Annotated in this window: 41 protein-coding genes (1 of these 41 only partly in view); 22 read left to right on the forward strand and 19 right to left on the reverse strand. The window is 58.9% G+C overall.

The features are described from left to right. The first annotated feature begins 58 nt into the window (after positions 1–58). The 4 genes from purL (at position 59) to pdxA (ending at position 5,934) form a co-directional block, all read left to right on the forward strand. Positions 59–2,416, forward strand: coding sequence for a phosphoribosylformylglycinamidine synthase subunit PurL (gene purL / locus VEH04_13860; GenBank protein ID HYG23864.1), 2,358 nt, complete (start codon positions 59–61; stop codon positions 2,414–2,416). Next, positions 2,416–3,876 carry an amidophosphoribosyltransferase gene (gene purF / locus VEH04_13865; protein ID HYG23865.1) on the forward strand — a complete coding sequence of 487 codons (1,461 nt, stop codon included), beginning with the start codon at positions 2,416–2,418 and terminating at the stop codon, positions 3,874–3,876. Before purL ends, purF begins: the two co-directional genes overlap by 1 nt. A gap of 95 nt (positions 3,877–3,971) precedes the next feature. Beyond that, positions 3,972–4,940, forward strand: a complete 969-nt coding sequence (locus VEH04_13870) for a peptidylprolyl isomerase (GenBank protein ID HYG23866.1) — start codon at positions 3,972–3,974, stop codon at positions 4,938–4,940. Between the two features lie 4 nt (positions 4,941–4,944). Continuing rightward, positions 4,945–5,934: a 4-hydroxythreonine-4-phosphate dehydrogenase PdxA gene (gene pdxA, locus VEH04_13875; protein HYG23867.1), complete on the forward strand. Its 990-nt coding sequence runs from the start codon at positions 4,945–4,947 to the stop codon at positions 5,932–5,934. Between the two features lie 10 nt (positions 5,935–5,944). On the opposite strand, the gene VEH04_13880 is transcribed toward pdxA, so the two are convergent. Further along, positions 5,945–8,518: a DUF3656 domain-containing protein gene (locus tag VEH04_13880; GenBank protein HYG23868.1), complete on the reverse strand. Its 2,574-nt coding sequence runs from the start codon at positions 8,516–8,518 to the stop codon at positions 5,945–5,947. Positions 8,519–8,601: 83 nt separating this feature from the next. Between VEH04_13880 and VEH04_13885 the strand changes: the two genes are divergently transcribed. Continuing rightward, on the forward strand, positions 8,602–9,471 hold the full coding sequence (locus VEH04_13885; protein ID HYG23869.1) for an SDR family oxidoreductase: 870 nt from the start codon (positions 8,602–8,604) through the stop codon (positions 9,469–9,471). 216 nt (positions 9,472–9,687) lie between these two features. After that, positions 9,688–10,707, forward strand: coding sequence for a 3-deoxy-7-phosphoheptulonate synthase (aroF, locus tag VEH04_13890; GenBank protein HYG23870.1), 1,020 nt, complete (start codon positions 9,688–9,690; stop codon positions 10,705–10,707). A gap of 76 nt (positions 10,708–10,783) precedes the next feature. Here the strand turns inward: aroF and VEH04_13895 are convergent, their stop codons facing one another. From VEH04_13895 to VEH04_13905, 3 genes are all read right to left on the reverse strand, one after another. After that, positions 10,784–10,960, reverse strand: a complete 177-nt coding sequence (locus VEH04_13895; GenBank protein ID HYG23871.1) for a hypothetical protein — start codon at positions 10,958–10,960, stop codon at positions 10,784–10,786. A gap of 132 nt (positions 10,961–11,092) precedes the next feature. Then, positions 11,093–11,575 carry an iron-sulfur cluster assembly scaffold protein gene (locus tag VEH04_13900; GenBank protein ID HYG23872.1) on the reverse strand — a complete coding sequence of 161 codons (483 nt, stop codon included), beginning with the start codon at positions 11,573–11,575 and terminating at the stop codon, positions 11,093–11,095. Positions 11,576–11,596: 21 nt separating this feature from the next. Beyond that, positions 11,597–12,142, reverse strand: coding sequence for a rhodanese-like domain-containing protein (locus VEH04_13905; GenBank protein ID HYG23873.1), 546 nt, complete (start codon positions 12,140–12,142; stop codon positions 11,597–11,599). A 90-nt stretch (positions 12,143–12,232) separates the two neighbouring features. Between VEH04_13905 and VEH04_13910 the strand changes: the two genes are divergently transcribed. Further along, entirely contained in the window at positions 12,233–13,249 is a 1,017-nt protein-coding gene (locus VEH04_13910; GenBank protein HYG23874.1) for a hypothetical protein, read from the forward strand. Position 13,250: 1 nt separating this feature from the next. Then, the gene (locus tag VEH04_13915) at positions 13,251–14,270 is read left to right on the forward strand and encodes an ATP-grasp domain-containing protein (protein ID HYG23875.1); all 1,020 of its coding nucleotides are present in this window, start codon (positions 13,251–13,253) and stop codon (positions 14,268–14,270) included. A 42-nt stretch (positions 14,271–14,312) separates the two neighbouring features. Here VEH04_13915 and VEH04_13920 read toward each other — a convergent pair whose 3' ends face one another. The 7 genes from VEH04_13920 to VEH04_13950 all read right to left on the reverse strand — a co-directional run bounded on the left by VEH04_13920 (position 14,313) and on the right by VEH04_13950 (position 22,862). Continuing rightward, complete coding sequence (locus VEH04_13920; GenBank protein HYG23876.1) at positions 14,313–15,551, reverse strand: cysteine desulfurase; 1,239 nt, start codon at positions 15,549–15,551, stop codon at positions 14,313–14,315. Between the two features lie 67 nt (positions 15,552–15,618). Continuing rightward, positions 15,619–16,179, reverse strand: a complete 561-nt coding sequence (sufT, locus tag VEH04_13925) for a putative Fe-S cluster assembly protein SufT (GenBank protein HYG23877.1) — start codon at positions 16,177–16,179, stop codon at positions 15,619–15,621. Positions 16,180–16,196: 17 nt separating this feature from the next. Next, positions 16,197–16,655: an SUF system NifU family Fe-S cluster assembly protein gene (locus tag VEH04_13930; protein HYG23878.1), complete on the reverse strand. Its 459-nt coding sequence runs from the start codon at positions 16,653–16,655 to the stop codon at positions 16,197–16,199. Positions 16,656–16,751: 96 nt separating this feature from the next. Further along, a complete protein-coding gene (gene sufD / locus VEH04_13935; protein HYG23879.1) occupies positions 16,752–18,080 on the reverse strand; it encodes a Fe-S cluster assembly protein SufD in 1,329 nt (442 codons plus the stop codon). 96 nt (positions 18,081–18,176) lie between these two features. Next, positions 18,177–18,518, reverse strand: coding sequence for a hypothetical protein (locus tag VEH04_13940; GenBank protein HYG23880.1), 342 nt, complete (start codon positions 18,516–18,518; stop codon positions 18,177–18,179). Positions 18,519–18,531: 13 nt separating this feature from the next. Beyond that, positions 18,532–22,047 carry a protein kinase gene (locus VEH04_13945; protein HYG23881.1) on the reverse strand — a complete coding sequence of 1,172 codons (3,516 nt, stop codon included), beginning with the start codon at positions 22,045–22,047 and terminating at the stop codon, positions 18,532–18,534. Between the two features lie 62 nt (positions 22,048–22,109). After that, positions 22,110–22,862 carry a sigma-70 family RNA polymerase sigma factor gene (locus VEH04_13950; GenBank protein ID HYG23882.1) on the reverse strand — a complete coding sequence of 251 codons (753 nt, stop codon included), beginning with the start codon at positions 22,860–22,862 and terminating at the stop codon, positions 22,110–22,112. Between the two features lie 130 nt (positions 22,863–22,992). On the opposite strand from VEH04_13950, the gene VEH04_13955 reads away from it, so the two are divergent. The 4 genes from VEH04_13955 to VEH04_13970 are packed head-to-tail and all read left to right on the forward strand — an operon-like array spanning position 22,993 to position 26,230. Continuing rightward, positions 22,993–24,948 carry a prolyl oligopeptidase family serine peptidase gene (locus VEH04_13955; protein ID HYG23883.1) on the forward strand — a complete coding sequence of 652 codons (1,956 nt, stop codon included), beginning with the start codon at positions 22,993–22,995 and terminating at the stop codon, positions 24,946–24,948. 44 nt (positions 24,949–24,992) lie between these two features. Beyond that, on the forward strand, positions 24,993–25,553 hold the full coding sequence (gene hpt / locus VEH04_13960) for a hypoxanthine phosphoribosyltransferase (GenBank protein ID HYG23884.1): 561 nt from the start codon (positions 24,993–24,995) through the stop codon (positions 25,551–25,553). A gap of 7 nt (positions 25,554–25,560) precedes the next feature. Next, positions 25,561–25,806 carry a MoaD/ThiS family protein gene (locus tag VEH04_13965; GenBank protein ID HYG23885.1) on the forward strand — a complete coding sequence of 82 codons (246 nt, stop codon included), beginning with the start codon at positions 25,561–25,563 and terminating at the stop codon, positions 25,804–25,806. A gap of 37 nt (positions 25,807–25,843) precedes the next feature. Further along, complete coding sequence (locus tag VEH04_13970; protein HYG23886.1) at positions 25,844–26,230, forward strand: molybdenum cofactor biosynthesis protein MoaE; 387 nt, start codon at positions 25,844–25,846, stop codon at positions 26,228–26,230. Between the two features lie 3 nt (positions 26,231–26,233). Here the strand turns inward: VEH04_13970 and ptsP are convergent, their stop codons facing one another. The 8 genes from ptsP to VEH04_14010 form a co-directional block, all read right to left on the reverse strand. Next, a complete protein-coding gene (ptsP, locus tag VEH04_13975) occupies positions 26,234–28,753 on the reverse strand; it encodes a phosphoenolpyruvate--protein phosphotransferase (protein ID HYG23887.1) in 2,520 nt (839 codons plus the stop codon). A 2-nt stretch (positions 28,754–28,755) separates the two neighbouring features. Continuing rightward, the gene (locus VEH04_13980; protein ID HYG23888.1) at positions 28,756–29,049 is read right to left on the reverse strand and encodes a PTS fructose transporter subunit IIB; all 294 of its coding nucleotides are present in this window, start codon (positions 29,047–29,049) and stop codon (positions 28,756–28,758) included. Beyond that, on the reverse strand, positions 29,046–30,128 hold the full coding sequence (locus VEH04_13985) for a PTS fructose transporter subunit IIC (protein HYG23889.1): 1,083 nt from the start codon (positions 30,126–30,128) through the stop codon (positions 29,046–29,048). The genes VEH04_13980 and VEH04_13985 overlap by 4 nt, the downstream gene beginning before the upstream one ends. Positions 30,129–30,398: 270 nt before the next feature. Further along, positions 30,399–31,226, reverse strand: a complete 828-nt coding sequence (locus tag VEH04_13990; GenBank protein ID HYG23890.1) for a prepilin-type N-terminal cleavage/methylation domain-containing protein — start codon at positions 31,224–31,226, stop codon at positions 30,399–30,401. Between the two features lie 140 nt (positions 31,227–31,366). Continuing rightward, positions 31,367–32,653, reverse strand: a complete 1,287-nt coding sequence (gene hemL / locus VEH04_13995) for a glutamate-1-semialdehyde 2,1-aminomutase (protein ID HYG23891.1) — start codon at positions 32,651–32,653, stop codon at positions 31,367–31,369. 52 nt (positions 32,654–32,705) lie between these two features. Further along, positions 32,706–34,343 (reverse strand): NAD+ synthase, encoded by a 1,638-nt coding sequence (locus VEH04_14000; protein HYG23892.1) that lies wholly within the window; start codon positions 34,341–34,343, stop codon positions 32,706–32,708. 3 nt (positions 34,344–34,346) lie between these two features. Then, positions 34,347–34,928: a DUF192 domain-containing protein gene (locus tag VEH04_14005; protein ID HYG23893.1), complete on the reverse strand. Its 582-nt coding sequence runs from the start codon at positions 34,926–34,928 to the stop codon at positions 34,347–34,349. After that, complete coding sequence (locus VEH04_14010; protein ID HYG23894.1) at positions 34,925–35,086, reverse strand: hypothetical protein; 162 nt, start codon at positions 35,084–35,086, stop codon at positions 34,925–34,927. Before VEH04_14010 ends, VEH04_14005 begins: the two co-directional genes overlap by 4 nt. Positions 35,087–35,233: 147 nt before the next feature. On the opposite strand from VEH04_14010, the gene VEH04_14015 reads away from it, so the two are divergent. The 10 genes from VEH04_14015 to VEH04_14060 form a co-directional block, all read left to right on the forward strand. Further along, on the forward strand, positions 35,234–36,382 hold the full coding sequence (locus tag VEH04_14015) for an MFS transporter (GenBank protein HYG23895.1): 1,149 nt from the start codon (positions 35,234–35,236) through the stop codon (positions 36,380–36,382). A gap of 15 nt (positions 36,383–36,397) precedes the next feature. Beyond that, on the forward strand, positions 36,398–37,504 hold the full coding sequence (locus VEH04_14020) for an ROK family protein (protein ID HYG23896.1): 1,107 nt from the start codon (positions 36,398–36,400) through the stop codon (positions 37,502–37,504). 64 nt (positions 37,505–37,568) lie between these two features. Continuing rightward, on the forward strand, positions 37,569–38,984 hold the full coding sequence (locus VEH04_14025) for a glycoside hydrolase family 125 protein (GenBank protein HYG23897.1): 1,416 nt from the start codon (positions 37,569–37,571) through the stop codon (positions 38,982–38,984). Positions 38,985–38,990: 6 nt separating this feature from the next. Continuing rightward, positions 38,991–40,889, forward strand: a complete 1,899-nt coding sequence (locus tag VEH04_14030) for a glycoside hydrolase family 97 catalytic domain-containing protein (GenBank protein HYG23898.1) — start codon at positions 38,991–38,993, stop codon at positions 40,887–40,889. Between the two features lie 44 nt (positions 40,890–40,933). After that, on the forward strand, positions 40,934–43,825 hold the full coding sequence (locus VEH04_14035; GenBank protein HYG23899.1) for a glycoside hydrolase family 76 protein: 2,892 nt from the start codon (positions 40,934–40,936) through the stop codon (positions 43,823–43,825). A gap of 67 nt (positions 43,826–43,892) precedes the next feature. Then, a complete protein-coding gene (locus tag VEH04_14040) occupies positions 43,893–46,163 on the forward strand; it encodes a glycoside hydrolase family 2 TIM barrel-domain containing protein (protein HYG23900.1) in 2,271 nt (756 codons plus the stop codon). Between the two features lie 3 nt (positions 46,164–46,166). Then, complete coding sequence (locus tag VEH04_14045; GenBank protein HYG23901.1) at positions 46,167–50,801, forward strand: autotransporter-associated beta strand repeat-containing protein; 4,635 nt, start codon at positions 46,167–46,169, stop codon at positions 50,799–50,801. A gap of 46 nt (positions 50,802–50,847) precedes the next feature. Beyond that, positions 50,848–54,087 carry a family 78 glycoside hydrolase catalytic domain gene (locus VEH04_14050; GenBank protein ID HYG23902.1) on the forward strand — a complete coding sequence of 1,080 codons (3,240 nt, stop codon included), beginning with the start codon at positions 50,848–50,850 and terminating at the stop codon, positions 54,085–54,087. Positions 54,088–54,318: 231 nt separating this feature from the next. Next, a complete protein-coding gene (locus VEH04_14055; GenBank protein HYG23903.1) occupies positions 54,319–57,609 on the forward strand; it encodes an ATP-binding protein in 3,291 nt (1,096 codons plus the stop codon). A 10-nt stretch (positions 57,610–57,619) separates the two neighbouring features. Then, positions 57,620–57,671: the start of a response regulator transcription factor gene (locus VEH04_14060; protein ID HYG23904.1), read on the forward strand. Its footprint extends 572 nt past the window's final position; only the first 52 of its 624 coding nucleotides appear in the window; it begins with the start codon at positions 57,620–57,622; the stop codon falls past the right edge of the window.

The following is a 57,671-nucleotide window of genomic DNA, read 5'->3' on the forward strand; positions in this document are numbered from 1 at the left end:
AACGATCATGCGGCCTGTTTAATTTGAAACCCGGAAGCTGAGATTCGAAGTTCCCGCAATGACCGAACCCGCGATTACCCCTGAGCTGGTCGCCAAACATAACCTGACTGCGGAAGAATACGCGCACGCCAGGGAAATCCTCGGCGGCCGCGAACCCAGCTACACCGAGCTCGGCATTTTCTCGGTCATGTGGAGCGAGCATTGCAGCTACAAAAACACACGGCCGCTCCTTAAAACGTTCCCCACCAAATCACCGAAAATCCTCGTGGGCGCCGGCGAGGAAAACGCGGGCATCATTGACATCGGGGACGGCCTGGCGATCGCGTTCAAGATAGAATCCCATAATCACCCAAGCGCGGTGGAGCCGTTCCAGGGAGCTGCAACGGGCGTTGGCGGAATCGTTCGCGATATTTTCACGATGGGCGCCCGTCCGGTTTGCGCGGTGAACTCGCTGCGGTTTGGCCCCATTACGGATTCAGGCGAGCAGGCCAGTTCGGCGACCGCGAACAATCGACGCCTATTCGCAGGCGTGGTTGCGGGCATTGCGCACTACGGGAATTGTTTTGGAATCCCGACCATCGCTGGCGAGGTGTATTTCGACAAGAGTTACGAGGGCAATCCGCTCGTCAATGCGTTCTGCCTGGGTGTGTTGCGCCACGACCAGATCGCCCGCGGCGCGGCCAAAGGCATTGGCAATCCCGTGTTTTATGTCGGCCCTGCGACTGGCCGCGATGGATTGGCGGGTGCCGCATTTGCCTCGCAGGACCTGACTGAGGAATCAGCGGAGCAACAGCGCGGCGCGGTGCAGGTGGGTGATCCGTTCATGGAAAAGCTGGTGTGCGAAGCGTGCCTCGAGCTTCTCGCCACGGGAGCGGTCGCTGGAATTCAGGACATGGGCGCCGCGGGCCTGACCTGTTCCACTTGCGAAACCGCGGCGCGTGCGGGGACCGGGATCGAGATTGAACTCGACAAGGTTCCTCAGCGGGCGCCGAACATGAGCAGCTACGAAATCATGCTTTCTGAATCGCAAGAACGCATGCTCATCATTGTGCACAAGGGCCGCGAAGAGGAAGTTAAGCGCATCTTCGACAAATGGGATCTCCCCTGGTCCGAGGTTGGCACTGTCACCGACACTGGCCGCATGGTCGTGAAGCATCACGGCCGGGTCGTTGCCGATATTCCGGCCAAGAAAATCGCGGACGAATCACCCGTGTATCATCGCGATGCGCAGGAGCCAGCGTATTTGAAAGCGGTGCGCGCTTTCCGCCTCGACGGAATTGCCGATACGCAGGAGCCGTTGGAGAACCTCAGAAAGCTCCTGGCCTGGCCGAGCATCGCTTCCAAGAATTGGGTTTATCGCCAATACGATCACATGGTGCGGGATGGCTCCGTTGTTGGGCCGGGTAGTGACGCGGCGGTGATTCGCATCAAGGGCGATTCCCTCCCCGAGTCGTGCAACGGCAAAACGGTTCCCGAAAAGCTTGTTGCCATGTCGGTCGATTGCAACGGCGTTTACGTGTATCTGGATCCCTATGAGGGGGGAAAGATTGCTGTCGCCGAGGCTTGCCGGAATCTGGCGTGCTCGGGCGCAATTCCGCTGGGCGCGACTGATAACCTCAACATGGCGAACCCGCACAAGCCGGAACTCTTCTGGCAGATCAAGGAAAGCGTTCGCGGGCTGGCGGAGGGATGTCGCGCGTTCAATGCACCCGTCACAGGCGGCAATTGCTCCCTCTATAATCAAAATCCTTCCGGCCCCATCGATCCGACGCCGACCGTTGCGGTGGTCGGACTCATCGAAAAGCCGGAATACGTCACGACCCAGTGGTTCAAGGACGAGGGTGATGCGGTCATTCTCCTTGGCCAAGCGTTGGACTCGGCTGATCCGCTGCAAGGACTGGGAGGGAGCGCGTACCTCCAGGTCATTCACGCGACGAAGAACGGAACACCGCCGAGGTGCGATCTGGACCGGGAAAAGGAAGTGCACCTTGCACTCCGCGCATTGATCCAATCCGGAGCTGTGAAGAGCGCCCATGATTGCAGCGATGGCGGCCTCGCGGTTGCGCTCGCTGAGGGTTGTATCTCACAGCAAATTGCGCGCGATACGCCGCGGCTCATCGGGGCCACCATCGATCTTTCCGAAATCGCCGCGGCAACGGATAAGGCCGGCACTCGCTCGAGAATCGACGCCCTGCTCTTTGGCGAGACCCAAGGCCGCATCGTCATTTCCACTTCGGCCGTGAACGCGGGCAAGGTGCTCGCGCAGGCGAAGATTCTTGGCGTCCCAGCGTGGAGGATCGGAACCGTGGGCGGTGCCGAATTGCAAATCAAAGCACGTGAGTTAACGTTGTCAGGCGAATTGCGCGACCTGCACGACCTCTGGTGGAATGCTATTGCGCGCGCGATGAGCAGTTAATGCAGTATCATCCCAAACATTATTGTGGCGTCTTCGGGATTTTCGGCCATCCGAACGCGGCAGAGTTGACCTACTACGGGCTCTACGCACTCCAGCACCGCGGCCAGGAAAGCGCTGGGATTGTATCGTCGGATGGCAGGACGTTCCGCGTCCACCGGGGCATGGGACTGGTGCCGCAGATTTTCAATGGCGAAATCCTGCACGGGCTTGTTGGCACGATGGCGATTGGCCATACGCGATACTCGACAACCGGATCATCGCACCTGCGCAACGCGCAACCCTTGACGGTTGATTGTGCGCGAGGACAGATCGCGATCGCACATAACGGCAACCTCACGAACGCGGCACAATTGCGGGAGGAGCTTGAGGCGCGAGGTTCCATTTTTCAAACCACAGTGGACAGCGAGATCATTCTGCACCTGATGGCGCAGCCGAGCTTCAATGGAGGCGGCAATCATCTCGTGCACGCCGTTCGCCAGATAGAGGGCGCCTACTCACTCGTGATCATGACCGAGACGGAAATGATCGGCGTGCGCGACCCGCATGGCTTTCGTCCGCTGTGCCTCGGCAAACTCGACGACGCGTGGGTGCTCGCGAGCGAAACGTGCGCGCTCGACCTGATCCATGCGAAATTCGTCCGCGATGTTGAACCCGGCGAAGTGGTTATCATCAACGAGCAAGGGCTCACCTCCATCCAGGCTTTTCCGGAACATGAACGCCGCGCGTTTTGCATTTTCGAGTATGTCTACTTCGCGCGGCCTGACAGCACGATTGCCAACCGCAATGTGTATCGTGTCCGTGTCGAAATGGGACGCCAGCTCGCCCGCGAAAATCCGATCGAGGCGGATCTTGTCGTCCCGGTTCCCGACAGCGGCAACTGCGCCGCCCTGGGATACTCGCTCGAATCGGGGATTCCCTACGAGATGGCGTTTGTGAGGAACCATTATGTCGGCCGCAGCTTCCTGCAGCCGTCACAGTTAATCCGGGACTTTGCGGTTCGCGTTAAGCTGAACCTCATTGGCGAACTCGTGAAGGGCAAGCGGGTCATTGTTGTTGACGATTCGATTGTTCGCGGCACGACCTGCAAGACTCGCGTGAACAGCCTCAAGCAGGCCGGGGCAAAGGAAGTGCACGTGCTCGTCAGCTGTCCGCCTCACATGAATCCGTGCGTATATGGCATTGATTTCCCGGATCGCAGCAAGCTGATGGCAGCGAACTATTCCATCGAGGACATTCGCAAGTATCTCAATGCGGATTCGCTGCACTATTTATCGCAGGACGGAATGGTGCAGGCCACGGGGCTGCCTCGAACGAACTTCTGCATGGCATGCTATGACGGCGATTACCCGGTGAAGTACGACCCATCCGTCGACAAGCATATCATCGAACGCCGCAATGGCCGCGTCACGAGCCTGTCGGAATCGCTGGCCAAAGATCGCGCCCAGATCCGGCTTCTATAACGTGTGCTGCGGACCCGTGTGGCTTCGGGGCGCATTCGAATCGAGCGCACCTGCTTGACCGCACTTGGGCCACTGTTACACTCCTCAGCGATCAAATGAGATTCTCGCTAGCACTTCTCCTGGCCGCCCTGCCTTTGTGCAGCCGCGCTCAACCTGCCGCGCCGCAACCGCAGCTTGCTGGCGGGATCAAGGTGATCGTCCACGACTCGCTGGTCACGTACCAGCAGGTGGAGGAGGCCACGGCGCCGTTCATTGACGATTTGAGGCGGCAGTTCCGCAACGACCCGCAAGGGTTTCAAAAGCGGCTTGTGGAAGTGCTCGATGAAAACACTGAGGCGCTTGTCCAGCGCGAGCTCATTCTCCACGAGTTTGAATCCGCGGGCTACAACCTTCCTGAAAGCGTGATTGACGACTACGTGCAGCAACGCATTCGCAGCCGCTACGGGAACCGCGCCACGCTTACGCGAACGCTTCAGGCGGAAGGAATCACATTCGAAAAGTTTCGTCAGCAGATTCGAGATCAATTCATCGTGGAGCAGATGCGCCTGAAGAACGTTGCTGATGCCACGATGATCTCGCCACACAAGATTGAGCTGTATTACCTCTCGCACACGAATGAGTTCAAGGTGGAGGAACAGGTCAAGCTGCGGATGATCATCCTCAACAAGCCGGCAGGCGAAACCGAGCAGGCCAGAAAGCTTGCCGATGAAATCGTGGTGAAGTTGAACGAAGGCGCTTCGTTCGCGGAAATGGCGTCGCTGTATTCGCAGGACGCCCGGCGAAATCAGGGCGGCGCTTGGGATTGGGTGGAACGCTCGGTCCTGCGCAAGGAACTGGCCGATGCCGCATTCTCATTGCGGGCTGGCCAGCGCAGCGAAATCATTGAAACGCCGGAAGCTTGCTATTTGATGCTCGTGGAAGACCGGCGCTCTGCGCATATCCGTCCGTTGAACGACGTCCGCGAAACAATTGAGAAGACGCTCATTGCCGAGCAACGTGATCGCGTTCAGAGGCAATGGCACGATCGCCTCAAGAAGAAGACCTTCGTTCGCTACTTCCAGTAAGGCGATGAGAATCGGCATCTCGCTGGGCGACGTCACAGGCATTGGGCCGGAAGTCACCCTCAAGGCGCTGGCCGAGGAATTGCCGCGTGACAGCGCCAGCTACCTGATCGTCGGCGATACCGCTGTTGTCAGCCGGTTGAATGACGTCCTCAAGACCGGCATTGACCTTGGCAATGTCCCCCTGGCCGGAACCATTCCGCGCGTTGCGATTCATGATCCCGTTGCTGAACCTTTACCTGAACACTTGACGCCGGGAGCAGCCGCGGCCGCAACAGCCGCAATCGCATGGGTTCGTCATGCAGGGGAACTTTGTCTGCGAGGCGAACTCGACGGCATGGTGACTGCGCCAGTCAACAAGGAGGCGATCATCCGGGCAGGAATTAACTTCGTCGGACAGACCGAATATCTTTCGAATCTCGCGGGCGTGCAGAACACCGTCATGATGTTGCTGGGCCACGATGACCGCGGGAGATGGCTGCGGGTGGCGTTGGTTACGACGCATCTCGCCATAAGGAACGTGGCTCAGGCGATCACGCAGGCAAAGGTGGAATTGGCAATCGACCGCGCGTCTGCGGCGTGCCGCGACCTCGGCCTGCCGCGCGCGCGAGTCGCCGTTTGCGGCTTAAACCCGCATGCGGGGGAAGGTGGGAAAATCGGCGACGAAGAACTCCTTGTTGTCGGGCCCGCGGTGGCAGCGTGCCGGGCTCGTGGCTTGGACGTCGTGGGCCCGGTCAGTGCCGACACATTGTTCCATGGAGCGTTGAAAGGAAACTGCGATGCGGTGGTCGCAATGTATCACGACCAGGGCCTTGCACCCTTGAAGATGGTTGCATTCGACAGCGGTGTGAACTGGACCTTGGGATTGCCATTCGTGCGCACGTCACCCGACCACGGCACAGCCTATGATATCGCGGGCAGGGGCATTGCGGAACCATCCAGCATGGTTGCCGCGATTCGGCTGGCGAAGCAGCTGGCAGCAGTGAGGCGGGGATGAAGCGAACAGGTCAACCCTGCGCTGCGCCGCGAATTTGTCCGCGCGTGACTCCGAGTTGATTCATCACTTTCAAATCGCGCCACAACTGCGATCCAGTGATTTCACCCCTCAACAACTGCCGATACCTCCCAATCGTTTGCCGAACTTCCCCGGGACTTTCATTCAGAAATTCGATCCGGAACTTGCGAAGCCCGAGCGCCAGCATTTTATCGACATACTCGGCCCCCGTTTGCGCCATCGCGTTGAACACTGTATTGCGGCAACCCACATCGGCCTTCAGCGGATGTTCTGCTCCGACCCGATCGCGCAGTTTGACGTCGTGGACGTCACATGGCCGACCGCAGTTGTGATAATCGGTTCCTGCGGACAGGAACGCGCAGAAGACGCAGTGCTCCATGTGAAACATCGGCATGTGCTGGTGGATTGTGACTTCCAACCATTCGGGCGGACACGACTCCAACAATGCTTCCAGTTGCGCGTAGTTCAGATCGTAGGAGGCGGTGACGCGTTCGAGGTTAAAACGGTTCTTAAAATAATCCGCGGCAAGGTGATTCGCCACGTTCAGCGAAAAGTCGCCGACGAGCGGCTTGCCGGCAAAGAACTTCAAGTGGTCGTAGTTCCGGACAAGATAACCATCCGCGTTGCTGGAACGCACCTGCTCGAGCGTCCATTCTTCCCCGGTTTTGAAAATTCGAGGCGGCGCCACGAAGATCGCAGGGTGAGGTTCCCTGCTCGATGAAGCGCATCCATGCGCCGTGTGAAAGAGGGTCACGGCGTCGCGATACTTTTTGGGATTCTCGAAGTCGCAATAAACAATGCGCGTCCCGCACTCAAGCGCGATTTCCAATTGCTCTAAATTTCGAACGAGAACAACCAGGTCAGCCGAGCTGCGCGCGGTGTCTGCAGGCCGTGAAGGGGCGTCTCCAGGAATTCGGGCAGGATTGAGCTGCCATCGTTTGGGTTGCGCGCGAAGCCGATCCAACTCGCTCACGAGGTCGCGGCGAAGCCGATTCAGTTCGCTGACCGGCAGCATGACATTGCCATGAACAAGGTTTTGCAACTCGCCCAATAGAAAGGGTGTGCCGCCCAGGCGGCCAAGTTGGTCGCGCAGGCGCTGGACGCTCAGGGGCTGTTTCTCCGCCGCAACCAGCGGCATCGTAGATTCAACCTGCGCCGTGTTTCCGAGTTCATCCCGCGCGACCAGCGTCAGTGGCTTGCCCGCGACGCCATGAACATCAATGTGAATGGGTCGCTGGAATTGTGGTGTCTCGCCAGCAAATGTCTGTCGAACCTGGCGGTCCAGCTCCGGGTCGCTCGTCTTCCACACCTTGTCCCCCACATGCACACGGTCGAACTGAATTGCGCCATGGCCGAACCGAAGTTCAACCTCGCTTCGGTTCCCGGCCTTTGAGTTTCGGAGCTCGAAGACGCGTCCTCCTTCCTCCCTTTCCTCAGGATGACCGCCATCGAACACAATGCCATCGCCCGCCTTCAATGGGCCGTCCAGTTGCAGCACAACGCCGTCGCGCAGCACTCGAATGACACTGCCCAGGAAGACGCCGCGTTTCTTCCCAAACCTTGCATGGACGAGTTTCTGATTATTGATTCCGCCAAACCACCCTGTGTACAAGCCCCGGCTGAACGCCATCTCAACCGCGTATTGCCGTTCCTTGCCTGGTCGTTGTGGAGATACGCCTCCGGGGTTTGACGAACCGCGCAACTCTTCCAGCGTCTCGCGATACGTGCGAGTGATCGCCGCGACGTATTCGGGTGATTTGAGGCGGCCCTCGATTTTGAGGGAGGCGACGCCCGCGCGGACCAGATCGGGAAGCACGTTCAACCCCGCGAGATCCTGGGGACTCAGCAAATACTTGCGATCGCCGAGCGGCACCGTTTTTCCATCTGAAACAAGTTCATACGGCATGCGGCAGGCCTGCGCGCATTCACCGCGGTTCGCAGATCGGCCGCCCAGCGCTTCGCTGGTGAGGCATTGGCCGGAATAGGCAACGCACAATGCACCATGCACGAACACTTCAAGGGGAAGAGAAGCATTGGCGCCTGCTAACGTGGATTGGATCCGCTCGATCTCCTTGATGGAGCATTCGCGTGCGAGCACGACGAGCTCGCAACCCAGTTCCCGCGCGAACTGAACTCCGGCTGCGCTGGTAATCGTCATCTGCGTCGACGCGTGAATCGGAAAGTCGGGCGACAACTCCCGGATCAAGCGGCAGATGCCAACGTCCTGGACGATTGCGGCGTCCACCCCGGAAGCGATGATGCAGCGAAGATATCTCTCGGCATCTGTGAGTTCGTTCTCGAACACCAGGGTGTTGACTGTGACGTAACCCCGCACACCGCGGCGGTGGAGAAACTCCATGAGCTTGGGAAGATCAGCCTCCGTGAAGTTTTGGGCGCGCATCCTCGCGTTGAACTTGTCGAGACCAAAGTAAATGGCGTCCGCGCCATTCTCGACCGCGGCCTTGGCGCATTCCCAATCCCCCGCCGGTGCCAGCAATTCAGGCAGGGCGAAGGCGCCCCCAACGCTGGGTTGCGGGTTTTGACCCGTGGCTGGGCTGGCGTTCATGGGGGGAACCTAACAGCGTTTTCCGCACGAAACAAAAAGTTTAGGACCTTGCTGAGGGTTCAAAAATCGGGCAACGCTCCTGCATGCGCGTGTTGATTATTGGCTGCGGGTACACGGGAATTGCGCTCGGACGCGAACTGGCTCAACGGGATCATTCTGTCTGCGGGGTGCGACGAAGCCGGTCGTCGGAAAAGGAACTCACGGACAATGGAATCCAACCGCTGTTCTGTGATGCAACGCAGTTGGCGGATTTGCAAACGCTTCCCCGGAAATGGGACTGGGTGGTGAATTGCATTGGAGCCGAACGCGGCACAAGCGAGGAGTATCGCCGCACATATTTGGAAAGCACACGCAATCTCCTTTCCTGGCTGGAGGCCGCGCCTCCGAAACGTTTCGTTTATACCAGCAGCACAAGTGTATACGGCCAGGAGGATGGCTCGTGGGTCAGCGAGACCGACCCAGCCGAGCCTGTATCTGAAGCCGGCCGAATCCTCATCGAAGCCGAAGACCTGCTCCGGAGGGCGTGGAATGCACGATTTTTTCCGGCGATCGTGCTGCGGCTTTCCGGGATCTATGGACCCGGCCGTGGATATTGGTTGAAGCAGTATCTCGCGGGCGAACCTTTCGATGAATCGTCAGACCGTTTCCTCAACATGGTTCATCTCACCGATGTGGTGGGCGCAATCATCGCAACGCTCGAGCGAGGCGTGGATGGGTCGACGGTGAATGTTTCCGATGACGAACCGGCCACGCAGCGAACGGTGTTCAGGTGGTTATCAGAAACATTGCCTCAGCCGCCGCAAAAGGCAGGCGTGCTAACCGGTCGTCGGCGCGCTGCCACAAACAAGCGGGTTTCGAATCGCAAACTTAAGGAGGAACTGCGCTATCCGTTGAAGTACGCTTCGTTCCGGGAAGGCTTCTCGGCCGAACTGCGGCGTCTTGGCAAGCTCTAGGGCAGCACAAATCCCGCGGTTGACGAGGGTGTTCCTGCTGTTACTCTGGCCCCCGTCATGCATCGCAGCTTTTTCAGCAGCGGTCGATTCGCCTGGTATTACTTTACCGGGCTGCCTGCCTGCCTGCGATTGCGTTGAACGTTCATTGAATTAACCCGCCGCAGGTCCCCACCTGCGGTTTTTTTGTGGAGACCTGCAGCCAGCAAGAAAGAATGTATGATCATTGTTCTCAAACCAGGGTTGACGCGGAAGCAGGAAACCACCGTTCTCGCCGAAATCCGCAAACGCGGCTACCGGCCTCACGTGATGCGCGGCATCGCGCGCACCGTCGTGGGAGCCATCGGCGATGAATTGAAACAGGGATCGCTCGAGACGCTGGCGTCCGTCTTTCCACAGTTCGTGGAGAGCGTGATGCCGGTTCAAAAGCGGTACAAGCTGGTGAGCCGCGAAGCGCATCCGACGGATTCGACGGTGGCGGTGCGCGACCAGATCATTGGCGGAAAGAAGTTCCAGGTCATGGCAGGCCCCTGCTCCGTGGAGAACGAACAGCAGCTCCTGACGACCGCGGAAGCCGTCAAGGCTGCGGGCGCAACGGTCCTGCGCGGCGGTGCGTTCAAGCCGCGCACCTCGCCTTATGAATTCCAGGGCTTGGGAGAAAAGGGCCTGAAACTCCTTGCCAAGGCGCGGCGCGTGACGGGGTTGCCGGTGATCACCGAACTGTTGTCCGAGGCCCACGCCGAAATGGTTGCTGAATACACGGACATCATTCAGATCGGGGCGCGCAACGCCCAAAACTTCCAATTGCTCATCGCCGCAGCGCGAACGGGCAAGCCGGTGCTCCTGAAGCGGGGTTTGTCAATGAAGGTCGAGGAATGGCTCCTCGCGGGCGAATACATTCTCGCCAATGAGAATAGCAATCTCATGTTCTGCGAACGCGGCATTCGTACGTTCGAGACCTACACGCGCAATACTTTGGACCTGTCGATGATTCCCATCATCAAAAAGGAGAGCCATTGCCCGATCGTGATCGATCCCAGCCAGGGCGCCGGCCGCGCAGATCTGGTCGTTGCCATGTGCAAGGGTGCCGTTGCGATGGGAGCGGATGCGTTGCTCATTGAGGTGCATCCCAACCCGGCGGAGGCCTGGAGCGATGGCGCCCAGCAGGTATCCCTCGAACGGTTCAAAACGCTGATGGAGGAGCTGCGGCCCTTTATTGCCGCAGCTGGAAGGGACTGAGAAACCGTCGCCGGAAATGAAAGATGCGGCGTCCGGGATCCGGAACGCCGCATCGGGAGAATCAATTGTCGTTGGATCAGGCCAGATGTGGGTGGCCCACCGCTGCTTCCACTTCGGCGTGTGCGTGATTGTGATCGGGGCCGAAATGGAATCCGTTTTCATCCTGGAATCCAACCGGCGCATTGGCTGTGGTGATATAACCGATGACAAGTCCGGCAGCGACCAATCCTACGAGCATCAAAACGGCGATCATGCCGGTCATTCAGCAGGCCTGGTACCAAGGGTTGTCCCGGGGAGCGGGAGTGTTTATCCGGACGCGGAGTGTCCCGTTCGTGTGTCCAGTGTCCCGCAACGGGACACAAGGCCCGCAGACCCATCCAGGGTTTTAACCTTTGGATTCGTCGAGGAAAACGATCTTGGGACCGGTTTTCGGCTGGGCAAAGCTCTCCAGCAACGTCGGAGCGTTCGCGGGGGACGGGGTGGGCGGCAGGTTCTTCGCAGGTTCCAGAGCCGAGCGAAGTGCGCCTTCAACGAGCTGCGCACAATGGATCTTCATCGGCGGCAAGGGCCCGAGTTCGCCGGAAAGCTCCTCGGTTTTTAGAGCAAGGGCTTCCTCCGCGGTTTTGCCCCGGATCAGTTCGGTCGCGAGGCTCGCGACGGCAATGGCGGTTTCGCAGCCGAAAGATTGAAAAGTCGCGCGATCAATTACCTTCCGTCCGTTTTGTTCCTTGAACTTCACCCACAGGCGCAACATCTCGCCGCAGTCCGAGCTGCCCACGGTTCCAATGGCGTCCGCATTCGCGAGCTCGCCCATGTTCTGCGGATTCGCCAGCAGGTCCTGGATCCTTTTCTGAAGAGTTTCGTTCATGTTCTTTGAGTTGGCAGCGGCTCAACCAAGTTTATAGCGGCGCATCGCCGGCGCGACATCTTGGGCCCAGGCGTCGATTCCGCCGCGCAGGCAGCGCACGTTCTGCAGTCCATGGCCCATGAAATAGGCCGCGGCATCCAAGCCCGTTTTTCCCTGGTGATCAATGACCACGAGCGGTCGCGTATTCGTTCCTTCCGACATGATCTCCCGCATCAGGTCCTGTGAAAGCAGCTGCGAACCCTCGATGTGAACGGCTTCAAATTCTTCCCGCGACCGCACATCCACGAGGCGCAGTGAGGGATCTTCCTCACGCAAGCGCGCGAGTTCCTGCGCAGACACGAGTACCCGCGCATCCTGCTCGTGGCTGGACTGGATATGATCGAGAACCTCGGCAACGTCGAGTTTTCCATTGCGTTCGCAAACCTGGGCGAGGGTCTCGTTCGGCTGAAACCCGCAACTGCTGCAGCCGCCAATATGATAGCGGCGGAACAAGGCGCGTTGCGCCCCGGGATAAACCTGCAGCACCGCGCTCATCGGAGAATCCGGACGAATGGTTTCAGTGATCACGACCTCAGTTTGCACGCGGAAGCGATGACTGTCCAATCCCGCGCACGGCAGTTCTTGTGAGCGATTGCATCGTTCGATTAGTCTCACTCAATGGAAGTTTCCGACTGGACCAGTCTCAGCGACGAGCAGTTGCTGGAGAAGCGCATCGCCCAACTGGGACTGCGTCTGGACGGAACTCCCTTGGAAGCGTTGATTCAGCAGCTTTATGCCGAGCTTTCAGCGAAGGGACTGTCCTTCCATCCGCGCTGCCACATTGGTGATGAATGGTTTGTTCCTGTAAATGTTCCAGCCATCTTCATTCCCTTCTTCCTGACGCATGACCGTCTGCGTCAGCTGGAGCGCAAGATCATGCTCGACGTTGAAGGCGAATCGGCAGAGTGGTTCATGAAACTGATCCGGCACGAGGCTGCCCATGCTTATGCGTATGCGTATCAGTTTTTTCGCACCCGCGGCTGGCAGCGGACGTTTGGCAGATCTTCGGCGAACGAAACTCCCTCGTTCTACCGCCCCCGCCCTTACAGCCGAAGCTTCGTTGTTCACCTGGACGATTGGTACGCCCAAAGCCATCCGGACGAGGACTTCGCAGAAACTTTTGCCGTGTGGCTGACTCCCGATCACGATTGGCGGAAGCGCTACAGCGGTTGGAAGGCGTTGCAAAAGCTGGAATACGTCGATGCCCTGATGCGTTCACTGGCGGGGAAGGTGCCTCCCCTTGCTCCCGCCTATGACCCGTCGGATTACGACTGCCTGAATGTGAAGCTCAAAACCTACTACGCTCGCAAGCGGAAGGTTTATGAAGAATCATTTCCTGATTTTTATGATAACGACCTGCGGCAACTCTTCGGCGCAGCCGCCGAGGGCGGGCACGTCAAAGCCTCTGTCTATCTGCGGCACCATCGCCGCGAACTGGAAGAGGCCGTGTCTCAGTGGACCAACGAAAGCAAGTATCGGGTGAACCAGTTGCTCGCGCGGCTCATTGAGCGATGCGACCGGCTTGGCCTGTACATCAAGGCGTATGACCCTCGTCAAAACCTGCAGGTCGCCGCATACATCACAACGCTGGTGATGAACCACCTGTTTACCGGCAGATTTAAACGAACGAAGTAGCATGGCGAAGAAACTGAAGATCCTCGCGTTATTTGACGCGATAGCTCCCACAACGCTCGACCAGGATCTGAGCGCGGAGCTCGCAACGGAAGATTGGAAAACCGAGGCGAATGTGCTCGGCGCCCTGCGCGAGCTGCAACACACGGTTGAGCACCTCGCCATTTTCGACGACCTCGATTTGTTGAGGCAAAAGCTCCAGACGTTTGCGCCCGACATCATTTTCAACCTCGCCGATCAGTTCCGAAACAACCGATCCTTCGATCAGAACATCGCTTCATTTTTGGAAATGCACGGCGTCTCCTTCACTGGATGCGGCTCGACTGGATTGACCCTGTGCAAGCACAAGGGCATTTCAAAAAAGATTCTGGGGTATCACCGCATCAAGGTTCCCGAGTTTGATGTCATCCCCAGAGGCAAGCGCTTTGGACGGCCCAAGCGGCTGCGATTTCCCATCATCGTCAAGCCGCTGAAGGAGGAGGCATCGCTCGGAATTTCACAGGCGTCGTTCGTCGAAACCGATGACCAATTTCGAGATCGTGTTCAGTTCATTCACGATAAATACGGCAGCGACGTCATTGCGGAGGAATACATCGCGGGCCGCGAACTTTACGTCAGTGTGCTCGGCAATCACCGGCTCGAAGTCTTTCCCATCCGCGAACTGGTGTTCCGCGAAGTGCCGCCCGATGAGCCGCGCATCGCAACCTTCAAGGGCAAGTGGGATGAGGAGTATCGTAGGCGATGGGGATTGCAGAACCAGTTTGCCGAAGGGCTGGACCCTGCTTTGCAACGCGAGATTGTACAGACCTGCAAGCGAATCTACCGGCTGCTGACGATTGATGGCTATGCACGGGTTGACTTGCGCGTGACGGAGACCGGCCAGATTTATTTCATCGAGGCCAATCCGAATCCCATTCTTGCGTCCGACGAGGATTTCGCGGAGTCGGCGTTGAAGGCGGGAATCGCGTATCCCGAGCTCATTGGACGAATCATCCGGACTGGAATGAACACGGTTCGCGAATAGGTTCCGCGCGAGGCTTCAAGGGCCCAGGAATCGCGGATGTGATTAGGCCGCGAAGAACTTTTGGATCTCGCGCACCACTTCGACGAAACGATCGACTTCACCCTTCGTGTTGTAGAAATAGAAACTGGCGCGGGCGGTGGACTCGACTCCGAGCTTGTGCATGAGCGGTTGAGTGCAATGATGCCCGCCGCGCAACGCAACGCCACCCTGGTCGGCGAGCATCACCACATCGTGCGCATGCACGTCCTTCAGCAGGAAGCTGACGAGCCCGGCACGATTTTGTCTGGGCCCGAAGAGCCGGATATCGTTCAGGGACGCAAGTTTTTCATAGGCATAGCCGGCCAGTTCCTGGTCGTGCTTCCAGATGTTTTCGCGGCCGATTGCATCGAGATAATCCATGGCCGCGTGCAAACCAACGGGTCCTGAAATATCGGGGGTGCCGGCTTCGAACCGGTGCGGCGCCTTTTTGAAGTCGCATCGCGAATAACCAACACTCAGGATCATTTCCCCGCCGCCCTGGTAGGGTGGCATGGAGTCCAGCAAATCCTGGCGGCCCCAGAGCACGCCGACGCCCGTGGGTCCACAGATTTTATGGCCCGAGAAAGCAAAGAAATCGCAGCTGATTTCCTGCACATCGACTGGCATGTGGCCCGCGCTCTGGGCGCCATCCACCAGCGTTGTGATTCCAAGCTTCCGCGCGCGAGCGCACATCTCCGCCACGGGATTCAAGCTTCCCATGGCGTTCGAGATGTGAACCATTGAAAAGAGTTTCACCCTGGGCGTGAGCAGCGCATCCAGGGTTGAGAGGTCGAGAGTTCCCTCATCGCCCGTGACGGGAACATACGCGATCGTCGCCCCGCGGCGTTGAGCAAGCAACTGCCAGGGAACAATATTGCTGTGATGCTCCACCTCGGTGAGCAGGATGACATCGCCCGGCTTCACATGCTGCGGACCCCACGTGCTCGCAACCAGGTTGATGGCTTCCGTCGTGCCGCGTGTGAAAACGATTTCATCAGCACTTTTTGCGTTGATGAATTTTGCCGCGCGGGCACGCGCCGATTCAAACGCCGCTGTAGCGCGGTTGCTTAATTCGTGAATGCCGCGATGCACGTTGGCGTTATCCCGTTCATAATAACGAACAAGAGCATCAATGACGGCGCGCGGCTTTTGTGAAGTGGCGGCATTGTCGAAATAGATGAGCGGTTTGCCGTGCACCTGCTGGTTCAGGATTGGAAAGTCCTGCCGCAGGCGAGCCCAATCAGGGGTCAGCATTGGTGTCATCGCGCGTTTGAAAAAAAAGCCCGTTGCGACGGAATCAGCGACGGTGCGCGTGAGGATGGCTCCGGGATCATAGCAGCCCCAATTGCAGCTTCGCAGCCTCGGTCATCATGCCCTGATTCCATTGCGGTTCCCAAACCAGTTCAACTGAAACGTCGTCGATCGTTTCAATCGAGAGAAGCTTGTTCTGGACGTCCTGTTGCAGGACCGGCCCCATGCCGCAGCCGGGCGCGGTGAGGGTCATCTTTACATCCGCTTTGAAACTGTTGGACGAACCTGCAATCGGTTCCACGTGACAGTCATAAATCAATCCAAGGTCAACAATGTTCACCGGGATTTCGGGATCGTAACAGGTTCGCAGCTGGGTCCAGATTTCCTTCTCCACCTGTTCAGGGGTTTGGGGAGCGGCGCCGGAAGGGGCCTTAGGTTTTTCGACCCGCTGCAACCCGAGCGCATCGGCGTTCTGGCCCTCAATGCGAAACATGTTCCCGTTCACGACGACGGTGTAGCTGCCACCCAGCGATTGTGTGATGTAGGCAGTTTCTCCCTTCTGCAAAGTCACCTTGGTTCCGACCGGCACGATGGCTGCCTCGACGTCGCGGCTGAGAATGATGGGATCGTTGTTGTACATAACTGAAATAGTTCCGATCAGGTCTGCTCGTTTTCGGTGCTCACAGGCTTCTGCTCGTTGCCTTGCAAGGCTGCCATGAGGGCGTGCCATGCCAGAATCGCGCACTTTACACGGGCCGGAAAGCGATACACGCCAGCGAACACTGCCAGTTTTCCGACGTCTTCATGGACCTTTCCCGTCATGACCATGTCATGCACCCTGTGGAAACTGGCTTCAGCCTCGGCCTTGGTCTTGCCTTTCACGCTTTCGGTCAGCAGCGAAGCCGACGCCTTCGAAATGCAGCACCCTGAGCCAACAAAGCTTGCATCCGTGATGCGGTCGCCCTGCATCACGAGGAAGAGCTTCAGGTTATCGCCACAGAGCGGGTTGTGTCCCTGGGCTGAACAGGTGGCTGCCGGAGTTTCGTGAAAGTTCCGTGGCTTCTTGCAATGGTCGAGAATGACCTGCTGGTAAAGATCATTGAGGTCGTCAAACATGGGAGCAAACGTCTCCGGAGAGGAATCCCGAAACGCCGGCTGTGCCAAAGCGGAACAAATTGCAAAACAGCGTTGGAGGATTTCCGATTGCGGACTTCATCTCAGGTGAGGATTGGCTTCCAGCCGATCCCAGACAATGCGATCCAACTCGTCACGCACAGACTCGCAGCGGATGCGCTCAATGATTTCGCCGGCGAAAGCATGAATCAACATGCGGCGGGCAGTGTCCTGGCTCAGGCCGCGCGAGCGCAGGTAGAAGATCGATTCGTCGTTCAACTGGCCGATCGTTGCCCCGTGCGTGCATTTGACGTCGTCCGCGTAGATCTCCAGCTGCGGTTTCGTATCGGCCGTGGCATCGTCAGAAAGCAGCAGGTTCTTGTTTGTCTGCTTTGCGTCGGTCTTTTGGGCAAGCTGTTGCACGAGAATCCGGCCGTGAAATACGCCCTTCGATTTGTCGTCCAGAATCCCGTTAAAATATTCATGACTGGCGCAATGCGGCTCGGCGTGTTCCACGATCATGTGATGATCCGCCAGTTGCTCGCCGCGGGTCAGATATAAACCGTTCAAAACGCATTCAAGCCCTTCGCCTGCCAGTTTGGTGCGAATGTTGTTCCGCGCTAGCCTGGCGCCCAGTGAGAACGAATGAACGTTCACACGGCTGGCGCGGCCGAACTGGCCATGAATCGTTGCGACATGAAAAGAATCCGCAGCCTCGTCCTGGACCTTGATCAACTCCACATGCGCACCGTCGCCTGCAATCAATTCCGTCACGGCATTGGTCAAATAGGGCGCCGTTGACGTGTGAACGTAGTTCTCGGTGACGACCAGCCGGCTGTTCGCATCGGCAAGGATCAGGTTGCGCGGCTGGATGGTGGTGCCCTGCTGTTTCGCGGACGAAACAAAAATCAAATGCACGGGTTCGGGCACTTCCATGCCCGCGGGCACATGAATGAACACGCCATCCGCGAAGTATGCCTGGTTCAGCGCCGCAAACGCGTTTCCAGCAGTTCGCGCATATTGCGTGAGATGTTTCTCCAAACCGCCGTGACCGTTTGCAAGGGCATCGCTCAAGTTCTGGACTACGACACCTGCAGGGAGGCTTCCGATGCTGGACAGCGATCGGGCGAAATGGCCATTGATGAACACGAGCCGGTGCCCGGCAATGGCCCCGAACGGAGCGCGCTCGACCGCGGCTGAAATCGATTCGCTTGTGCTCCCGTCAGCGGATGGCTGGAACGGAAGCCGCGCGATGGGTGCGACGTTGGTGAACCGCCAGTCCTCATCCTGCAACGTGGGAAACCCCTGGTCAGCGAAACTTGCAAGCCCCGCTTTCCGCAGCGGTTGCAGCCACGAGGGCTGTTGCAGACCTGAAGTGAAGCCATCGAATGCTTCCACGTGCGGGTCGGTTTGCTTCTTCTGTTCCATCGACTGAACCATAATTGAATGCTCCAACGAATGTACTAAAATTTGAGTCCGCTAGTGTTCCATGCCGCCCCGGGTTCCGCAAGTTCTTCAAAAGACTCATTGGTTGGCGTAAATCCGCGCCTCCGCCTCCGTGATTCGGCCGTCCTTGTTGGAATCGCAGGAATCAACCGCGCGATTAAATTCAACGTTCTTCCCCGGAACAATCTTGCGTTCGTGGCTGAACACGATGGGCAATGATACATGCGTCGAGCTTTCGGACTTGTCGCGAGACCCGGATTGCTTCGTCATGGTTTCGTAAAAGAGCCGCGCCGCGCCGTCGCTCTCGAATTCAACGGGCGTCCGCTCCGCATCCCTGTAAACCGTTTGACTGTGTGTGATGCAACCGCTTGCCAGAGCGGCGAGCATGAGTGTTGTCAGGACTTTGATGGTGTTGTTCATATTCGATCTGAATCTATTGATTTGCGAGTTCGCGCAAGGCTGCGTCGCGCCGCGCAAAACTGGTGATCATGCGCGCCAGCTCCATCGCTTCGTTGCGGCGGCCGAGATGCGCCAGGTGGCGCGCACTGGCGCCGGCTGCCTCGTCGCGGGCACTAAACGACACCATCGCTCGAAGCGCCTGCCGTGCTGTCTCGACGTCCCCGCCTTCCGCCGCGTCGCGCGCCAGCTGCGCCAGAGCCGCGTCGCGTTTTGTGAATGCGAGAATGTCCAGTGCTGCGGAAAGCCGGTTTGTAAAAGCCGCGGGCCGGTTTGTAAGGCTTGAAGTATCCACGTCTGAAAAGGAACCTGATTCGTTTGTTGCGGCTGTCTCTGGCAGCGATTCCACACGAAAATCATCTGGAACTTCGGTCCAACGCGTTGTGCTTGAAACGCGAGGTTCCGAGAGGCGGCCGGGCCGAAGCGAAACATCTTCAATCCTAAAGCGCCTCATCGGCGCGATTCTGAATCGTACGCCAGCAACGTCGGTCATCGTCAGGTTTCGAAATGTCAGGTTCACGTGGTTCAACGTTATTGCTCCGTGGTCCAGGGTGCTTTCGTTAGTGTAGTAATTATAAGAGGCGCCGCTGCCGGAAAGCAGATTAAGCGAGTGCGTCCATCCTTCATTCCAGTAGATGGGATGGCTGCCTGTGAGGATCAGTGAATTGCTGACAGAGGTGAGTTGAACATTCACATTCCACTTCAAACCTCCCGCGGTGATTCGGATAGCGGCCGCATCGCCTGACTGGAAACCGGGAATCGGCTGGTCGATAAGCCAGGTGCCGACCTGGTTCACGACAACGTCACAGTCCAGGGTCGTCTGGGACGGCGGAACCTCAATGGTTGCCGAACTGAAGTGCGATACCCGCCCGCGCCCAAAGCTCGCGCGGGGAGCTGTCATGATCCGTTCGTTGCGCATCTCAAACCCATGGATAGCCCCAAGCGGCGTGAACAGAACGACATACTTATCGATAGATTCCCCCGCCGATCTTGCATACACAGGCGGCCGCAGAACGTCAAAAATTCCGTGAATCTGCGGGGCATTGGTCATGAGAACTCCCCTCGGATCCCACCATGCTTCGTTGGTTCCGTCTCTTTTACCGATCGCCACCATATGCAGCGGTTCGCGGGAGCCGAGCGAGGCAATAAAGAGCGGCTGCGGCTCGCGAGCCAATGCGGGCTGCGGCTTTGACGCCGCCGCGGGTGCGGGGGCCGCGACCTCTGATTCGATGCGCGTCTCGCGGATGAGGTTGGGATTTGCGCGGAACCTGTCATTTCGTCGCAAAAGCGAGCGCGGGGACGCGGGGATCCAGCCCGCGCGCTTTAAATCCACAGGTTGAAACGCGATCGGAAACGTTTTTGTTTCGGCATCGAACAGGCTGGTTTGATTCTGCACCTGGATGTGCAGATGCGGCTGGCTCGTGTTGCCCGAATTTCCAACGCGGGCGATGAGTTGTCCGGTTTTCACGGGATCGCCCTTTCGCACGAGGATGCTCGCTTTCTGCAAATGGCCGAGCATCACAAAGACGCCATTGGTCATTCGAAGCACGATGTGATTGCCCGCTGGATTGTTGGGATCGGTTCGACCGATCGGATTGTCGGGCAATCCGTCTACCACATTCGCAACGGTGGCGTCGGCGGGCGCATACACGGGTTCGTTCCAGGCGAAATAATCATCAATGCCGCTCCGGGCGTGCTGGCGGTCCTGGCCGTTAACGATGCGAATCAAATCAAGGGCATGACGTTGCTCGAGGTGGGTGTAATGAAGATTTACAAGCGCGCTCGGACCGCCATTGCCGACCAGCCATTCTGCAGCCACGGGCGACGCGAGCACCACAGTCGAAGCGGGCTGAGTTGACCAATGGATGCGCACCAGTTGTGTGGCAATGAACAGGCTGCCAGCTGCAAGGGAGAGGTTCGTGGCGATCTGAATGCGCTTTCCCGGAAGCAATTCCAGCAGGATAAGAATGACTGCGCACGCAAGATAGAGCGCGCGAATGACGGCGTATTGGTTTGCAGTGAACTGCGCGGGAACGATGCACGTCTCGAGCACGCACACGGTACAAATCCAAAAGAGCCATTTGTTGATGACGGCCCAGCGATGCTGGCGCAAACCCGGAATGAATGGCGTTCTCCACAAACGCAGCTCGAGGGCGCCGCGGTATAATCGCCAGAGTACCAAGCCGATATAGACCGGGATTGCGAGCAGCATGCAGAGGAAAAGGACGTTGAAGAAGTTCCCCATGCGATACGCAGCCCAACCGAGCACAATGAGAAGTGTCGCCGCAAGCGCATCCATTGCGAACAATGCAATGCTCTTTGCCCGGCTTGCGCGCGCCCCAGGGAGGGGCGGCGGAACGGGTTCATTGACTGGGTTGCTCGAGAACGTTTCCACGCGCGTCTTGAAGTGGCTTGCCTGCTGGTAACGGCGCTCGGGTTCCTTCTCCAAGGCGCGCAGCACGATATCATCAAGCCGGACATCGACCTGCACTTTAGCCGAAGGCGGTTGAAACCGTCCGAGCGGCAGTTCGCCTGTCAGCATTTCGTAGAAGACAACGCCCAGCGAATAGATGTCAGCCCTGTGATCCACGTCCTGCGGGTTTTCAACTTGTTCGGGTGCCATGTAGTGCGGCGTCCCCATGATGTCCTTGGCTCCTGTGAGCCGAAAATCCGCGGGTTCCTGCCCCAGGATTTTTGCCAGCCCGAAATCCGCAATCTTCACCCTGCCCTTTCGATCGAGCAGGACATTCTCGGGTTTAATGTCGCGATGAACGATCCCTTCGTCATGGGCAAACTGCAGCGCTGCACAAATCTGAGGAATGACCGCGAGCGCCTCCCGGGGTGTCAGTCTGCCGGCCTGCTGAACCTGGCGCAGGTTGCGGCCATCCACGAATTCCATGATGAAATAGCTGAGGCCGCCAGCCTGGCCGAAGTCGTAAACAGCAACAATATTGGGATGATTCAGCCGTGCCAGTGCTCGGGCTTCGCGCGAGAAACGGCTGCCGAAATCGAGCTCATTGTTCGGGGGCGCGAGAATCTTCAATGCCACGTTCCGATCCAGCGCTGGCTGCCGCGCCTTGTAAACGGCGCCCATCCCGCCTTTGCCGAGGGGGCCAAGGATCTCCAGTTGGGGAAACAGTTTGGCGAGTTCTTCCAGGGTCGGCGGGATAAATGCGTGCTGTTGTGAAACGCCGGGAGCGCTATCGATTCCCTGCTTCATCACGCACGCCGGGCATAATCCCTGGGCAACGTCGCCGCGCAAATTCGTGCCGCATTGGGGACATGTGCGCGGGATGATCTCGGTCTCGGCGGCAGGTGTGGTATTCTGCGCCCCTGCCTTCGTTCGCCCGCCCAGCTGGCTTCGGAGCAAGGAGAGCAGCGCAATGATTCCAGTCACGATGGCGAGGACCACGAGCAGTCCCAGCATGAGCAGGAAAACCCGCGACAACGCATCGCTAACCATTGAAGCAATGACAGGTTCGAACGTGTTCATCTCACCGCTTACTGAAGGAACGAAATCGAAACGTTACGCATTTTTTGCAATTTCCGTATCCCTCACGCGGACAACGCGGCAAAGAGGTTCCTCAGCTCATCCTCCACTTCGTCAGGACTGGCGACCGTGCGGGCGATCTCTGCGCGCAGCAACTCGCGATACCGTTGGCGGAGTCGGTGGACGGCCACCTTCACCGCGCCTTCGGTACTTTTCAGCCGCGCGGCAATCTGCAAATACGGCATGGATCCGCTGGGTTCGGTGAGCGTCTGTTTCAGATGGTCGAACAATGCCTCCCTGCCCGCTTCCACATATTCCTGGCGCAGGCGCTGCAACACTTCGTCCAAAAGCGTCAATGCCCATCGCCGTTCGAAGATCCGTTCAGCTGTCATGCGGTCGGCCAGCTCGATGCCGCAGCGAGTCTCGGCCGAATCGATATCGATTGAGATTGGCGTCTGTCCGCCACCTCGCTTTTGAGCCGCGGCGCGGTCCCATTCATTGGCGAGGAAATGCTTGAGGGTTCCCAGAAGGAAAGAACGGAACCGGCCTCGATTGCGGTCGGCCGCGCCAATCCAGTTTTTCTCGAGAATTCGTGCGAAGAAGCCCTGTGTCAGGTCCTGCGCGTCATGGGGACTGTATCCCTGACGTCGTATGAAAGCATAGATGGGTGGCCAGTAGCTTTTGCACAGGAGCTCCAGGGCTTGCCGCGCCTGCGTGGAATCGTTCCCGCCAGCCGCAAGCACAACGGTCCAGTGGGTCGGCACGAAAGCCGGGCCCCCTGGGGCGCGTGTGTCGCAGTCGTGGTCGGTGGGTGGCATTGCCTTCGCCCGGAGCATTCCTGATTTGCGTGGAACCTCCAACGAGAAAATGACGCTGCACGAGCGGAGTCATTCCAGGAAGCCTTCGGAAACGCTTGCCGCTTCACTTCGGCCTTCCCATGCTGCGGCCATGAAAGTTTCGGGCAGGCTCCTTGCCGTTCTGATGGTGTGCGCATCCGCCTGCGCCCAGGCGCCTCTTGGGAATGAGCAATTCCGTGACTACTTGCGGGACGAGACCATGCGACTGTCAGAGGCGTGCCTTTCAGAAATCAATTCGCTGACCGATTGGAATTCGCGCCGCGATGAATATCGACGGCAACTTCAGGAGATGCTTGGGCTCTGGCCCCTGCCGCTTCGCACCGACCTGAAGCCAGTGGTGACCGGCACAGTGGATCACCCTGAGTTTACGGTCGAGAAACTGCACTTTCAGGCCATGCCCGGGCTGTATTGCACCGCTGCATTGTTTATTCCGAAGGGCATCACCGCGCCTGCCCCCGCGATCTTGTACGAATGCGGACACTGGCAATCGGTGACCAACGGGATCAGCTATGGGAACAAGGCGGCCTATCAGGCAGACGGGGCGTGGTACGCCCGCAATGGATATGTCTGCATGGTGCTCGACACCGTGTTGGCGGGTGAGATTCGCGGAATTCACACGGGCACGCGGGATCGCGGATTATGGTGGTGGAACTCGCGCGGCTACACACCAGCGGGAGTGGAAGCCTGGTTCGGCATCCGCGCTTTGGATTTCCTCAGCACGCGTGTGGAAGTGGACACGAATCGATTTGGCATCACGGGTCACTCTGGAGGCGGGGCATACAGCTGGATGGTCACAGCATTGGACGATCGCATCAAGGCCGCTGCGCCTCTCGCGGGGATGGCAGACATTCGGAGTCACATCCTGGATCCCATCATGGACAGCCATTGTGACTGCAATTTTTTCGTCAATTACTACGGTTGGGATTTTCCGCAGGTGGCGGCCTTGGCTGCGCCGCGGCCCCTGCTGCTCGGTGGTACGGACAATGATCGCCTCTTTAACCTGCCGAACACCCTGCGAATCCACGACCAGTTGCGGCGCATTTATCAGATCCACAATGCAACCAGTCAATTGGGACTCATCATCGCACCTGGCGGGCACGACGAAACGCCGGAGTTGCAGGTGGCCGTGATGCGGTGGTTTGACCGACATTTGAAGGGTGCTCAAAGGCCGGTCGAGAATGCTGCGACACGTTTCTTTGCACCGCAGGAATTGAAAGTGTTTGCGACTTTGCCGGCGGATTCTATCAACACCAACATCGCGCTGACGTTTGGCCCTGTTGCGGGATCGGCACTCCCAGCGGGCGCCGACCTGCGGAGCGTGCTCGTGACAAAAGTCTTTTCAGGCTGGCCCAAGGGGCGCGACCCATTAAATCTTCACCAGGCATTTTCTGGGGAGCGTGAAGGTCTGCGGCTTTCTGCGTGGGACTTCACGAGCCAGCGGAATGTGCGGCTTCGCATCTATCGACTCGATGCCTCCGCGACTTCTGTCCGCAGCAATATCACCTTGTCGGTTTTGGATGAAAGCGGATGGACAAACGCGATTGCGCGGCTGGGCGGTTTGTTCGGGCGGGAGCTGACGAATGAGCTTCGCGGGGCGGTCGTTGAGGGATCTCAAATCAGCCTGGACTCGTTGAAGGAACAGGTGCAGCGCAGTTCGCTGATGTTCTTCGCGCCGCGCGGGGTGGGTTTGGATGCGTGGGCTGGGGACGAGCGGGCGCATTCGAGGATTCGACGCCGATTCATGCTGCTGGGCCAGACGCGTGACAGCATGCGGGTGTGGGACATTCGCCGCGCGGTGCAGGTTGTTCGGGAGTTAAATGCGGGCATCGAAGTCCAGGTGATTCTGCGCGCCAGCAGTGAGATGGGGGTGAACACGTTGTATGCGGCGCTCTTTGAACCGTCGGTTCGGACACTGCAGCTCGGGCCGCTGCCGCAATCACATATTTATGGTCCTGACTATTTAGGAATTCTGCGCGTGTGCGACATTCCGCAAGTGGTGAACGCAGTGAAAGCTCACGCCCGAATCGAGGGAGAACCATCGCCCTGATGCAACCTGCCCAGTCAAAAGTGCGGACAAGCTCTCGAAACCGGGTGCCAGCTGAGTGGCGGCACGAGGTCGAGCGGGTTCTGATTGGCGAGGCACAGCTCGCCCGGCGCGTGCGGATGCTGGCGCGGACGGTTGAGGTGGATTTCCGTGGACGCGAGATGGTGATTGTTTCACTGCTCAGCGGCACAGTCATGTTCCTGGCCGACCTCATTCGCCACCTTTCGCTGCCGCTGCGGTTGGATTTTATGGGCGTGTCGAGTTACGGCAGCGGAACTGAGAGCGGCCAGCTGGTGTTCACGAAGGAGTTGCGACTGGACGTTCGGGGTCGTGACGTGCTGCTTGTCGACGACATTCTCGATACGGGGCGAACCATGAAGCGCGTGTTGGAGAAGCTGCAGTTGCTCAAGCCGCGGCGCATCCGCACCTGTGTGCTGTTGGACAAGGCAGCCAGGCGTGTCGAAAGGATTGAAGCTGACTACGTCGGATTTCGCATTCCTGACAAGTTCGTCGTTGGATATGGGCTCGATTACGCCGAACGATTCCGCAACTTGCCGTTTGTGGGTGTGTTGAAGGAACATGTTTACCAGTCAGCAGCAGGAACTTGAAGCAGGCATGCGCGTTAACGTGACATTTTATTCGTACTTCCGTGATCTCACGGGCTGTTCGACTTCCATGCAGGAAGTTCCCAACCAGTTCACGCTTGGAGAACTGCAGGCGAAACTCATTGCGGAATACCCGCGGCTGGGGCCGATGCAACGCTCCACGCTGATGGCTGTTGGCGTTGACTATCAGCCCCGTGAGTATGTCCTGCGTGAAGGTGACGAGATCTCGCTGTTTCCTCCAGTACAGGGAGGGTGAGCATTCAAATCAAACTGCGTAAACATTGCTCCCAGGGATGAAACGGAATTTGACCATTACGACGGACGCAATCGATGAAGCGCGGCTCGTGGCAAGCCGCAGCATGTCTGCGGGCATGGGCGCTGCCCTTTATTTCGTTGGCGTGGTGCGCGGACACGAAGGCGACGCAGCGATTTCAGGGATCGAGTACGAGACATTTCAGAAGATGGCGGAGCATCAGTTCCAACTGTTGTTCGACCAGATGGAACGGCAATGGCCAATTGAGTCCGTACGCCTCGTTCACAGGGTGGGCATGGTCCGAGTGAATGAACCTTCGCTGTGGGTGGAAATCATTGCCCCGCACCGCGGCGAGGGGTTTGCCGCATGCCAGTGGCTGATCGACGAGATGAAGCGTGTCGTGCCGATCTGGAAGAACCCGCGATGAAAATCACGCGCGCGGCAATCGGCCGTTCAGCACTGCGCAAAGGGCGGCGGCATCAGGCGCCTGCTCGATGCTTTGCCGGAATTCCTCGTGCATGATCTGGCGCGCGAGCGACGAAATGATCTTCATGTGTGCGGAGGCGCCGTCCAGGTCACGGATTACAATCAGCATCAGCGTCTGCACGGGTTTGTCGTCAGTAGATCCCCATTCCACGGGCTGCCGCAGGCGCAGGAGCACGAGTGAATTGGCCTGGATGCTGGTGGTCTTGCAGTGCGGAATGGCAAAGCCGTGGCCAAACCCTGTGGAATAGCTGTTCTCCCGCTCCCACACTGCAGCTTCCAGCGCACGGGGTTGTTCGGTGCGCCCGGTAATATACAACAGGTCGACCGCACGCTTGATCGCCTCCTCCTTCGTCAGCGCATCGACGTCCACCACGACAAGGTCCTCCGCGAGCAACGGCGCGGAGTGCTGCACAAAAAAATCCTCCAGCAAGGCAGTGACTTCCGCAACCGTGCGGCATCGCAATGCTTCGGCGAGCAACCGTTCGCATTCCGATTTTTCAAAGCGAGCGAGTTCCGCCTTGAGCCCGGCGATGAAAGGGGCCGACACGCTGACCTCGTTGATACCGAGCCCGACCAGCAACGGCAGGGCACGTTTCAAGCCACCCATTTCCCCGCACAGGCCAATCCATTTCCCGTGGGCTCGTGCCTTGCTGGCGATTTCGTTGAGCAGGCGCAGAAAGGCGGGCTGGAGCGGATTGTAAAGGGTCGCCACCTGCGCATTCGTTCGATCGACCGCCATGAAATACTGCAGCAGGTCGTTGGAACCGATGCTGAAGAAATCAACCTGCTCGCTGAGATCCTGGATGATGAAAGCGGATGAGGGAACCTCGAGCATCACGCCCAGCCGCATTTCCCGATCGAAGCGTTTTCCTTCAGCGAGGCACCGCTCCTGTTCCTCGGAAATAACCTGCTTCACCCAAAGAACTTCTTCCATCGCCGCGACCATAGGAATCATCACCCGCAGGGGGCCATGCGCGGACGCGCGCACCAGGGCGCGAATCTGCGTGCGGAACAGGTCTTCAAATCCTGGATACATCCGCACCGCGCGATAGCCGAGAAAAGGATTCTGCTCGAGTGCCAGGTTCAGATAGGCCAGCGGCTTGTCGCCGCCAATATCCATCGTACGAATAATAACTGGACGGCCATCAGCGGTTTCCAGCACGCGATGATAAATTTGAAACTGTTCCGCTTCATCGGGCGGACTGACCCGGTCCAGGAAGAGCATCTCAGTTCGGAACAGGCCGATGCCTTCTGCTCCCGAGACAAACGCCCGCTCGGCTTCTTCAACAGTCGCAATGTTCGCGGCCATTTCGATCGGATGTCCGTCAAGCGTCCTGGCGGGGCGCACGCTGAACCCCCGCAGCACCGCTTCACGCCCATCGAGACGCTCCCGTTCCATCGCATAGTAGCGCCGCGCCGTGTGTGTCAGCTTCGTGACAAGCACGCCGAGGTCGGCATCCAGAACCGCTTCGCAATGATCAGCAAGGCTCGCGTCCACGCGTTCAACATTGGTCAAAGTCGGGATTCCAAACGAGCGCGCCAGGATCACAGTGTGCGAAGTCGTTCCCGTTTCAGCGAGCACAAGGCCGCGCACGAGGCACGGATCCAGGGCGAGAAACTGGCAGGGGGTCAACGCGTCGGCGACGACAATGGAATCCTGCGACAACGTGAGTGAACGATGCGCAACGGCGCTTACATACACGCGTTGCAGCAACTGGCTGCAGACGTCCTTGATGTCCAGCGCGCGCTCCCGCAGCAGCGGATTGTCACTGGCCCAGAACAATTGCGAGAAATGCGATTCGGCATCCGCGATGGCTCCCGCAGCCGTGCGGCGGCGTTTCGCAACGGCTTCGAAGAGGCAGGCGCGGAATTCCTCGTCGCGCGCAAAGGCGCGGTGTGCGATCAGCAGCTCGGTTTCAACTGTCCGGCCCGCGATTGCGGCACGGCGGCTGTACCATTCGATCAGTTCTTCGAGTCCGCGGGCAATCCGTTGCTGTTCCTTCTCGACGTCCTGCACTCCATCGGTTGCCAGTCCATCGGGCAGGGTGAAGCCCGCGACGCGCACGATCGCGCCATGCGCGATCCCGGGAACCATCGGAACGCCGCGGCGCAGCGTCGTGCCGCTGCGAGCCAGGCAGGGCGGGACGCGCCATTCGCCATCCGCCGCGGGCGTTGCCGGGACGGTGGCCTCCTGGCGGGGGAGCGTATTGCGGATGAATGAGCCGAGCACAGCCATTGCCCGCTGTTCATCCATGCCCGCGACTTTTAGGAGGCAGGGATCGCTGAAGCGGATGTCTGCGCCGACCAGGGAAAGGATGCTCTTGGCGTTTGCGCTTTGCCCGGTGCGCTGGTTCAACAAGGTTACTTCGGATGAAAATCCCCGGGCCACCTCTTCCAACGCACTTGCCGGACGGGCGTGCACGCCGTTGGGTAACGGACAGGAAAAGGAGAAATCCAGCGACATGGTTACAGTTGAGCAAAGATGGCTTCGGGATTCTTCATCGCCGCCTGGACCGGAACCTTGATCTTGCGAACCCCGTCAAACCGCTCGGGTTCCTCGATGGCGATGTCAACCGCCAGGATGGCGACACCGGCCGCCTGGATTTCGGTGGGCGAGAGCTTGTTTTCAATTCCCATCGCGCCCTGTGTTTCCACCTTGATGGTGTGGCCCAGCTTGCGTGCGGTTTTCTCCAGCTGCTCGGCAGCCATGTAAGTGTGTGCAATCCCCGTGGGACAGGCGGTAACAGCAACAATCTTCATTTCATCTCTCCTTGGGCGGCCACACGGGATTCCGTGAGCCGTTTCGCCAAATTAATTGTGAGCGCCGTGGTCAAGGCGCCGGCGGCGATCGCAATGACATACATGAGTTTGCCGTCCACCACTGGCAGCACAATGGGTCCGCCATGCGGCGCGTGATTGCCGACGTTTCCGAGCATCGCAAGAGTCGCGGCGACCATGGATCCAAGCATGATCGATGGTATCACGCGGAACGGATCCCCGGCGGCGAAGGGAATTGCGCCTTCCGTGATGCCAATCGTGCCCATGCCGAGAGCGGCCAGTCCGGACTCGCGTTGTTCCGATGTCCACCGTTTGCGGGCGAGCAGCGTCGCAAGGCCGAGGCCGAGGGGCGGGGTACAGATCGCGGCGGCGCAGGCGCCCATGATTGCGTAGTTTTGCTGTTGGATCATTGCGGCCCCGAAAAAGAATGCCGCCTTGTTGACCGGCCCGCCCATGTCGAAGGCGATCATCGCGCCGAGCACCATTGCCAGGAGCACCTGCGAGCCGCTCTGCAAATTCTCGAGAAAATGGCCCATCGCGATCATGATTCCCGCAATCGGAACGTTCAGCGCCAGCATCAAAAGCCCAACGGGGACGGACGACAGAATGGGCAGGATGATGATGGGCATGACCGGGCGCAGCCAGCGCGACACGGGAATTCGCTTGATCAGATTGACCACATGGCCGGCAACCAATCCGATGATTAATGCCCCGAGAAATCCCGCGCTGGCGCTGCGATCACCAACGGTCTGGGGCATGGCTGCGATAAAGCCACCGACAAACCCAGGCAGCAGCGCCGGCTTCCCCGCCATCCCGTACGCGATAAACCCGGCAAGCACTGCGGGAAACAGGTCGAAGGCCTTGGAGCCGATCGTGAACAGTTGCTGAATAATGACGGGAGCCTGGCTGAGATCGGGGCGTCCGAGATCGTCCACGTGGTTGAATTGGAAAGCGTAAGCCAGCGCCACCGCGATCAGAATGCCGCCACATGCGATGAAAGGAATGACATGTGAGACGCCTGTCAGCAGATACTGCTTGTGATTTTGCAGCACTTCCTTCATGCGATTGCGCAGCCTTGAAATAACGTGGCGGCCATGTTTGTCACCGTAAAAGTAAGGGCTTCGGCGAATCTCCCTGAAAGGAGAAAAATGTGCTCTTTATTGAAGAAATGTAACCGCCGGGGAGCCGCTGAGTCGAATGCCATATCGGAAAAAATTGACGACGTGCAACTTTTTCCGGCTTGGCTCCGCCTGATCGCGCACGGCGCAATCCTCTGTCACGCGGCGAGCTGGAGGTGTGCGCGACGCCTCCAGCTCACGCACAAAGCCTGCTCAGGGAGCGAACGTCAGCCACGGATTCGTAATGTGCGCCGTCCAGCCTTTGTGCCACGTCAGCGTCTTGATGTCCTGCAGCTTCACAGCCTGGGCATGGCCGTCGGCGAATACCATGTCGATGGATCCCGGGATCGGTTGATTGAACTTCGCCGTCCCGCGTTTCAACGGATGCCGCGCGACCATGATGCGATCCATCTTCGTCTTCGGCACATCGTCCGGAGTTCCGAGCATCAGGTCGAGGTTAGGGGTGATGGTCGACGACACCTCGATCCAAGTGTCGAGATAGGCTGCGTCGAAGAACACAGGCGTCTGGACCGGTTGCCGGATGTTGACCTCCTTGCGGAAGTAGAGCGCCTGGTTTTCGTAAGGGTGATTGCTGTAGAGCCAACCGTTCATCCCGTAGCTGCCGTAGTTCAGATTCGGATCGGAAATGCGGTTCCAGTACCATGCGGAGGTCGCATTGCCCTTCTCGGTCGTAAGCGTGCCGCGGTCAGGAGCAACGGGGCAGGTGCGAAGCTTTCCAACCTTCGATTGATAATCAATGAGCGTGGCCATCCAAAGCGACCAGTCGCCCTCCGTTTCACGCGCCTTGATTCCAACGCCCGCAAAATCGCCCTGATACATGGCGTACGCGACGCCGAGCTGCTTGAGATTGCTGATGCATTGCGCCTGGTATGCCTTCGCCTTGGCGCGCGCAAGCGCTGGCAGAAGCATTGCAGCGAGAATGGCAATGATTGCGATAACCACCAGAAGTTCGATCAAGGTAAAGCCCCTGGTGCTCTGCGAAGAGGGGGAAGGCCAGCCGATAACTTTTAAACCGTTCATAGCAGCGAACATGATTCGTGCGCTGCAGTGGTCGCAACAATCGGAAAAACGTAGCCTTTTTTGCAGAATTGTAACTCCGCGAAGGCTGCGCCGGTGGTTTCAATCCGGAGCGAGTCTCGATGCCGCAGTGAAGAGGACGATCAAACAGTGCGCAGCACTTCACGCGCTGCGCGGATTGTTTTCTCAATGTCGCCGGAGCTGTGGGCCGTCGAAAGAAATCCTGCTTCGAATTGCGACGGTGCAAAGTAAACGCCCTGTTCCAGCATGCCGTGGAAGAACTTTTTGAAGCGTTCGCGATCACTCTTCATAGCGTCCCCCAGATTCCGCACGGGCTCGCTGGTGAAATAGCTGCAGAACATGGATCCGCAAACATTGAATTGAACGGGAATACCGGCGGATTTGGCCGCGTCCTTCATGCCCGATTCCAGCTGCTCGCTGAGTTCCTCGAGCCTGCAGTAAGCGCCGCTGCTCTGGAGTTCCTCGAGTGCTGCAATGCCCGCCGCCATGGCGATTGGATTCCCGCTCAGTGTGCCTGCCTGGTAGACGGGCCCGAGCGGCGCAAGGTGGTCCATGATGTCAGCGCGTCCGCCGAACGCACCCACTGGCAGGCCGCCGCCAATCACTTTCCCGAAACAGCTCAGATCCGGTTCGATGTTGAAACGTTCCTGCGCGCCGCCTTTGGCAAGTCGAAATCCGGTCATTACTTCGTCGAAGATCAACAACGCGCCGTTTTCGCGGGTGATTTTCCGCAAACCTTCCAGGTAGCCCGGCAGCGGCAAATACAAGCCGGCGTTTCCCGGCACGGGTTCAATGATGATTCCAGCAATCTGATCCTGATTGGCGTTGAAGGCAGCTTTCACAGCCTCGAGATCGTTATACGGAAGCACGATCGTGTGCTGCGTAAAAGCGGCTGGAACTCCCGCGCTGTCAGGATGGCCGAAGGTCAGCGCCCCGGAACCCGCCTTGACCAGCAGCGAATCCGCGTGCCCGTGATAGCATCCGTCGAACTTGATGATCTTGTCGCGCCGTGTGTATCCGCGCGCGAGCCGGATGGCGCTCATGCATGCCTCCGTCCCGCTATTTGTCATTCGAACTTTTTGCGCTGCCGGCACCAGGCTGCGGATGAGCTTTGCCATCGTCACCTCGTAAGGATTGGGAATCCCGAAACTCGTGCCGCGTTCCGCCGCGTTCTTGACGGCAGAAATGATCCGTCGATGCGCATGGCCAAGGATCGCCGGCCCCCAGGTCAGAACGTAATCAATGTAGGCGTTGCCATCGACGTCCCACACGTGGGCGCCCGCTGCGCGATCGACGAAGAACGGCTGGCCGCCCACAGCACGAAAAGCGCGGACTGGCGAATTCACGCCGCCGGGAATGAAGTTCAGCGCCTCAGCGAAGAGGGCGTCGGATTTGGAACGCGTTAACATAGCGGGGTCAATCTGCGCCAGCGCCGCCCGCGCTGAAAGTTTTCTTTCGGCCCTACGCTCCCGAGAATTTCTGGGCGATCGGGATCCGCCGCCCCACGCCGAACGCTTTCGTCGTGACGCGCAGCCCGGGCGCCGCTTGCCGCCGTTTATACTCGTTCAGATCGATCAGACGGATCACCCGGCGGACTATGGCTTCATCGAAACCCGCAGCCACGATGTCCACGCCCGATTTTCCCTGAACCACGTAAAGATCAAGAATCGCATCGAGCAGTTCGTAGGGTGGCAGTGAATCCTGGTCACGCTGATCCGGCCGCAATTCCGCAGAGGGAGCTTTCGTGATTGAAGATTGAGGAATGATTTCGCGCTCCCGGTTGATCCAGCGGGCCAGCCGATACACGGTGGTTTTGGGAACATCGCTGATTACCGCCAATCCCCCGCACATGTCGCCGTACAACGTGCAATAGCCCACGGCGAGTTCGCTCTTGTTGCCGGTCGTCAGGACAAGCGACCCAAACTTGTTCGACATCGCCATGAGCATCATCCCACGCAACCGCGCCTGCATGTTCTCCTCGGTCGTGTCCTCTGCGCGGCCCGCAAACAGGGGCTGCAGCGTTTGTTTCACGGCTTCGAAGCTGCCCTGTATCGGAACCACGTCATACTGAATCCCCAGGCATTCAGCGAGCAGGCGCGCGTCGGTGAGACTGTGGTCCGACGAAAACTGGGAGGGCAACGCCACGCCACGAACATTTTCCCGTCCGAGCGCGGCGACAGCGAGCACGGCCGTCACGGCGGAATCGATGCCGCCGCTCAAGCCGAGCACCGCGGCGCGGAACCCGCATTTGTGCAGGTAATCCTTCAGCCCCAGCACCAGTGCCTGATACAGCGCTTCCTCTTCGCCAACCCGCAGTTCAGGGGCAGGCGCCGCGGTCTCCGTATCGACGACCACGAGGTCCTCCTCGAAGACTTTCGCCTGTGCGATCAGTTGTCCACGGCCGTTGAACACGAAGCTGCCGCCATCGAAAATCAGCTCGTCATTTCCGCCGACCTGGTTGCACAGCACCACTGGCCGGCCTGTTTTCAGCGCCAGGCTGCGGAGCATTTCATAGCGAGTTCGATTCTTGCCGATATGCCACGGGGAAGCCGAGAGGTTGAACAGGATCTCGGCGCCCGATTCGGACAGGTCGACGGGTGGATTGTGCCGATACCTGCGTTCCGGCCAGAAGTCGTCGTCGTTCCAGATATCTTCGCAGATCGTGATCCCGATCTTGCGGCCGTTTACGAAGACGGGCTGGTTTTCTGTCGCGGGCTCAAAGTATCGGTCTTCGTCAAAAACGTCGTACGTGGGCAGGAGAGTCTTTGAGCGAATGGCGCCCACCTTGCCGTGTTGCAGCAACGCGGCGGCGTTGGCCACTGCGCGTCCGGGTTGCACACGATTGGGTTCAACAAAGCCAGCGAGCAGCGCTGTGTCGCCCGTCGCCGCGGCGATCCTCTCCAGCGCTGCGAGGTTGTTCGCAACGAAACGTTTTCGCAGAAGCAGATCGCGCGGGGGATAACCTGTTACGCTCAATTCCGGGCAGACGACAATTTCAGCACCGCATTGCACGGCTTTGCGATAGGCACCGAGGATCAGCGCCTCATTCCCGGCAAAGTCTCCAACCGTGGGATTAATCTGTGCGAGTGCGACGCGCATGGCTCACGGTTTTCTAAAAAAGGTTTCCTGCAATGTTCCTTCCGTGGATCGCACGATCGCACCCACTCCAATCTGATGCCGCTCGAACCAGCCGTGGGGCATCTCGAGAACGAACTGCACGTCATCCGAATAGGACGGGATGCTTCGTTCATCGTGCGGTTTCATGTCAATGAGCTGCAGGATTTCCCCGCTCGGACTGATGTAGGCGCCCGAAAGGGGGATCAGACAATTCCGCATGTAAAAGCTGCGTTGATCGGGCCGGGGGAAAACGAAGAGCATGCCCTCCCCGTCGGGGAGATTCGTGCGGAACATCATCCCGGTGGCAATCTCAACAGGCATTCGGGCGACCTCTGCCGTCACAGAGTTCGTGCCTACGTGAAGGTGAACGGCCGGCAGGCGCGGCTGCGCTGCAAGGAGATGGCCGCGCAGGGGATCGACCGCGGGCCGGGTTGCGACCGGGAGCGGAGCAGGAAGCGGGGCTTCCTCCTGGCACCCCGCGAGAAGGCACGACAGCAGGAGCAGGGCTGAACCGGCGCTTTGAAATTGCATTGCGGCAACAATGGCGGAGGACTTTTTCGTTTTCAATATTGGAACCCCGCAAAATCATCCATCTGCATGACGCGCCAGAGCCAGGGCGGCCGGTAAGTTGGAAGTCCGAAGATGAGCGGGCGTCGGGGAAACATGCTTGCAGCCGGAGTGGCGAGTGACTGCGAGTGCAGCGTGGGATGCGCAACGGCTTCCATTTAGCATTCCCGCCGGCCCAACCTGTCGGGTCACAATGCGTCTTGCGTTGGCCCGAGTTGCTGGTGTTCTTTTGGCGGCAGCGGAACGAGTTCCGTTCCATCACGGGTAGATAACTGACAAAACCGCTCACAATCGACCAACTGACTATGCAACTTAGAACGCTTCCGATCTTCCTCGCGTTTCTCCTCATGGGCGTCGCCGATGCCATGGGGCCCTTGTCCGACGCAGTGAAGAAGAACTACGACCTGTCGCGCGTCATGGCCACGATGATGCCGTTCTTTGTCTTCATCGCGTTTGCCATCTTCAGCGTGCCTGGCGGGGTGCTCGCAGCCCGCATTGGAAAGAAGAAGGTGCTCTTGCTCGGCCTCGCGTTGAACACCGTCGCGGCCGGGATTCCCGCTTTCATGAATCCTACGTACACCGTTTTGCTGGCGTGCATCTTTGTGCTGGGAGTTGGAACCACGCTTTTGCAAGTCGCCGGAAATCCCATCATGCGGGATGTGAGCGCGCAAGGTGACTACAGCCGCAACCTGGCGCTCGCGCAGGGCTTCAAGGGAATCGGCAGCTCGCTGTCGGCCTATCTTCCCGCGCTGATCACGGGCGTGGCATTTCTGGCTGCGATGAACTGGCGCGGAGTATTTCCGGTGTTCTTTGTCTTGATGGCCATCGCACTCGTGGCAGTCGCCACGTTGAAAGTTGACGAAACCAAGGCGCCGACACCTCCAAGCATCGGCAGTTCGCTCGCGTTGCTGGGCAATCCCACGTTCGCGCTGGCCGTGCTGGGAATCTTTGTGTACGTGGGCGCGGAAGTCTGCATGGCCACATTCCTCAAGCCTACGCTCGAAGGACTCGGACTCGACGAGAAAAAGGCGGCACTGCTCGGGCCGACGATGTTCTTCGGCTTGCTCACGGTGGGCCGTCTCATCGCTGGCAGCATCAAAGTGAGTCCGCGCGCGTTCTTCCGCCTCTCGGCATTCCTCGGGCTGGTCGGATTGATCCTGATCATCACGAACGTGAAGGCCCTGGCGATTGCCGGGGTCGTGCTTGGCGCTTTTGGATTCGCGAATATCTGGCCGATGCTTTTCTCCATCACCGTCGAGGAGAAACCCGAACGCGGGAGCGAGTTGTCGGGCCTCATGTGCATGGCCATATCGGGCGGCGCGATCGTGCCTCTGGTCATGAGCAAACTGGTCGACAACGGCATGAAAACGATGGCCTTCATCGTCCCGGCGATCTGCTTTGCCTACCTGCTCCTCATCTCCATGCGCGGCGGACGCAAGCCCGCGGCGGCCTGAACTATCAATCACACCATGAGTATCCAAAGAGACCAGCGCGTCGTGATGACGCTTGATGCAGGGGGCACCAGCTTTCGTTTCGCAGCGATGCGGGCGGGGCGTTTTGTCACGGACACCATCACCGTCCCGTCGTGTGCGGATAACCTCGACCGCTGCCTTGCCAGCATCGTTGAAGGGTTCACCCGCGTTAAGGCGGCCTGCCCCGCCGCTCCCAGTGCGATCAGTTTCGCCTTTCCCGGGCCCGCCGACTATCCGTCAGGAATCATTGGCGACCTCGGCAATCTGCCCGCTTTCCGCGGCGGCATCGCACTCGGGCCCATGTTGAAGAAGAAGTTTCGCGTGCCGGTGTTCATCAACAACGACGGGGATTTGTTCGCTTACGGCGAGGCCATCGCGGGCTTCCTTCCCTACGTCAACGACCTGCTGAAGAAAGCCGGCAGCCCCAAGCGATATCGCAATCTTCTGGGAATCACACTCGGCACCGGCTTTGGTGGCGGCATCGTGCGGGACGGCGAGTTGTTTGTTGGCGACAACTCCATTGCCGGCGAAGTGTGGCTGTTGCGCAACAAGCTTAATCCGCAGATGAATGCCGAGGAAGGAGCAAGCATCCGGGCTGTCCGGCGCGTGTATGCCGAACAGGCAGGGATCACGGCGGCTGAAGCCCCCGAACCCAAGGATATTGCGCTGATCGGACAGGGGCGCGCCAGGGGCGACAAGGCGGCAGCCCGCGAAGCTTTCCGGCAGCTCGGCGAAGTCGTTGGCGATGGCCTTGCGCAGGCCCTCACGTTGCTTGACGGTCTGGCTGTCATTGGTGGCGGAATTTCCGGCGCTGCGCCGCTGTTTCTGCCAGCGGTCGTGGATGAGTTGAACGGCACCTATACAAAGCCAGATGGAACAAAGTTTCCGCGGCTTGCATCGAGGGCGTTCAACCTGGAAAACGCGGGCGATCGGAACAAGTTCCTGCGCGGCAAGGTCCGCGAAGTCACGGTTCCTGGAACAAAGACAACCCTGAAGTATGATTCATTGCCGCGAATCGGGGTCGGTTTATCCCGCCTGGGAACCAGCCAGGCGATAGCGGTGGGCGCGTGCGCCTTTGCGTTGCGCGCCCTGGACGAAGCCTGATCCAGGATTCGGAAATCCTGCGGCTGCACACGAGAGCAACGTTAACGAACCATTTGCATTTCATATGACGCGACGAGATTTCATTCAAAATACGGCGCTGGCGGTGGCTGGCGCGGTGGTGGCCCCGCAGCTTTCGGCTGCGCCGATGGCTTTTCCGGTTGTCCGGCCTGCCCGTTCCAAAAGGCATTTCAAGAGCGCGGCAGTCGAACGCGTGATTGAAAAAGTGCGATCGAACGCGGGGAACAAGGAACTCGGCTGGATGTTCGAGAACTGCTTTCCCAACACGCTCGACACGACGGTCGACTTCCAGGTCGTGAATGGCCGTCCCGACACGTACGTGATCACAGGCGACATCGACGCCATGTGGCTGCGCGACAGCTCCGCCCAGGTCTGGCCGTATCTGCCGTTGATGGGCGAGGACAAGCCATTGCAGCAGTTGATTGCCGGAGTGATCAACCGCCAGACGCGATGCATCCTCAAGGACCCTTACGCCAACGCCTTCTACAAGGATGACAACAAGCAGGGTGAGTGGAAGACCGACCTTACGGACATGAAGCCTGGGGTTCATGAACGAAAATGGGAAATTGATTCGCTCTGCTACCCGATTCGCCTGGGGCATGAGTACTGGAAATTGTCGAAGGACACCGCGCCGTTTGACGCGGAATGGCACCAGGCGGTCCGGCTGACGCTGCAAACGTTTCGTGAACAGCAGCGCAAGGACGGCAACGGGCCATACCGTTTCATGCGCCGCACCGAAATTGCGACGGACACAGTTCCGGGCCGCGGCTATGGAAACCCGGCGAAGCCTGTGGGGCTCATCTACTCCATCTTCCGTCCGAGCGATGATGCCACGATTTTTCCCTACCTCGTTCCATCCAACTTCTTTGCCGTTGTCAGCATGCGCCAGGCGGCTGAGATGGTGGAATCGATTCGGAACGACCAGGACCTGGCGAGGGAATGCCGCGCCTTGGCCGATGAAGTGGAGACCGCGCTGCGCGAACACGCGATTGTCAATCACCCAAAGGCCGGCCGCGTGTATGCGTTCGAAGTGGACGCTTACGGAAATTACTACTGCACGGACGACGGCAACATTCCGAGCCTCTTGTCCCTTCCGTACCTCGGCGCAGTGAAACGCGAGGATCCGATTTACGAAAGCACCCGGCGCCTGCTCCTGTCGGCCGACAATCCTTATTATTGCATTGGCAAAGCCGCGAAGGGCCTGGGCGGGCCGCACGTTGGAGTCGACATGATCTGGCCGCTTGGCGTGGTGATGGAAGGCCTGACGTCGACGAACGAAAACGAGATCCGCGAATGTTTGGTGACTCTGCAACGCACGCATGCAGGGACAGGCTTCATGCATGAAGCTTTCCACAAGGACGATCCGAGGAAATTCACACGATCGTGGTTTGCGTGGGCGAATACGATCTTCGGTGAATTCGTCCTTAAAACCTTTAACGAACGCCCGCATCTGCTGAGCTGAATTGAAATGATGAGTGTCAATGTAGAATGGCCGGGAGCGCAGGCTTCCATTGGAACATCGTTGATGAAATGGACGGGGAAGCCGGGTGTGCTCGCGCTTGCGTTGATGGTTCCTTTGTTCGCGCATGCGGAAGCTTTCAGGTTGAAGAGTCCAGACGGCAAAGTGCACGTGCAGGTGCAGACCGGATCGCGGTTGAAGTACGCCGTTGAATTTCATGGTTCAACCGTGGTTCAACCCTCCGCTCTCGGAGTGACGGTCGATGGCGATGATCTTGGCGCGCAGGTTTCACCCGCTGGCAAGCCGGAAGCCGATGAAGTGCGGGAGCGATACGTCACGCGCGGCGTGCATACGAACGCGTTGAACCACTACCGCTGGTTGACGATTCCGCTGGCCGGAGGTTCAGGCAAAACCCGCTGGCAACTCGAACTCCGCGCGTACAACGATGGCGTGGCTTATCGTTATCAGGTTCCAGGGGAGGGAAAGCGCCACATCGACGGCGAGGCCTCCGAATGGCGCATCCCCGAAGGCACGATGTTCTGGCATCAGAGCGCCGACAACCGATCTTACGAGGCGCGTTATGTGCCCGACATAGTGGGGCAAAGCTCCAGCCGGCATCGCTTGATGGCGCCCGCGACTTTGAAATTCGCCGGCAACACGGGTTACGGAATGATGACTGAGGCGAACCTCGTCAGGTACAGCGACATGGCGTTGCACGCCAGCGGCACGAACAGCTTCAAGGCGGTGCTGCACGACGATCCTAATGGCTGGGATCACACTGGCGAAATCGTTTCCCCGTGGCGCGTCACGCTGCTCGCGCGTGACCTGAATGCGCTCGTGAACAGTGACCTGATTCGAAACCTGTGTCCGCCTCCAGCACCTGAATTGGCGCACGCGGAATGGATCAAGCCCGGCCGTTCCATCTGGCATTGGCTCACGGGCGGAGGTCCGAAGCTGGCTGAGCAGAAGACGTGGATCAATGGGACGCGGGACATGGGCTATGAATATTACCTCGTCGATGACGGATGGCGCGATTGGAACGGAGGCGGCGACAACGCGTGGAAGGCGCTGCAGGAACTGACAGTTTATGCAAAGTCTCAAAACGTCGGCATCTGGGCGTGGGTGCATTCCAAATATGTGTTCAAGCCGGAGGAGCGCGTTGAATACTTCAAGCGCGCCAAAGATCTCGGCATTGCCGGCCTCAAGATTGATTTCATGGAACCGGCGAATCACGTCTGGGTGCAGTGGTATGAGGACGTGCTGCGCGACGCTGCAAAGTTCCAGTTGATGATCGACTTCCACGGCTGCGTAAAACCGACGGGGCGGGAGCGAACGTGGCCGAACGAAATGACGCGCGAAGGCATTTCCGGCCGAGAGCAGGGAAAGAATCCTTCGCCACATGACACGACGCTTCCGTTTTTGCGGTACGTTCAAGGACACGCAGATTATACGCCCACATTGCTCAATCCCCGCAGGCTGGATGGATCTTCCTTCGCGCACGAGCTCGCGATGGCGATCGCATACACATCGCCTTATCTCTGCCTGGGGGACAACCCGACGAACTACCTGAACAGCGCCGCGGTCGATGTGCTCAAGGCGCTGCCGCCCGTATGGGATGAGACCATCGTGCTGCCAGGCAGCGAGATTGGGCAAATTGCGTCGCTCGCGCGCAGGCAGGGCGCGCAATGGTTCATCGGCGTCATCAACGCGCAAATGCCCCGCCGGGAAGTCGTGGCGCTGGATTTTCTCGGGGCTGGCCAGTTCAAATTGATTGAGCTTGCGGACGATTCCGACCGAGCCGACGCCTTTGTCCGAACAGAACGGGTCGTCACCCGTAAGGACAAGCTGACGCTGCCTTTGCGGCGCGACGGCGGTTATGTGGCGTGGCTTGTGCCGATGAGGAAGTAACTGTTTCGTGTCCGGAGTCGCGCATGGTGAAAGTGAGTTTGAATGTGAGAAATAAATCGAAATGCGCGTGGATCCGGGATGCGGCCTCCGCACTGGAGGAAAAAGCGCATGCGCTTCGTGCGCTGGGATTTCGCGTGTCCGCCGTCTTGACGGTGGCTGTGGCGGCGTTGGCCTTCTTCAACGGGCAGGGAACTTCCCGCGGCTTTGTCGCCGCGGACCAGCAGACCATGGTGAACTCGTTCAGCAACGCGTTCTATTTCACCTCGAGCGGGAACCGGGCGTATTTTCGCAACACCACGGCGGGGGGCACGACCTGGTTTTGGGGACGCGCAAACCAGATGGAAATGCTAATCGACCTCTACGAGCACACAACGAACAGCGTGTACCTGGCTCAGTTTGCGCGCCTTTACAACGGCTTCGTCTCGGACTACGGCACAGATTGGATTTGGAACGAATTCAACGATGACATCATCTGGATGGTCATTGCGTGTTCCCGAGCGTACCAGAAAACCGGCAACACCACGTATCGCGACGTTGCCAAGTTCAACTTTGACAAGTGTTACCAGCGCGCATGGTCCCCTGACCTGGGTGGCGGCCTTTGGTGGAAATCACCGCTCAACACCTCCAAAAACGCGTGCGTCAATGGACCGGCAGCCATCGCGTCGTACCTGATCTACCAGAACTTCAACGACACGAATTACCTGAACAGGGCCCGCGAGATTTATCTTTGGCTGCGGTCCAATCTCGTGAACACCAACACGGGCCAGGTTTACGACAGCATCTACTTCACGGGAACCAAGGATCAGACACCGATCACCTACAACGAAGGCACCTACATTGGTGCGGCGAATTATCTCGGTTACACCAATGACGCATTTGTCGCGGCGAATTACACCCGCAACAACATGGGCACTGCAAACCTCCTCCCGAACTACGACGAGCATAACGACCTGGGCGGTTTCAACGGCATCTTCGTGCGATGGATGGTCAAGTTCATGAACGATCGCAATCTTCAGGATACCTTTCTGCCCTGGCTGCAACAAAACGCCAACGCGGCTTGGAATGTGCGCCGCGCGTCGGACAACCTGTCGTGGTCGAAGTGGGTCGAGCAAACCCCGGCCGGCACACGCTATTCATTTGGATGCTGGGGCTCAGTGCTGATCATCAACCTCGTTCCGCCGACGCAGAACCCCGGCGGCCCGGCCGTTCTTCTCGCCGCGAGCGACGGCGGCATCAGCAGCAGCTATAACAGCGGCCTGAATTGGTCCGATGGCGCGGCTCCCAGCTGGCAGAAGAATTATGTCGTTGCCGATGCGCGAGTTCTCCGCACGCCGCACGACAATCTGCATCACAGTTTCCTCGGCAGCTCCCTCACTCTTTCAAACGGCGGCGTTCTCGCTTTAAAGAACACAAGCGGCGGACGCGTTCTTTCCATAGGCACCGACCTGATTCTTGACAACGGCGAGATTGGCAATTGGGCGGCCAACAGCGCGACGCTCGCCGGCAAGATCACGCTCCGGCCGGGCGGTGGACGCATTGACTCGCAGGGCAACGCAACCACGATCACGGCTTTGATTGGCGGGCCGGGCCGACTGCGTTTCGTTGCGAATCCATCGAGCGCGGTGAACGGAACCATCACTCTCACGGGTTCGAATACGTATTCTGGCGGAACGGCGATTGAAGCCCCGCACATTGTTCAATTGAACGGTGGCACACTGGGAAGTCCAAGCAGCCCCTTGATCTTTACCAATGCCGGCCGGGGTTACGGAACCCTGAATCTTAATGGGACGGATCTCTCGATTGGCACGCTTCAGGGCGGTGGAGGTACCATTCTTAACAACAAGGCGGGAACCACAAACGTCCTGACCATTGGCACGGGGAACTTTGGCGGCAGTGTCTTCCATGGCCTCATCAACAACGGCGCAGGCCGGCTTGCTTTGCACAAGGTCGGCAGCGGCGCAATGACGCTGGCGGGAACCAGCGGATTTACAGGCGGCACGTTGATCGCAGGCGGCACCCTGCAGCTCGGTGACGGATTGTCGCGCAACGGAAGCATCGGCGGCGAGGTGACCAACAACGCTGCGTTGATCTTTGCGAATCCCCTGATTCAAACGTTCTCTGGAACCATTCGCGGCAGCGGAGCTGTAACGAAGAGAAACGCCACGCGGCTGACGTTTTCGATGCCCTGCAGTTACACAGGTCCGACGACGATTGAGGCTGGCACGCTGGCGCTCAGCGGCATTGGTTCGGTGAGCAACACCGCCAGCATTTCGATTGCGGCTGACGCGGTGCTCGACGTCATGTCACGCGCCGACCAGGCCCTGACGTTGCACAATGGGCAAAGTCTTTTGGGCGGCGGAAATGTGAATGGATCGCTGCACGCAAACGTCGGATCCACGATTCAGCCGGGACCCGGCATCGGAACGCTGACGATCCAGGGCGGCGTGACGCTCAAAGGATTGGTCTTTTTGCAACTGAGCCGCGCCACTGAACAGAACAGTGATTGTCTGGCTGGCACGGGCATGATCGAGGGCGGCGGCACGCTTACCGTGGTGAACGCGGGCGAGACGCTTGAAGCTGGTAATTATTTCAGATTGTTCAACCAGCCGGTGAGCGGGTTTGCATCGGTGAACCTCCCGTTACTGAATCCAGGATTGATGTGGGTTGACCGGCTTGCAACCGATGGAAGTGTTCAAGTCGTAGCCAGCGCGGCGGTCGATGCAACCGCAGTCCAGCTCAGCGCCGCTGAAGGCGGCCTGACAGTTTTCTGGCCAGCTGATCACGTCGGATGGCGTTTGCAGGTTCAGACGAACGATTCCGTCACCGGCTTGACGGGTGAATGGATCGACGTTCGGGGTTCGGTCACCAATTCATCGATGGGTGTCCCTGTGGAACAATTTGGTGACAACGCCTTCTTCCGCCTCGTGTTTCCGTAAGGCGGCCGGGATTTTCTGGTGTGTTCTGGCGCGGCCGCGGTTCTGCGCCATGGCCGATTTAATTATTATGCGTAAATGGATTCAACTGGTTCTGGGTGCAACGGCCATCAGCTTCATGGCCGCGACAGTCACTGCGGCTGAGTGGTCTGCAAAGGAGGCACGGCTGATGACGCGCTGGGCGGAGGACGTTTCGCCTCGGAACGCACACCGCGAATACCCTCGCCCGCAGCTCGTGCGCGATGATTGGCAAAACCTGAACGGGCTTTGGGATTACGCGATCACAGGCAAGGACGCGGGGCGGCCCGCGGCCTGGGACGGCAGGATTCTCGTGCCGTTCCCTGTCGAATCCGCGCTGTCCGGCGTCATGCGCCGCGTCACCGAAACCAACCGCGTCTGGTATCGCCGCACGTTCAGCCTGCCGCGCAAATGGAAGCAACATCGCTTGATGCTGCACTTCGGGGCCGTTGACTGGGAGGCCGTCGTCTACGTGAACGGCAAGGAACTCGGCACGCATCGCGGTGGTTACGACGGTTTCAGCTTTGATATCACGGACGCCCTCCGCCCTTCCGGCGAGCAGGAGATAGTCGTTGCGGTTTTCGATCCCACGAATCGCGGCAAGCAACCGCTCGGGAAGCAGTCGCTGAATCCAAACAGCATCTGGTATGTGCCGACGAGTGGGATCTGGCAGACCGTTTGGATTGAGCCCGTCGCCGAAACCCATTTGAAATCGTTCAAGGTCGTTACTGATATTGACCAGGGGACAGTCACGTTCGACTTCAACAAGGCCGGAGCAAATGATGCAAGCGTAGCGGTTACGATTCGTGATGGACGGCGCCGGGTGGCACAGGGCAGCACGGCCGGAAGCAGGCTTACGCTGAGGGTGCCGAAGGCGAAACTCTGGTCGACCGACACTCCGTTTCTCTACAACGTCAAGCTGACCGTTCACGCGAATGGGCGGCGGGTGGACGAAGTGGACAGCTATTTCGGCATGCGCAAGATAGCGCTGGGCCGCGACGAATACGGCATCGTTCGGTTGTTCCTCAACAACAAGCCGCTGTTCCAATACGGCACGCTGGACCAGGGCTTCTGGCCTGACGGGCTTTATACTGCGCCGACGGATGAAGCGCTCCGGTTCGACATTGAAATTACCAAGCGCCTCGGCTTCAACATGGCTCGCAAGCACGTGAAGGTGGAACCCGCGCGCTGGTACTACTGGTGCGACAAGCTCGGATTGCTCGTGTGGCAGGACATGCCGAGCGGCGAAGCTCATATCCGGTCAGACGAACCTGACATTCAGCGCACTCCCGAGTCGGCCGCCCAGTTTGAAACGGAACTGCGTCGGATGATCGAAGGATTCCAGAACCACCCCAGCATTGTGATGTGGGTTCCGTTCAATGAGGGATGGGGGCAGTTCGACACCGCCCGCATTGCAGCGATGGTAAAGCGGCTCGATCCCACACGGCTGGTCAACAGCGTTTCGGGCTGGGCCGACCGTGGTGTTGGAGATGTATTCGACTGGCACAATTATCCCGGCCCCGCTGCGCCGCCCCGCGAGGATAAACGCGCCGTTGTATTGGGCGAATTCGGCGGCCTTGGGCTGCCGATCAAAGGGCACACGTGGCAGGATGAGCAGAACTGGGGTTACGTGAATTACGCCGACACCGACGAACTCACGAGTGCTTACCTGCGACTGCTGGAGAAACTGCATCCGCTCACGGGCGAACGGGGATTGGCGGCGGCAGTCTACACGCAGACGACGGACGTGGAAGGTGAAGTGAACGGGCTCCTCACCTACGACCGTGAAGTTGTTAAGATGGACGCGAAGGTGATCGCGGAAGCTGCGCGCAAACTATACTCCCCGCCGGTTATGACCCGGACATCTGTCATCGTTCCCGCTGCCGATTCAGCCGCGGCGGTCTGGCGTTTCACGACCAACGCACCCGCCGCTGATTGGTTCACGACAGGATTCAGCGATGCTGGCTGGCTGCAGGGGCGCAGCGGGTTTGGCACCACGAATACGCCTGGAGCTATTGTGGGAACCACCTGGAACACGCCGTCGATATGGATGCGGCGCGAGGTGAATCTCACGGCCAGCCAGTTGCGGCACCTTCAGCTGTGGTTGCACCACGACGACGACGTGGAGGTCTACGCGAATGGAAAGCGAATTTTCCGTTCCAACGGGTTCATGCGCAATTACGAATCGGTGCCGTTGTCGCCCGGCAGCCGCGGAATGTTCAAACCCGGACGCAATGTCATTGCCGTGCATTGTCGTTCTCAAATGGGCGGGCAATTTGTTGACGTCGGATTGGTCGAGGTAAAACCGGTGAACGGAAACTGAGCGATGCGGGTTTCGAAGTTAGTGGGAATCCGCCCCCGCGCCCGGGCGCTCGGGGTCGTCGTCGCAATCACCGTCGTTGGTTTCAATGCAAGCGCGCAAATGCTTGGGGAACCCGTGGCCAAACGATGGATGCCTGCGGACATCCTGAACTGGAGCCCGGGCACCGATCCTGACGCGGCCTACAACCGCAGTTCAGTTCCGCTCGCGCCGCGCATTTCCAATCCCGCGCTGAACTTCAATCCGCACGCCCGCATCAATGAAGCGCGGGTGATGCCGCTCGTGGCATTTAATTCCACCCCGGTTGTTTCATCGCAGGGTTCGCGCACCACAAACTTCTACGCAGTCAATTACTGGCAATACATGCATTCGCTCGTCGGCTGGGGCGGTGTCATCTATACCCCGCCTGCGCACATTGTCGACGCGGCGCATCGGAATGGCGTGCCCGTGACAGGCACGGTCTTCCTGGCTCCTTACGTGTACGGAGGAAACATCCAATACGTGAATCAGTTCCTGCAGAAGAATGGAACGAACTTTCCCGTTGCGGACAAAATGATCGAGGCGGCCCGCTACCTTGGGCTGCAGGGCTGGTTCATCAATCAGGAAACCGAGAATGGAAACGCGGCAATCGCGAATGCCATGCGCGACTTCATCCTGTACTTCCGCGCGAAGGCGCCTGAACTCACAATCCAATGGTACGATTCCATGGTTGAAGCGGGGCATATCTCCTGGCAGAACCAGCTCAATTCACAAAACGACTGGTATATGAAATGGGGCGCGAGCCCGGTTTCTCATGAGATGTTCCTCAATTTCTGGTGGGGCTCAAATTGGGGGGATTCAACACGGATACCGAATTCGCGGACACATGCGCTGAGCCTTGGGCTGAATCCTTACGACATCTACGCCGGCATCGACACGGAAGGCGGCGGCTATCACACCAGCGGAATCGACTGGAACAATCTTTTTCCCGAAGGCCAGCCGCATCGGCTGTCCCTCGGGATCTATCGCCCCGAGTGGACCTTCAATGCGTCATCCGGATTTGCCGATTTCCAGGCGCGCGACAACCGCTATTGGATCGGTCCCAATGGCGATCCTTCCAATACGTCCAGCGCCGAATCCTGGAAGGGCATTGCGCATTACATACCCGCGAATTCGCCAGTCACATCCCTGCCTTTCGTCACCAGCTTCAACACCGGAGTGGGAACCAACTTCGTGGTAAATGGAGAATCCGTGATGAGCGGCCCATGGAACAATCTCAGCCTGCAGGACATCCTGCCGACATGGCGATGGCTGATTCGCAGCAGTGGCGCGAAGCTGACGCCGACGCTCGATTGGAGTGATGCCTATCACGGCGGAACGGTCTTGCGCTTCAATGGCACGCTGAGCGCCACGAACCACGTCCTGCTGTACCAGGCGAGCCTGCCGGTGTCAGTCGATACGCAGCTGCGTGTGGCGTACAAGGCGGGCAGCATCGGGGCGAGTCGAATGGAACTGGGCGTCGCGTTCGAGGATAGTCCTGAGACGCACGAGTTTTTCCCTGTGCCTGCGACGACGAACACAGGCTGGAACCTGGCGCAAGTGAGTCTCGGCGCCCATGCGGCACGCAGGATCGCAGTGTTGTCGCTGCGGTTCGGCGCGGCGGTTTCGGTGCCGAATTATTCAATGAAGATCGGGCAGCTCGCTGTCTTTGACGGCGCAGTCACCACGCCCGCGACGGTTTCGAATATCGCGATTGACCGCCAATACAATTTGGGCTGGACCAACTACGCGTTGCGGTTGAAGTGGGACCACGCGATCGATCCCGTTTATTACTACAATATCTACCGCCGCAATCCGGACAACTCGCGCAGCTGGCTTTGGGCGACGCCAAACAACGTCGTTTACCTGCCGGCACTCACGCGCCGAAATAATGAAGCGGTCACGGCGATTGAAGTGGAAACGGTGGGGCGGGATTTCGGCGTTTCAACTGCAACGTTCGATTTTGTCTGGATCGACCCCGAGACCGTGACGCTGACTGCATCCGACTCTGCGGGGATGTCGAGCTTTGACAACGGATTGAACTGGTCGGATGGATTGCAGCCCGCAGCAACCAATTTATATCTGGTCGGCGGCGGATTGAGCCTTCGCACGCCTGAAACAAATTCCAGCGTGACGTTTCAGGGTGGCGCTTTAGTCGTGACGAATGGCGGCGCATTGCGGCTCAAGGGCACGTCGAACGGCAGCGTGACAACGATCGGGCAATCCCCGGGCGCGGGTCTTTTTCTTGCCAATGGAATCGTCAGCGATTGGGCGAATCGCCCACAGACTTTATCGGGCTACATCAACTTGGGGGATGGCGGTGGTACATTCGAGCCGCAGTCCAGCACCCTGACGGTCGCGTCCGTGATCACCGGCAATGGCCCATTGATCGTGGATGGCCCGAGCGGCATCACGGGTGGGACCGTGGTGCTGGCTGGTGCAAACGCCTACAGCGGCCTCACTGTCTTGAATGCGGCGAACACGCTCCGGTTGTCGGAATCAGGCACGCTCGGATCCGGCGCGAGTTCATTGGTCTTCAGCAACAACGCGGATCGCGGTTTCGGCACGCTGGATCTCAACGGCCGCAACGCTGCGGTTAACCATCTGATCGGGCCTGGAGGCTGGATTCTGAACAACGGCGGTGGCAACGCAGTTCTCACAATCGGCGCGAGCAATGCAACAGGCGGACTTTTTACAGGCGTCATCACGGATCACACCATGGGTGATGGAACCATCGCGCTCAACAAGACCGGTTCAGGCCTCATGACGTTGGGTGGCGCGAGCAATGTTTTCGGCGGCGGGCTGAATGTGACGAGCGGCACGCTCATCATCAGCAATGCGTCATCGGTGGTTGTCGGCCACGGCGCGGGTTCGCTCGGCGTCGCTTCCGGACCCGTGGCGGAAAGTTCCATGATTGGGTTGCTGGATGTCATCCACACCAAACACTTTGCTGTGGATGTGGATACAATCGCCGTCGGGACAACGACTGCCGCGGGAGGAAGCCCGGCCATCAACGGCGGTTTGAAGCTCGGAACGAACAGCGTGCTGAGAGCTGCGGAATCCATTGTGGTGGGTGACATGGACAATGCCTTCAACACGCTCGTCCAATCCGTCACGACCGCCCCGAACGGCGTCACGATCGTCAACACTCCGAACCTCACGATAGGCGGCAGCAAGGCGAGCGCGTCGTTCACACTCGGCGCGGGTTCCTTGTTGCAGGCCGGCACCAGCAGTGATCGCACGAGCTTGCGCCTGGGTGTTTCGGCGGGTGGTGGAAGTGGCACGTACACGGGCAACTTCAATGCGGCCGCAGGCATTCTGAAGGCGTATCTGCGTCGCATCGAACTCGGATTCCTCAGCAACGGCAGCAGCGGCAACGAAAATGGATTGCTCACCATCAGCAGCAATCCATCGAATCACCTCGACATTGCGGGGTCCGGCATTCTGGTCACGATTGGCCGGTTCATCAGCGGCAGTGGCGCAGGCAAGGCGACAGGAACGCTGACGATTGGCAACCTCGACGCAACCAGCGCGATCACTTCGACGGACAACAGCGCTGCCATTCTTCTCGGTGCGACTGCGAATTCATCGGGAACGTTGAATCTCAATGGAGGCACCCTGACCATCACGACTGCAGGGCCGGCAATCTCTGGCGGTGCGGGCACGAGCACGCTGCTCTTGAATGGCATCACGCTGAAGCCTGGCGTCAACAGCTCCGCGTTCATCACCAACCTGACGACGGCGACTGTCGGTGTGAACGGCGTTACGTTCGACACTTCCGGATTCAACATCGTTGTCGCGCAAGCTCTCGGCAATGGAGGTGGCGGGGTTCGCAAGTTCGGAATGGGCATGCTGACCTTAACCCGTCCAAACGCCTATGTGGGACCAACGTTCATTGGTGAGGGAACGCTGGCGCTTGCAAATCTCGGAGCCATCGCCAGCAGTTCCGTCGTGGTGATTTCGAACGGGGCGGTGCTCGACGTAGCCGGGCGCGCGGATCAGATGCTCACCATCGGCACGGGCAAAACGTTGCGGGGCAGCGGCACCGTCGTCGGCCGCCTGACGGTTTCGTCGGGAGCGATTGTGCGGCCTGGCGATGCCATCGGAACCCTGACGGTTCACAGCAACATCAACATGAGCGGGACGGCCCTGTTGGAGTTGAATCGGACCAACGCGCCGAATGCCGATCAGATGGTTTCACTCAGTGGATCCATTTCGGCTTCCGGCCCGATCAGCGTCGCGAACCTCGGCCCTGAGCTGGAACCCGGTGACACCTTTCTGCTGTTCAATGTGCCCATCACCGGAGTTCCTGCGCTCGACCTTCCCGCACTGCGCCCTGGCTTGGCATGGACGAATTTGCTCGGCGTAAACGGAACGATCGCTGTTGTGCAAACCATGGCGACGACTCCGACGAACATACAAATGCGCGTGTCGGCCGCGGCGCTGACATTGTCGTGGCCGGCAGAACACATTGGCTGGCGGCTGCAGGTGCAGACAAATGCGTTGGGAGCGGGCCTGGGATCTCATTGGTACGATGTCTTCCAATCGAGTGCGACAAACCAGCTTATTCTGCCGCTCGCGATCGATGAAGGCTGGGTTCTATTTCGCCTCGTCAGGCCGTAACGCGGCGCCCCGATGACTCAAAGGGGATACAACAAACGAAAAGCTTATGCGTAAACTGATGCTGTTGATTTTGTTTCTGACCGCTGGCACTGCGATGGCCGCGTCGTTGTCGGTTGCAGGCCTGCGATGCGAATACCGCGAGAACCCGATTGGAATCGATACCCACGAGCCGCGACTCGCCTGGGTTCTTGAATCCAACAAGCGCGGCGTGCGGCAAACCGCGTATGAAATCCTCGTTGCGACGAGCGAGGATCAGCTGAAGCGGGACCGCGGTGACCTGTGGCAGACCGGGCGCGTGGAATCCGATAACTCCATCCAGGTCGTGTATGGCGGGAAGCGCCTTGGCAGCGGCGAGACCTGTTTTTGGAAGGTCCGTGTGTGGGATCAATCGGGAGCAGTGTCCCCGTGGAGCAAACCCGCCCGCTGGACCGCTGGGCTGTTCAATGCCGGTGATTGGCAGGCCCGCTGGATAGGACTGGAACGCACTGCAAATCCAAACGACAGCGCAGCGGTCCTTCATCGCCTGCTGGATCTTGAAGGCTGTTCATGGATATGGCTGCACGGCACCCGACCCGGCGATCAACCTTCAGGCAAGGCTTGGTTTCGCAATACGTTTGACCTGCATCAGGGCGCGGTTAAGGCAGCGACATTCGTCCTCACTGCGGATGATCGATTTCAACTGTTCGTCAACGGAAACGCAGTGGGATCGGAACATCGGAACTGGAAACAGCTCGCCAGCCGCGATGTGTCGTCTCACCTCAAACCCGGCCAGAATGTCCTCGCGATTGAAGCCGAAAATTTCGGAAACAATCCCGCGGGCTTGATTGGCAAGCTCGCGATTGTGTTTGCCAATGGCGCCACACAAACGATTGCGATCGACGGAACATGGCAGAGCAGCAATGTCGCTGCGGCGGATTGGATTGGGGCAAGTTTTGCCGGCCCGGGATGGCAGTCCGCCTCCGAGGTCGCGGTTTATGGGGATTCGCAGTGGGGCCGGCTGGAGCGTAACGCGATGTACCCGGCTCCGTTTTTTCGCAAGCCATTTGCCGTCACGAAGCCACTTTCCCGTGCGATCGTTTTTGCATCCGCGCTGGGCGTTTATGAATTGCACTTGAACGGAAAACCCCTCGGGAACGATGTGCTGTCGCCGGGTTGGACCGATTTTTCGAAGCGGGTTCACTACCTCGGCTACGATGTCACTGAGCAAATCGCGCGCGGCGAGAACGTGATGGGGGCGATTCTCGGCGACGGCTGGTACGCCAGCTATCTGGCCTTCATAGGCCGGCGCAATTATTACGGCAGCGATCCGCGTTTGCTTGTGCAGTTGCAACTGGAGTATCGCGATGGAACCCGGGAGATCATTGGCACCGATGAGACGTGGCAGGGAGCTGTTGGCCCGATTCGCGAAGCGGATCTGTTGATGGGCTGCGTCTACGATGCGCGCGCAGAATTCAACGGGTGGAACCGCCGCGGATTTGCCGCGGAGGGTTGGCAGCCGGCAACAGTGGATTCAGCCGTAAAGGTGAACGTGATGGCGCATCCCGGCGAACCGATGCGGCGCACGCAGGAAATCCGTGCCAGGGCAGTAAGCGAACCGCGACCGGGGGTGTACGTCATTGACTTTGGCCAGAACCTTGTGGGTTGGGCCCGCGTCCGCCTGCATGGGAAGGAAGGGCAAAAGGTGGTCGTCCGGCACGCTGAGATGTTGAATCCGGATGGAACGCTGTACACGGCCAACCTGCGTTCGGCTGCTTCGACCGACACTTATATTCTTTCCGGGAAAGGGCCCCGCGAATTCGATCCCATCTTTACCTTTCACGGATTTCAATACGTTGAAATTACGGGAATTGATTACCGCCCGGAGATATCCGACGTGACAGGCGTGGTGGTGCATTCTGATTTGCGTCGGACCGGCTGGTTTGAATGTTCGGAACCGCTGGTGAACAAGCTTGTGCTGAATTCAATCTGGGGTCAGCGCGGCAACTTCCTGGATGTTCCGACCGATTGCCCGCAACGCGACGAACGCGCGGGCTGGACGGGCGACGCGCAGGTGTTCATGAAGACCGCGTGCCTCAATCTGGACTCGCCTGCGTTCTACACAAAATGGCTGCGCGATCTCTGTGAAGATTCACAGCGCGCGGATGGCGCCTTTGGCGACGTCGCACCCCACCTGAATGTTGTCGGCTTCGGCAATACCGGCTGGACCGACGCAGGCCCCGTCTGCGTGTGGCGCATGTTCGAGATGTACGGTGATATGCGGGTCCTGCGGGAACATTATGATGCACTCGTGCGGCACACGGATTACCTGGTCAATTCGAGTACCAATCTCGTGCGCGACACAGGCTCGTTCGGGGACTGGCTGCGGCTTGCCGGCCCGCAAAAATCCGATGCCATTGGAACGGCGTACTTCGCCTACAGCGTGCAGGTGATGACACGGATCGCCCGCACGCTTGGACGGCAGGCTGATGCCGAGAAATTTGAGAAGCTCGCCAATGACATTCGAGACGTTTTCGTAAAAAAGTTCGTCAAGGCAGATGGCCGCATCCTCGACAGCAGGAATGAAACGGGCCAGACGCTATATGCGCTGGCATTCGGGATTGATCTTTTGCCTGAAGATATGAAGAAGCGGGTTGCTGAACAGTTCGTTGGCAGCCTTGCAAAAGAGAACAATCACATCGCCACAGGTTTTCTTGGAACGCCATTCATCCTGTTTGCCCTGCAGAAGGCAGGACATCCCGAGCTCGCATATCAACTCGTGTTGAACCGTACGTATCCTGGATGGCTGCAACAGGTGCTCTGGGGCTCGACCACCATGTGGGAACGCTGGGATGGATGGAGGCCTGACAAGGGCTTCCAGGATCCCGGAATGAACTCGTTCAACCACTACTGGCTCGGGTGTGTGAGCGAATGGCTTTTTACTCAGGTGGCAGGCATCGACACAGCCGACGGCGGTTTTGGCAGAATTGTGATTCGCCCCGAATTGGTGAAGCCCTCACAAGGATTCAATTGGGTGAAGTCCAAATACGTTTCAATCCGCGGACCCGTTGTCAGCCGCTGGAAACGGGAGGGCGATGCCTTCGAGCTCGAGGTTTCAATTCCTGCAAACAGCACGGCCTCAGTGCATGTCCCTGCAAGTGATGCAGCAGGAGTGACGGAAGGAGGAAAGCCGGCGACAGGATCTGCGGGAGTAAAGTTCATCAATATGGAAGCAGGGAAGGCTGTATTCGAAGTGGGATCCGGCTCGTATCGATTCCGTTCATCGGGGATGGAAAAATTAGGACTGTGATTTTGAGAAGCATCGAGGGCCAGTTTGCGGGCTGCTGTTTAGACTGGCCTCTCGGCACGCCCCGCCGCCGCGGATTTCGAATTGACGCGCATTGAAGTTCACCTTGCGCCCGCGACGCCTGCATTTCTCACCTTCAACACCGGCTCGCTTGGCGGCGCGATCTAGGATGTGATCCTTTGCCGTTGCAGGCCCGTTCCAGCCTTCGCTATTCTCTGTAGCGTGCCGCACTGTATGTACCTCAAGTTTACATTCCTGCTGCTGGTCTTCAGCGCTGGCGTTTCGAATCTGTATTCAGCGGAAGTTCTTGTCCGGACCGAAACCCCCGTGCGCAAGGTGGTTCGGCAATACGCACTGACGTCGGCGAACGACTTCCTGCAGCGCGATCCTCAGGATTGGCGGCTCCTTGCATCAAATGATGGCGGCAGAACCTGGGCGACTCTTGACGTGCGCGCGGGTGAAGGTTTTTCCGAACGACATCAGCGCCGGGTCTTCAGCATCGCAAACACAAATGCCTTCAACCTCTACCGTTTGCAGATTGATCGGGTGCGCGAACCCAAGGCCGCGAATTCGGTTCAACTGGCGGAGCTCGAACTCATCGGAGAAGACGACAACGGAAGTTCCATGCCGATCCTCGCCGACGTAATCAGCGCGCAGGGCGACAACCCGCCGCTGGAAAGCGTGGCCCAACTGTTCGACGGGCAAGTCGAAACGAAATGGCTCGATCGACCCGCAAATCGTACAACGTGCGCGTCCTGGGTGCAGTGGCAGTACGTTCGGCCCGTGGGAATCACTGTGACAAACATCGCGCAGCTGGTTGCGCTGCGGGGGCGCGCCAGCGAAGGGTATGTCGCGCGTTTGGCCGTCGTATATGCGGGCGAAAGCACGCGTTCTGGATTCGTTGAGCTGCTCGACAACACCGGCGCACTGGAAATTCCCGCGCCGCCTGAACTGCTTGCCTGCCGCCCTGCGCAACGTGTCACGATCGACGCGATCACCGCGGTCGTGGAGGGAGAACCCAGTGTCACCCAGTGCCGCGTGCAGGTGGCGGACACGGCGATTCCAAAAGGCCCCCGCAAGGTGATTCTCGAGGAGCCGCTGGAAGAGGGTGAGAATTTCATCTGGGCGGAAGTGGAAGGCGAGATCCAGCGGGTTCAGGACAACAACGGAATTGTCTTCCTGGAGATTGCCGACGGGGAACGACAGCTGCCAATTCGGCTGCGCCGCACTGCGATATTTGATCCATCGTTGCAGCCGGGGATTTCGATCCGCGCCCGCGGAATTGTTCGCGCCGGATTCGATGTGACGGGAAGGTGGGTGGCGTCCTCGTTGTGGGCCGCAGGTCCCGAGGCGATTGCACCGCTTGAAAATGAGGAAGCGTCGGCTCGTTCATCGAGTGTCATTACAAAACCGCGTCGTCAGCCTCTGCCAGGCATTACGCGCATCGGCGAGATCCGCGCATTGAGCCAGCAGGTCCTTGCCTCACGCCCGCATGTAACCGTTCGGGGGGTGATCACGGGTTTGATTGGAGCATTTGTCCAGGATGACACGGGCGGAATTCAGGTGGCTTTCAAACCGGAAGACAGCCGGCGATTGCGCGAACTCGGACAGTATGTGGAGGTGGTTGGCTGGCTCGGATTGAGCGATGCGTCGACGCCGATTATCTCGGCAGATCGGGTCACAGTCCTTGGCCCCGGCCGCCTGCCCAACCCTGAACAACCGCATTGGGAATCGCTTGCCAGCGGCCGCGAAGACTCTGTCTGGGTGGAAATGCAGGGCGTTGTGCGGGCGACGGACGGGGCGCATTTGCTGACGAACTGCGATGGCCGGCAGGTAACGGCCAGCCTGGGTGCCGCGGCGGCGCCGTTGGTTAATCAGCTGGTGGACGCATCGGTCCGAATCCGTGGAGTGGCAGTTGCAGCGCTGGACGATTGGGGTCGAATGCGCGGTGTGCATGTGCTGATCCCTTCGTTGGAATACCTGGATGTGGAACGAAATCCTGATCCGCCATTCTCGCAGCCCGTTCAACCCGTTCGCAATCTCCTGAAGGCGGGCGGCGCAGGGACGCATGCGCATCGCGTGCGCGTCGCGGGTGTGCTCACGTTCCAGGACGGCCAGCGGCTGTTCCTGCAGGACGAAACCGGGGCTGCAATGGCGATTTTCAAACAGGAGGTGGCTCTCGACTCCAAATTCGGCCGATCGCAATGGTCCTTCTGGCGGACCCCCAGCACACCTGCCGCGCAGGGTCGCACAAAACGATTCATGCCCGGCGACCTTGTTGAAGTCGTTGGCTTCCAGGATTCCCACGGCTATTCGCCGGTGCTGACGGAAGCTCTGGTGCGGCGTGTCGGTTCCCGGGGTGATGTGGCAATCCGCGAGATCTCTGACACGAGTTTCGTCGACTGGAAATTGGATGCCATGCTCGTTCGCCTTCAGGGTTCCCTCGTGGGGCAGCAGGTGCGAGGCGAGCAGGTGGTGCTGGAATTGGTTTCGCATGGGCGGACAGTCCAGGCATTCATGCCCGCTGGCTTCGGCGAACTCCAGAATCTCGCGGCCGGGTCGGGCCTGGAAATCACGGGCATCTGGCAAATGGATCCCGTGCCTTATGCGGAACTCGGACGCAGCGTCGGCGCGGTGCGCGTCCTCACGCGTTCGCCCGCGGATGTTCTCGTGCGCTCCCGGCCTTCGTGGTGGACAGTGCAGCGCGCGCTCACAGTCGTCGGGGGAATGGCTTTTGTCCTGGCAGCGGCGTCGGTCTGGATCACCCAGCTGCACCGAAAAGTTGAGGAGCGCACCGCGCAACTCGCCAGCGAGATTCACAAACGCGAACGAACGGAAAAGCAGCGGGCGCTTGAGGAGGAACGATCCCGGATTGCTCGCGACCTGCACGACGATCTGGGCGCAGCGCTGACGCAGATTCGGTTTTTGAGCGCCATCGAAAGCCGCGATGTGGCAGTGCCGAGTGGAACTCGTTCGCGGCTCGAGCAGGTCTCGGAAAAATCCCGGCAGCTGGTCGCTTCGCTCGATGAGATTGTGTGGGCCATCAATCCGGCAAATGACTCGCTGGCAAACCTCGCCAGTTATCTCTGCCATGTTGCCGTTGAGTTGTTTGCCACCACGCCAATCCGATGCCGGCTGGACGTGGAGGAATCGCTGCCGCCCCTTTCGTTGACGACCGAGGTGCGGCACAATGTTTATCTGGCCGTGCGCGAGGCATTAAATAATGTGGCCAAACATTCGAAGGCGACGGAGGCGTGGTTCAAGCTTCGCTGCCGGGACAATGTCCTGGAAATTTCGGTTGAGGATAATGGGCAGGGAATCCAGGGCCTCGCTGCTGTGGATGCCGGCGAAGGTTTGCGCAATATGCGGCAGCGAATGGAATCCGCGGGAGGCCATTTCGCCTGTGAAAGTCGCGAGAATTCCGGCACGGTTTGTCGCATGTCCCTGCCCCTCCTGCAGACCGTCGCCGCGAATCCCACGATTGCCAACGGCAACGGAAACGGGGCAGTTAACCTCGACCGTTGATTGAGTACTGATGACCCGCATTGCCATAGTTGAAGACAACCGCGAATTCCGCAACACGCTCT

This window comes from Verrucomicrobiia bacterium (assembly GCA_035629175.1).
In the GTDB taxonomy this organism is placed as follows: domain Bacteria; phylum Verrucomicrobiota; class Verrucomicrobiia; order Limisphaerales; family DASXHY01; genus DASXHY01.

Bases quoted from the DNA above. Each gene is read 5' to 3' on its own strand.
- VEH04_13940 (HYG23880.1), bottom strand. From the start codon at position 18,518: ATGAACAACACCATCAAAGTCCTGACAACACTCATGCTCGCCGCTCTG.
- VEH04_13900 (HYG23872.1), bottom strand. From the start codon at position 11,575: ATGAACGAAACTCTTCAGAAAAGGATCCAGGACCTGCTGGCGAATCCG.
- VEH04_13945 (HYG23881.1), bottom strand. From the start codon at position 22,047: ATGAACACGTTCGAACCTGTCATTGCTTCAATGGTTAGCGATGCGTTG.
- VEH04_13880 (HYG23868.1), bottom strand. From the start codon at position 8,518: ATGAACGCCAGCCCAGCCACGGGTCAAAACCCGCAACCCAGCGTTGGG.
- VEH04_14000 (HYG23892.1), bottom strand. From the start codon at position 34,343: ATGCGCGTCGCACTCGCACAGATTAATCCCACGGTTGGAGACTTTGCC.
- purL (HYG23864.1), top strand. From the start codon at position 59: ATGACCGAACCCGCGATTACCCCTGAGCTGGTCGCCAAACATAACCTG.
- VEH04_13985 (HYG23889.1), bottom strand. From the start codon at position 30,128: ATGAAGGAAGTGCTGCAAAATCACAAGCAGTATCTGCTGACAGGCGTC.
- VEH04_13870 (HYG23866.1), top strand. From the start codon at position 3,972: ATGAGATTCTCGCTAGCACTTCTCCTGGCCGCCCTGCCTTTGTGCAGC.
- VEH04_14015 (HYG23895.1), top strand. From the start codon at position 35,234: ATGCAACTTAGAACGCTTCCGATCTTCCTCGCGTTTCTCCTCATGGGC.
- sufT (HYG23877.1), bottom strand. From the start codon at position 16,179: ATGTACAACAACGATCCCATCATTCTCAGCCGCGACGTCGAGGCAGCC.
- VEH04_14045 (HYG23901.1), top strand. From the start codon at position 46,167: ATGCGGGTTTCGAAGTTAGTGGGAATCCGCCCCCGCGCCCGGGCGCTC.
- ptsP (HYG23887.1), bottom strand. From the start codon at position 28,753: ATGTCGCTGGATTTCTCCTTTTCCTGTCCGTTACCCAACGGCGTGCAC.
- VEH04_13950 (HYG23882.1), bottom strand. From the start codon at position 22,862: ATGCCACCCACCGACCACGACTGCGACACACGCGCCCCAGGGGGCCCG.
- pdxA (HYG23867.1), top strand. From the start codon at position 4,945: ATGAGAATCGGCATCTCGCTGGGCGACGTCACAGGCATTGGGCCGGAA.
- VEH04_14025 (HYG23897.1), top strand. From the start codon at position 37,569: ATGACGCGACGAGATTTCATTCAAAATACGGCGCTGGCGGTGGCTGGC.
- VEH04_13980 (HYG23888.1), bottom strand. From the start codon at position 29,049: ATGAAGATTGTTGCTGTTACCGCCTGTCCCACGGGGATTGCACACACT.
- VEH04_13930 (HYG23878.1), bottom strand. From the start codon at position 16,655: ATGTTTGACGACCTCAATGATCTTTACCAGCAGGTCATTCTCGACCAT.
- VEH04_13915 (HYG23875.1), top strand. From the start codon at position 13,251: ATGGCGAAGAAACTGAAGATCCTCGCGTTATTTGACGCGATAGCTCCC.
- VEH04_13990 (HYG23890.1), bottom strand. From the start codon at position 31,226: ATGAACGGTTTAAAAGTTATCGGCTGGCCTTCCCCCTCTTCGCAGAGC.
- VEH04_14020 (HYG23896.1), top strand. From the start codon at position 36,398: ATGAGTATCCAAAGAGACCAGCGCGTCGTGATGACGCTTGATGCAGGG.
- VEH04_13970 (HYG23886.1), top strand. From the start codon at position 25,844: ATGAAACGGAATTTGACCATTACGACGGACGCAATCGATGAAGCGCGG.
- aroF (HYG23870.1), top strand. From the start codon at position 9,688: ATGATCATTGTTCTCAAACCAGGGTTGACGCGGAAGCAGGAAACCACC.
- sufD (HYG23879.1), bottom strand. From the start codon at position 18,080: ATGGAACAGAAGAAGCAAACCGACCCGCACGTGGAAGCATTCGATGGC.
- VEH04_13910 (HYG23874.1), top strand. From the start codon at position 12,233: ATGGAAGTTTCCGACTGGACCAGTCTCAGCGACGAGCAGTTGCTGGAG.
- VEH04_14040 (HYG23900.1), top strand. From the start codon at position 43,893: ATGCGTAAATGGATTCAACTGGTTCTGGGTGCAACGGCCATCAGCTTC.
- VEH04_13885 (HYG23869.1), top strand. From the start codon at position 8,602: ATGCGCGTGTTGATTATTGGCTGCGGGTACACGGGAATTGCGCTCGGA.
- VEH04_14010 (HYG23894.1), bottom strand. From the start codon at position 35,086: ATGGAAGCCGTTGCGCATCCCACGCTGCACTCGCAGTCACTCGCCACT.
- purF (HYG23865.1), top strand. From the start codon at position 2,416: ATGCAGTATCATCCCAAACATTATTGTGGCGTCTTCGGGATTTTCGGC.
- VEH04_13895 (HYG23871.1), bottom strand. From the start codon at position 10,960: ATGATCGCCGTTTTGATGCTCGTAGGATTGGTCGCTGCCGGACTTGTC.
- VEH04_13965 (HYG23885.1), top strand. From the start codon at position 25,561: ATGCGCGTTAACGTGACATTTTATTCGTACTTCCGTGATCTCACGGGC.
- VEH04_13920 (HYG23876.1), bottom strand. From the start codon at position 15,551: ATGACACCAATGCTGACCCCTGATTGGGCTCGCCTGCGGCAGGACTTT.
- VEH04_14050 (HYG23902.1), top strand. From the start codon at position 50,848: ATGCGTAAACTGATGCTGTTGATTTTGTTTCTGACCGCTGGCACTGCG.
- VEH04_14055 (HYG23903.1), top strand. From the start codon at position 54,319: ATGTACCTCAAGTTTACATTCCTGCTGCTGGTCTTCAGCGCTGGCGTT.
- hemL (HYG23891.1), bottom strand. From the start codon at position 32,653: ATGTTAACGCGTTCCAAATCCGACGCCCTCTTCGCTGAGGCGCTGAAC.
- VEH04_14030 (HYG23898.1), top strand. From the start codon at position 38,991: ATGATGAGTGTCAATGTAGAATGGCCGGGAGCGCAGGCTTCCATTGGA.
- VEH04_13955 (HYG23883.1), top strand. From the start codon at position 22,993: ATGAAAGTTTCGGGCAGGCTCCTTGCCGTTCTGATGGTGTGCGCATCC.